At 63.9% G+C, this 44,340-nt stretch carries 43 protein-coding genes, 1 pseudogene and 1 other annotated feature; of the genes and pseudogenes, 21 read left to right on the plus strand and 23 right to left on the minus strand.

Annotated features, from left to right (window positions below):
• Window positions 1-82: 82 nt before the first annotated feature.
• From DI605_RS20195 to DI605_RS20225, 8 genes are all read right to left on the minus strand, one after another.
• Window positions 83-328: a lytic transglycosylase domain-containing protein gene (locus DI605_RS20195; protein ID WP_293977397.1), complete on the minus strand. Its 246-nt coding sequence runs from the start codon at window positions 326-328 to the stop codon at window positions 83-85.
• A gap of 26 nt (window positions 329-354) precedes the next feature.
• Entirely contained in the window at window positions 355-924 is a 570-nt protein-coding gene (locus DI605_RS20200) for a S26 family signal peptidase (RefSeq protein WP_293977399.1), read from the minus strand.
• Complete coding sequence (locus DI605_RS20205) at window positions 924-1,187, minus strand: helix-turn-helix domain-containing protein (RefSeq protein ID WP_293977401.1); 264 nt, start codon at window positions 1,185-1,187, stop codon at window positions 924-926. Before DI605_RS20205 ends, DI605_RS20200 begins: the two co-directional genes overlap by 1 nt.
• A gap of 139 nt (window positions 1,188-1,326) precedes the next feature.
• Entirely contained in the window at window positions 1,327-1,761 is a 435-nt protein-coding gene (locus DI605_RS20210) for a DUF2285 domain-containing protein (protein WP_293977403.1), read from the minus strand.
• Between the two features lie 88 nt (window positions 1,762-1,849).
• The gene (locus DI605_RS21530) at window positions 1,850-2,161 is read right to left on the minus strand and encodes a DUF6499 domain-containing protein (RefSeq protein ID WP_367120081.1); all 312 of its coding nucleotides are present in this window, start codon (window positions 2,159-2,161) and stop codon (window positions 1,850-1,852) included.
• A 179-nt stretch (window positions 2,162-2,340) separates the two neighbouring features.
• Entirely contained in the window at window positions 2,341-2,667 is a 327-nt protein-coding gene (locus DI605_RS20215) for a DUF736 domain-containing protein (protein WP_293977405.1), read from the minus strand.
• A gap of 636 nt (window positions 2,668-3,303) precedes the next feature.
• Entirely contained in the window at window positions 3,304-3,699 is a 396-nt protein-coding gene (locus DI605_RS20220) for a hypothetical protein (RefSeq protein WP_293977407.1), read from the minus strand.
• 128 nt (window positions 3,700-3,827) lie between these two features.
• Window positions 3,828-3,992 carry a hypothetical protein gene (locus DI605_RS20225; protein ID WP_293977409.1) on the minus strand — a complete coding sequence of 55 codons (165 nt, stop codon included), beginning with the start codon at window positions 3,990-3,992 and terminating at the stop codon, window positions 3,828-3,830.
• 294 nt (window positions 3,993-4,286) lie between these two features.
• Here DI605_RS20225 and DI605_RS20230 point away from each other — a divergent pair, with 294 nt between their 5' ends.
• Window positions 4,287-4,799, plus strand: a complete 513-nt coding sequence (locus tag DI605_RS20230) for a MucR family transcriptional regulator (protein ID WP_293977411.1) — start codon at window positions 4,287-4,289, stop codon at window positions 4,797-4,799.
• 46 nt (window positions 4,800-4,845) lie between these two features.
• Here the strand turns inward: DI605_RS20230 and DI605_RS20235 are convergent, their stop codons facing one another.
• The 6 genes from DI605_RS20235 to DI605_RS20260 all read right to left on the minus strand — a co-directional run bounded on the left by DI605_RS20235 (window position 4,846) and on the right by DI605_RS20260 (window position 12,325).
• On the minus strand, window positions 4,846-5,778 hold the full coding sequence (locus DI605_RS20235; RefSeq protein WP_293977413.1) for a DUF2493 domain-containing protein: 933 nt from the start codon (window positions 5,776-5,778) through the stop codon (window positions 4,846-4,848).
• A 305-nt stretch (window positions 5,779-6,083) separates the two neighbouring features.
• Window positions 6,084-7,130, minus strand: coding sequence for a toprim domain-containing protein (locus DI605_RS20240; protein ID WP_293977415.1), 1,047 nt, complete (start codon window positions 7,128-7,130; stop codon window positions 6,084-6,086).
• Window positions 7,131-7,189: 59 nt separating this feature from the next.
• Window positions 7,190-9,319 carry a ParB/RepB/Spo0J family partition protein gene (locus DI605_RS20245; RefSeq protein WP_293977417.1) on the minus strand — a complete coding sequence of 710 codons (2,130 nt, stop codon included), beginning with the start codon at window positions 9,317-9,319 and terminating at the stop codon, window positions 7,190-7,192.
• Window positions 9,320-9,436: 117 nt separating this feature from the next.
• On the minus strand, window positions 9,437-9,844 hold the full coding sequence (locus DI605_RS20250) for a DUF2958 domain-containing protein (protein WP_293977419.1): 408 nt from the start codon (window positions 9,842-9,844) through the stop codon (window positions 9,437-9,439).
• Window positions 9,845-9,881: 37 nt separating this feature from the next.
• The gene (locus DI605_RS20255) at window positions 9,882-11,081 is read right to left on the minus strand and encodes a DUF932 domain-containing protein (protein WP_293977421.1); all 1,200 of its coding nucleotides are present in this window, start codon (window positions 11,079-11,081) and stop codon (window positions 9,882-9,884) included.
• 173 nt (window positions 11,082-11,254) lie between these two features.
• Window positions 11,255-12,325 (minus strand): hypothetical protein, encoded by a 1,071-nt coding sequence (locus DI605_RS20260; protein ID WP_293977423.1) that lies wholly within the window; start codon window positions 12,323-12,325, stop codon window positions 11,255-11,257.
• Between the two features lie 78 nt (window positions 12,326-12,403).
• Between DI605_RS20260 and DI605_RS20265 the strand changes: the two genes are divergently transcribed.
• Complete coding sequence (locus DI605_RS20265; RefSeq protein ID WP_293977425.1) at window positions 12,404-13,141, plus strand: GNAT family N-acetyltransferase; 738 nt, start codon at window positions 12,404-12,406, stop codon at window positions 13,139-13,141.
• 782 nt (window positions 13,142-13,923) lie between these two features.
• On the plus strand, window positions 13,924-15,330 hold the full coding sequence (locus DI605_RS20270; protein ID WP_293977427.1) for an integrase arm-type DNA-binding domain-containing protein: 1,407 nt from the start codon (window positions 13,924-13,926) through the stop codon (window positions 15,328-15,330).
• Here DI605_RS20270 and DI605_RS20275 read toward each other — a convergent pair.
• Window positions 15,233-16,969 carry a TonB-dependent siderophore receptor gene (locus tag DI605_RS20275; RefSeq protein ID WP_293977429.1) on the minus strand — a complete coding sequence of 579 codons (1,737 nt, stop codon included), beginning with the start codon at window positions 16,967-16,969 and terminating at the stop codon, window positions 15,233-15,235. The genes DI605_RS20270 and DI605_RS20275 overlap by 98 nt on opposite strands.
• 109 nt (window positions 16,970-17,078) lie before the next feature.
• Here DI605_RS20275 and DI605_RS20280 point away from each other — a divergent pair, with 109 nt between their 5' ends.
• Complete coding sequence (locus DI605_RS20280) at window positions 17,079-17,231, plus strand: hypothetical protein (RefSeq protein ID WP_293977430.1); 153 nt, start codon at window positions 17,079-17,081, stop codon at window positions 17,229-17,231.
• Window positions 17,232-17,272: 41 nt separating this feature from the next.
• Complete coding sequence (locus tag DI605_RS20285; RefSeq protein ID WP_293977432.1) at window positions 17,273-17,800, plus strand: DDE-type integrase/transposase/recombinase; 528 nt, start codon at window positions 17,273-17,275, stop codon at window positions 17,798-17,800.
• Window positions 17,801-18,153: 353 nt separating this feature from the next.
• On the opposite strand, the gene DI605_RS20290 is transcribed toward DI605_RS20285, so the two are convergent.
• Window positions 18,154-19,728 carry a winged helix-turn-helix domain-containing protein gene (locus DI605_RS20290; protein WP_293977434.1) on the minus strand — a complete coding sequence of 525 codons (1,575 nt, stop codon included), beginning with the start codon at window positions 19,726-19,728 and terminating at the stop codon, window positions 18,154-18,156.
• A gap of 209 nt (window positions 19,729-19,937) precedes the next feature.
• On the opposite strand from DI605_RS20290, the gene DI605_RS20295 reads away from it, so the two are divergent.
• From DI605_RS20295 to DI605_RS20305, 3 genes and pseudogenes are all read left to right on the plus strand, one after another.
• Window positions 19,938-20,627 carry a PEPxxWA-CTERM sorting domain-containing protein gene (locus DI605_RS20295; protein WP_293977436.1) on the plus strand — a complete coding sequence of 230 codons (690 nt, stop codon included), beginning with the start codon at window positions 19,938-19,940 and terminating at the stop codon, window positions 20,625-20,627.
• A gap of 367 nt (window positions 20,628-20,994) precedes the next feature.
• Window positions 20,995-21,638: pseudogene (locus DI605_RS20300) on the plus strand (IS6 family transposase).
• A 114-nt stretch (window positions 21,639-21,752) separates the two neighbouring features.
• Window positions 21,753-22,697, plus strand: a complete 945-nt coding sequence (locus DI605_RS20305; RefSeq protein WP_293977438.1) for a LysR substrate-binding domain-containing protein — start codon at window positions 21,753-21,755, stop codon at window positions 22,695-22,697.
• Between the two features lie 46 nt (window positions 22,698-22,743).
• Here DI605_RS20305 and DI605_RS20310 read toward each other — a convergent pair whose 3' ends face one another.
• On the minus strand, window positions 22,744-24,474 hold the full coding sequence (locus tag DI605_RS20310) for an amidohydrolase (RefSeq protein WP_293977440.1): 1,731 nt from the start codon (window positions 24,472-24,474) through the stop codon (window positions 22,744-22,746).
• A 195-nt stretch (window positions 24,475-24,669) separates the two neighbouring features.
• On the opposite strand from DI605_RS20310, the gene gabT reads away from it, so the two are divergent.
• The 3 genes from gabT to DI605_RS20325 are packed head-to-tail and all read left to right on the plus strand — an operon-like array spanning window position 24,670 to window position 28,801.
• The gene (gene gabT / locus DI605_RS20315) at window positions 24,670-25,941 is read left to right on the plus strand and encodes a 4-aminobutyrate--2-oxoglutarate transaminase (protein WP_293977442.1); all 1,272 of its coding nucleotides are present in this window, start codon (window positions 24,670-24,672) and stop codon (window positions 25,939-25,941) included.
• Entirely contained in the window at window positions 25,938-27,413 is a 1,476-nt protein-coding gene (locus DI605_RS20320; RefSeq protein WP_293977444.1) for an NAD-dependent succinate-semialdehyde dehydrogenase, read from the plus strand. Before gabT ends, DI605_RS20320 begins: the two co-directional genes overlap by 4 nt.
• Window positions 27,410-28,801: an amino acid permease gene (locus DI605_RS20325; RefSeq protein ID WP_293977446.1), complete on the plus strand. Its 1,392-nt coding sequence runs from the start codon at window positions 27,410-27,412 to the stop codon at window positions 28,799-28,801. Before DI605_RS20320 ends, DI605_RS20325 begins: the two co-directional genes overlap by 4 nt.
• A 29-nt stretch (window positions 28,802-28,830) precedes the next feature.
• Here the strand turns inward: DI605_RS20325 and DI605_RS20330 are convergent, their stop codons facing one another.
• On the minus strand, window positions 28,831-29,277 hold the full coding sequence (locus tag DI605_RS20330; RefSeq protein ID WP_293977448.1) for a GNAT family N-acetyltransferase: 447 nt from the start codon (window positions 29,275-29,277) through the stop codon (window positions 28,831-28,833).
• A gap of 367 nt (window positions 29,278-29,644) precedes the next feature.
• Here DI605_RS20330 and DI605_RS20335 point away from each other — a divergent pair, with 367 nt between their 5' ends.
• From DI605_RS20335 to DI605_RS20345, 3 genes are all read left to right on the plus strand, one after another.
• The gene (locus DI605_RS20335) at window positions 29,645-32,299 is read left to right on the plus strand and encodes a TonB-dependent receptor (protein WP_293977450.1); all 2,655 of its coding nucleotides are present in this window, start codon (window positions 29,645-29,647) and stop codon (window positions 32,297-32,299) included.
• A gap of 8 nt (window positions 32,300-32,307) precedes the next feature.
• A complete protein-coding gene (locus DI605_RS20340) occupies window positions 32,308-34,032 on the plus strand; it encodes an amidohydrolase (protein WP_293977452.1) in 1,725 nt (574 codons plus the stop codon).
• A 220-nt stretch (window positions 34,033-34,252) separates the two neighbouring features.
• The gene (locus DI605_RS20345) at window positions 34,253-34,759 is read left to right on the plus strand and encodes a DDE-type integrase/transposase/recombinase (RefSeq protein WP_293977454.1); all 507 of its coding nucleotides are present in this window, start codon (window positions 34,253-34,255) and stop codon (window positions 34,757-34,759) included.
• Window positions 34,760-35,225: 466 nt separating this feature from the next.
• On the opposite strand, the gene DI605_RS20350 is transcribed toward DI605_RS20345, so the two are convergent.
• The 5 genes from DI605_RS20350 to DI605_RS20370 form a co-directional block, all read right to left on the minus strand.
• A complete protein-coding gene (locus tag DI605_RS20350; RefSeq protein WP_293977456.1) occupies window positions 35,226-35,948 on the minus strand; it encodes a DNA-binding domain-containing protein in 723 nt (240 codons plus the stop codon).
• A complete protein-coding gene (locus DI605_RS20355) occupies window positions 35,945-36,778 on the minus strand; it encodes a DUF692 domain-containing protein (protein WP_293977458.1) in 834 nt (277 codons plus the stop codon). The genes DI605_RS20350 and DI605_RS20355 overlap by 4 nt, the downstream gene beginning before the upstream one ends.
• A 60-nt stretch (window positions 36,779-36,838) precedes the next feature.
• The gene (locus DI605_RS20360) at window positions 36,839-37,099 is read right to left on the minus strand and encodes a hypothetical protein (protein ID WP_293977460.1); all 261 of its coding nucleotides are present in this window, start codon (window positions 37,097-37,099) and stop codon (window positions 36,839-36,841) included.
• Between the two features lie 70 nt (window positions 37,100-37,169).
• Entirely contained in the window at window positions 37,170-37,811 is a 642-nt protein-coding gene (locus tag DI605_RS20365) for a DUF1109 domain-containing protein (protein WP_293977475.1), read from the minus strand.
• A complete protein-coding gene (locus DI605_RS20370; protein ID WP_293977462.1) occupies window positions 37,811-38,350 on the minus strand; it encodes a sigma-70 family RNA polymerase sigma factor in 540 nt (179 codons plus the stop codon). Before DI605_RS20370 ends, DI605_RS20365 begins: the two co-directional genes overlap by 1 nt.
• A 185-nt stretch (window positions 38,351-38,535) precedes the next feature.
• Here DI605_RS20370 and DI605_RS20375 point away from each other — a divergent pair, with 185 nt between their 5' ends.
• The 7 genes from DI605_RS20375 (at window position 38,536) to DI605_RS20405 (ending at window position 44,261) form a co-directional block, all read left to right on the plus strand.
• Window positions 38,536-38,799 (plus strand): DUF2282 domain-containing protein, encoded by a 264-nt coding sequence (locus DI605_RS20375; RefSeq protein WP_293977464.1) that lies wholly within the window; start codon window positions 38,536-38,538, stop codon window positions 38,797-38,799.
• Between the two features lie 70 nt (window positions 38,800-38,869).
• On the plus strand, window positions 38,870-39,346 hold the full coding sequence (locus DI605_RS20380) for a DoxX family protein (protein ID WP_293977466.1): 477 nt from the start codon (window positions 38,870-38,872) through the stop codon (window positions 39,344-39,346).
• Window positions 39,347-39,533: 187 nt separating this feature from the next.
• Window positions 39,534-39,589, plus strand: a sequence feature (sul1 is cis-regulatory element that is thought to sense ions involved in sulfur or methionine metabolism; They are found in Alphaproteobacteria).
• Window positions 39,590-39,655: 66 nt separating this feature from the next.
• The gene (locus tag DI605_RS20385; RefSeq protein ID WP_293977468.1) at window positions 39,656-41,155 is read left to right on the plus strand and encodes a SulP family inorganic anion transporter; all 1,500 of its coding nucleotides are present in this window, start codon (window positions 39,656-39,658) and stop codon (window positions 41,153-41,155) included.
• Window positions 41,156-41,335: 180 nt separating this feature from the next.
• Window positions 41,336-41,635, plus strand: a complete 300-nt coding sequence (locus DI605_RS20390; RefSeq protein WP_293977470.1) for a hypothetical protein — start codon at window positions 41,336-41,338, stop codon at window positions 41,633-41,635.
• Between the two features lie 46 nt (window positions 41,636-41,681).
• Complete coding sequence (locus DI605_RS20395) at window positions 41,682-42,650, plus strand: helix-turn-helix domain-containing protein (RefSeq protein ID WP_293977471.1); 969 nt, start codon at window positions 41,682-41,684, stop codon at window positions 42,648-42,650.
• A gap of 103 nt (window positions 42,651-42,753) precedes the next feature.
• A complete protein-coding gene (locus DI605_RS20400) occupies window positions 42,754-43,680 on the plus strand; it encodes an amidohydrolase (protein WP_293977473.1) in 927 nt (308 codons plus the stop codon).
• Between the two features lie 11 nt (window positions 43,681-43,691).
• Entirely contained in the window at window positions 43,692-44,261 is a 570-nt protein-coding gene (locus tag DI605_RS20405) for an SDR family NAD(P)-dependent oxidoreductase (protein ID WP_293977477.1), read from the plus strand.
• Window positions 44,262-44,340 lie beyond the last annotated feature (79 nt).

A 44,340-nucleotide genomic window follows, 5' to 3' on the forward strand; every position in this document is an offset into this window, starting at 1 on the left:
GTCGTCTCGTCGACGCCGGTGCCGCCCTGCCCCAGTTTCTGCGCGAGGAGGGTGGAAGGGGTGACGGCCGCGAGTGCGGCCGTCACGGCGAAAAGACGGTGAGATAGCTCCACGTCGCCGGCATGATCTGCATGCACCCCATTGCCCCCTTCGAGGACACAATGCGGGGATTGCCGCCAGACTCCGCCATCATCACGCGCAGCACGACATCGACCGGCAAGCCCGAGCGGTTGGCCGCTTCTGGCGCATGGAACGCGCAGCCATTGGTGGGTGCGTGCAAGGCTGGCCGGGAGCCGACCGGGCTGCTCGCAACAAGCAGCGCGATCATGCCTATCATGCTCTTCAACCGCCGGCTCATGACCAGGTCCACAGCGGCGTGGCGATACCCAGGATTTGGGCCTTCGAAACGGGGCCAAAATAGCGCCCGTCGAATGAGTCCGGGTGGGCGGGTGCGATGAGGAACAGCTGATCCGGTCGCAACCGATAGCATCCTGACCACGTCGGCAGAGGGCGGCCGAAGCGATCGCGCGCCAGCGCAGCGACGGCTGTCCGCCCGTTGATGGTCACGCGCAGCCCGAGGCGGCAAATGGTCGCGCCGTCCATTGCCGCGATCGGCTTCAGCAAGGGGACGTTCGCTTCGACATAGCGGCGGTCCGCCATGAAGCGGGAGAGCGCGGGCGACGGTCGCACCGCGACCATGTCGCCGACACGCATCGCCGGAGTCGGGTCAATGCGATAGAGGCCGAGCGGCACGCTCGCCGATGCGTTCCAGATGAAACGCACATGCGAATGGTGGAGCGACGGGATGAGGAGGCCGGTGAGCCCGGCCGTGCTGGCGGCGAGCAGGGCGAACCGCGAGAAGCGGGGGCGCGATCGGCGGCCAGGCGCGCTCGATCTCGGATGAGGATGCGAAACGCTGACCATCAGCCCTGCTCCGTCGCATCGCCGGATCGGCGCACCGCGGGAGGGACCGAACCGTTGTTCGGATCCGATGTCGATGCGCATGCGCCGCGGTCGGCCCAGGCGCGCAGTTCCTCGATCGTATAGACGACACGGCCGCCGATCTTCCGGTAGGCGGGACCGGTGCCGTAGGTGCGGTGCTTCTCGAGCGTGCGCGCGGACAGGCCGACATAATGCGCGGCCTCCTTGGTGCGCAGATAGCGTGTATCCTTGATGATGTCGGGCATGACCGGGCTCCTGTAAGGCGAGAAGCGAGGCGCGTGCCAAGCGCCTCGCGAACCCGGTCATCATCGGCGACGAAAGAAGGCCCGTGGTGGCCGGAACGAGGGGGCATGGATTCCGACCACATCAGACCGGCAGCGGCTGCTAGGATGGCGGACGTGATCCAAGCAGCAGACGATAGCCACCAGCGATCATCTGGGCAGCGGCTTCGGCAAGGCGCCGCAGATCGGAGCGTTCCGAGCTTGATCGCCAGTCGTCTGGCGGCTGATCGAGGACCAGCCCGCCGATGTCGCGCAAGCTCGCACCGTGCTGCGCCAGGTCATGGACATAGAGCATCGCCGCGTGGCGGTGCGCCTGCGCGAAAGGTGCGGCGCGGACGGGAACACCATGACCGATTGAACGGCGGAAGGTCGCCGCAGCCTGGATGCGGGTCGCGTGTCTCGTGTCCGGATGAAGGTAGATGCCGAAGCTGCCGCCCGTCGCGGGCGCCAAGCCCGAGGGAAGCCAGAGCTGCAATTCGGGCGAGCCTCTGCGGCGGATCAGCAGGTGTGTCCCTCCCGGCGAGCCGATCCGGATCACGCGCTCGCCCCAGCGTTCGAAAAAGAAACGGAGATCGCCGATCGCCTTTGCCCATGGCACCGGCCGCACGATCGTCAGAACGGATGTATCAAGTTCCGGACTCCAGGCGATCGGCGGCGCGTCGACTGCGGACGTGTCGGGATCGGACGCGAAAGGTGAGGCCCCAATGGGACCACCTCCCTGCCAAGGGATGCTTCGAGATATTCAGAATTCGGCGCGCTGACCGGCGCACCACAGCGTCGGTACTCGGCCTGACCCGCCGCAGTGCCGAATTGCCGGAGCGCCAGATTTCGCGGAAGTCCGGATTGCGACGCAACCATTCCCAAGCGAAGCCGCGCGCGTCCAATGCGGTCAGGGCCTGATATTCGGCGGGTAAGTGTAAACGGTTATATCCTGGCATCGTGAAACTCCTCGATGCCCCCTGCGGGAATAACCTAAGTTGCGAATGCTGCACTGCGCAACGGCGCACCAGCTTATCTGCGAATAAGTAGCAACTTATCGCAAGTGGTTAATATCTATATTCAAAATGGATCAAATGAAAGCCCCGCCCGGTCGCTCCGGGCGGGGCTTTCGATCGGCTCAGTCGCCGTTGCGACGAGTGGGGCGCGACCAGATGAGGTTGAACGCCTCGCCGTCCTCGTCGTCGAAGAGGTTGGCGTAGATCGGAGTGGTGAAGCTCGGATCGTCGAGCTTGAGGCCCAGATAATCGCGGCCCTCGTTGGACTGCTTGGTCCAGGCGGCGCCGATTTCGGCCCGGCCAACCATCACCCGGTGCGAGGGCGCGTTGTCGTTGGCGCGGTTGCTGTCGGGAACGATGCGAACGCCCTTGGCCTGGACGCTGAGGGTGACGATGTCGCCGACGAACTCGTTGTTGGCGGTCTTCTTGAAGGTGCCAATGGTAGCCATTTCAAATCTCCAGTCTTGATCCACGAGGTCCGTGCCCATCACGGTCTCGATGGCTTGGGACATGACCGGGACTGCCGCGGCTGCAGTCGTCAGACCTGAAGCGCTAGCGGAAGACGGCGGCGGGGCGCTTTTTTGACCCGCGAGGAATGCCGGCACAGCCGGCAGGGGAAAAAAGCGACCCAGAGCCGTTGCGGCCATGAGCGGCAGAGGCGAAGCCGGTTCCGGTCATCAAGCCATTTAAGAGAGGCCGTTTGGGCACTGGCCTGGATCCGCCGACAGGAGACGTGGCGCCTTTATCGGTACCATTCCAGAAGCCCGGCATGGAGATCGCGGTCCCGGATAGATGCGCGTACAGATAGGCTTGACGCTCTGTTGCCGAGGCCGCGGTGATGAACGACTTCTTGCGTGATCGGAGTGGTCCGCCGACTCAGCCGCCAAGCAAAGAGGCCGCGAGAGGACCGCGTGTCATAGGCTTGGGCTCGCACCGGGCATCCGCTTCCGACACCCAACAACGACGATTGGACAGGAGACAGGACAACTCACCGCGCCTCCCGGCCACTGCTGAAGCTTTGGCATGAAAGGCCCCGCCCGGATCGGCCGGGCGGGGCGGTCTTTGGAGCCTTCAGCGTGTGAAATTCAGATAGCGGGGCGCATCAACCGATGGGCTGCGATCGCGGCGCAAAGCGCGGCGCCGACCAGGCCAGCGATGATGCCGGTCCCGCCCACCAACCAGCCCAGTGCATGCGCGACGGAATATCCGGCGAGCGCGGCCGGTATGGCAAACAGCGCCGCGAGAGCTGTCCTGGCATAGGGGCTGGCAAGTTTCAGCGCCGCGAAGCGGCTCGTCCCGATCACTGCGAGGAAGACCAGCAGTCCGATCACGACAGCGAGCAAAGGTGGGCAGCCGAGGTGGCTTGCGCCAAACCCCGCTCCAATTCCGAGCGCGATCGGCAGCGCCAGCGCCGCGCCGGCGAAGATCTGGTAGATCAGGTAACCGATCCCCAGCAGGGTCAGGGGAAGCATGATCGGCATGGCGTCGCATCCTTATGCAAGGGGTTGGACGCGCTTCCACCTGCCACCACAGCGCGTCGGGATCATAGCAGAAATGCCCCGCCAGCGAAACCGCTGGCGGGGTCGCCCGGTCGGAACCGTTGGGCGGATCAACTTGCGTAGACATCATATTCGCGGACCACGCGCTCGACGTCGCCGTCATAGTCTGCGCTCGGGATCGCGTTATAGCCTTCGTCGGTCTCGATCAGGATGATGATGACCTTGAGGGTGCAGGCGAGGTTCCAGGCATAGCGCTGTGCGGCTTCGAGGCTCATGTCCGACTCCTGTCGTTCGGAGCGGGGCCACTCCCCGCTCGACAGGCGCCGACGCATCCGGGCGCGCGACCGCGATCACCGCGTCCGTGAGGGCACAGCCCGAACAGCGGCCGCATGCACAGCATAGCGGACCCCCTGCGGGTTGATCGAACAAGGTCGCGGGTCCGGGAAGGACTAGCGCCTCAAAGAGCGGGGAGTGGTTTCGCGGTCCAACAGGTCGTGCGCGTAGAGCCGCTTGCCCGTGAGACGGACTTCGCTCATGTCTGCTGGAAGAGTTTCACCCGAGGGCCGAAGATGACTGAAGACACGAAGACTTCGACTGCGATCGAACTTGCAACCGAATTGACGATCGCCTGGCTTTCGAACCCGAATACCCGTGCGACGGCGGAAGAGGTGCCGGCGTTCCTGAAGTCGATGCATGCGGCAGTGGGTCAGCTCACCACAACGATCGTTACGCCAGATTCCGAAAGCGAGAGCACGCCTTCCGAGCACGTGCCCGCGGTGACTGTGCGCAAATCATTGGCTTCGAAAGACCACATCATCTCGATGATCGACGGCAAACCTTACAAGACGCTCCGTCGCCACCTTTCCACTCACGGTCTTACGCCCGACGAATATCGGCAGCGTTATGGTCTCAAGCCAGATTATCCGATGGTCGCCCCGACCTACAGCGAGCATCGCCGCGCGATGGCGCGCAAGATTGGTCTAGGCTCGAAAGGCCGCGCGACGAAGGCGGCCGCCGTTCCAGCCAAGTCGACGGCGCCAAAGCGGGCTCCGCGGCGCAAAGCGGACGCGCCCGCGAGCTGAGCGTCCGCGTGAAGATTGGCAAACCGGACTTTAGAGGCGAGCGGGATTAACCCGCTCGCTTGCGAAAGTCCCAAAGGCGGATGCCCAGCTTTCTCGCTTTGTCGGCCAAGTTGTCCTGGATGCCGGTTCCCGGAAAGACGATGACGCCTTTTGGCATCGCGTCCAGCATCGCATCGTTGCGCTTGAACGGCGCAGCTTTCTTGTGACGCTCCCAATCGGGCTTGTAGGGCTTTTGCGGCACGTTGTGATCGCGTGCCCAGCAGGCGGCGATGCGTTCGGCGCCGGTCGGCGTCGCGCCGTGCAGCAGGATCATGTCGGGAAGTTGGGCATGAACCTTATCGAGCGTGGCGTAGATCAGCTGGTGATCGTTGAACTCGGCCCCACCCGTGAAGGCGATCTTGATCCCATCGGGATTGAGGACGCGGGCATCCTGATATGCGCGGCGGTCGATTTGCTTGCGGCTGTCGAGCACGGCTGAGGTCAGCATATTGCGGTTGACCATGGCACCCGAGCGCGGGAGCCAGGCCTTGCGAATATGGGTGCGGAACTGGTCGGCGGCGGTGTCGCGGAAGAATTCCATGGTATCGCGGCGCTCGATCATCGTGATGCCCTCCGCGATCCGGCGTTCCAGTTCGACCGATTTGACCTCGCTGCCGTCTTGCTCGCGCTGGAGGCGCTTCTGAGCCCGTTCATTGTCGTCAAGCTCGCGCTCGATCCGCTCGCCGGCACGGTGGAAGACGTTGACGATACCCCAGGCGAGATCCTCGAGATCGGGTTCGATCCGCGTGTCGATCAGCGAAGAAACGAGAGCATCGAAGATGTCGGCAATGGCGCCCCCGGCTATACGGGCGTCCGGCAACGGACGGTCATCGGGCTCGTCCTCGAAGGGACGATGGCCATAGAGTTGCATCTCCTGAAGAAGATAGGCGGTGGAACCGAGCTGCGGTTCGCCGTCGTCGGAAAGAGTGTCGGTCGTCATGCGAGCCTCCGTCGCTGGAGCCGCGCCTCTCGCGGCCTTCCTGGCGACGTCCGGCGGCGGGCGGCCCGGGCCAGAACCGCGCCCGCATGGGCGCGGCCGAAGCGCAGCGGAGGATGGCGAAGCGCGGCTATTTTGCTTCGCGCTGCAAAGGGGCGTTAGCCCCGGCGGAAAATAGCCGCGGCGAAGCCATTGCCGGCCCGGGTCGCTTGCCGCAGTCGCCCTCTCAAGGAAGGCCGGGCGCGGCTCGCCCGAGACGAAGAGGTCTGACGACCAGCCGCTGCTGTGACGGCAACGATCGCTTGGGCTCAACCCGTGGTCAGGTAGAGCTCCGCATCCTCGGCCCGAAGCTGGTAGCGCAAGTTAGCGGCCAGCCGGTCCCTACCAAAGGCGCGCAGGTCGCTGTTGAAGTCGTCGAGCTTCGGTTCGAGCGGCACGATCTCGATGCCCGTCGCGCTCGCGCGTTCGGTCAGCGTCGCCAGTGCACCCGCGCCGGCTGGATCATCGTCGCGGGCGACATAGAGTCGCTGCAAACCGGCCGGAAACAGGATGGCGGCGAGGTGCGCAGCGGACAGGCCGGCGATCGTACCCGCGGTGGGCATGACCTGTCGCAGCGACAGCATGGTCTCGATGCCCTCGCCGGCAAGCATTACGCGGCCGCTCCGTCCGAAGCGGACACCGTGCCCGAGCAGATGGCCCATGGCGCGACGAGGATAGGCGACGGGCGCCTTGTCGGAGCCGTCGAGTGCCAGCCAAGTCCGATGCACACCGGTGACGGTGCCCTCCAGGTCGGTGACCGCCGCGATCATCGCGGGCCACGCGGGCAGGACTGCGGGGTCATCGTCTTCGGAAGGGCGATACCAGCAATGGGGGTGATGGCCGAGCGCCTCGCAGCCCGCGAGGTCGGTGATGTGCCGGGATGCGAGATAGGTCGCCACCAGGCTACGAAAAATCGACTTCGATGCCGCCCGCAGACGACGAGCCGCTTCGGGTGTTCCGGCCGGAGTCTTGTCACGACGCGCGGGCGGATCCTCGGTCGGCGGCGGGGTCGGCATGCTGAGAAAGCGGCGGGCCTCGTCGAGCGTCTCGCGCATGGTGCGGCAATTGCGGGCGGCGGCGATGATATCGAGCAGGTCGCCATGATCGCCGCTCTGCGCATCGGTCCATTTGCCGGCCGCGCCGCGACCATCTGGCGACACGGACAGGCGGACATAGAGACTGCGGCCGGGCGTATTGTGGACATCCCCGACCAGCCAATAGCGACCTTCCTTGCGCCCCTTGGAGAGATAGCGGCGGCAGACGGCCTCGGCATTATCGGCGAGAGCCAGGGAAAGGTCGGAAGCGATGGAGGCCATAAGCGTCTCCAAAACAAATGGGGCCTGCCGATGTGACAGGCCCCCAAGGTCAAAAGCCTTCACTCAGCCGCGATGGCAAAGTGCTCTTCGCTGTCACTGCTATCGTGCGCGGGTTCCGCTTCGGATGCCACGGCCGGTTCGGCGTCGATCGCCGCCGGTTCTTCGACCGGCTCGATCGCGGGTTCACGCAACGGCTCGGCGAGCCAGCCGGTGCCCGCCAGCAAGGATTCGGCCTCCTTGGCCATGTCGGGCTTCTTCAGCCCCGCGATGCGGGCCGAGACTTCCGCACCCTTTGCTTCAGCAACGGCGCTGAGGATGCGCACCTTCGTCACCCGGCCAAGGTAATTGTCGACAGTGGCGGTCCAGCCGGCGGCGACCATGTCGAGATCGGCGGCGCGGCCGAGAACATGGCTGTGCTTGATCCGCCCCGAGACGGTCCGCGCGGAGACGCGGCCCTCGTTGTAACGGTTGGCCGGTTCCCAAACGGCATTAACGCCGAAGGACGCGCAGTGCGCGAAAAGCGCCGCCTGATCGTCGGCACTGAGCGCGATCAGCGCCTCCCAGAGGTCCTGCGGCTGATCGGGCAAACGCTCGGCCCAGCTTTCGTGCCGCTCGTCGATCGCACGGGCGGAGGCGCTGTCGTTGAGCCCCGGCGCATGGGTGCCAAGGCTGCCACCGCGAACCGAAATCTCCACGCAGCTGGTGCCCGACAAATAATGGTAGAAAGTGTCGAGTGCGAGCGCGTGAAGAACGGCGGCGAAGGCGACCTGCGGATGCAACGCGACCGCATTGCGCAGCGCGAGGGTGCGATGCGTGGTCAATTCAGTGACCAACCGATCGGGCAACGGACGCAACAGATCGTCCTGCTCATCCTCCTCGCCGGGTTCTTCGGTGCCCGGCGCGCCACCAACGGATACGATGGCAGGGCCGATATCGTCAGCGTGCCGCTCGTGATCGGCGATCACGGTTCCGTCCTGCTCTTCGCCCGTGGTGACGGGTTCCTCGACCGACTCGTCTTCCGGCCGGACATACCCACGCTCGACGTAGAGCGAGCCATCGCTGTCGATGCTGACGAATACGCCGGCACGGGCCATTTCGGTCGGCTGGTAGACAAGGGGACGCGAGACGATCGCGCTGATCTCCTCGTCGATCGCATTGACGCGGGCATCGATCTCGTCCGGCACATCGACCGCGCCCGACCATTCTTCTTCCAGCGCCTCGGCTTCCTCGCGGAGCGCTGCGAGCCGCGCCTCGTCGGCCTCGGGCATCTCGGGCTGGTCGCCGTCGATGACGCGCATGTCGTCATCATAGTCATAAGGGAAGTCGACCGCGACCGCGACCCACTTCCAGCCCTCTTCGCCGATGCGTGCGCCCTCGGCCTTGAGCTTCTCGTCGACCAATCGATCCAGAAGCACCACGTCCTGCAGCCAGCCGCCCTGATCGTCCTCGAACAAATCGCGCAGCACATAGCCGCCGGCTGCGACATAAGCGTCAAGACCGACGAAGCGGACCCGCATGTCAGTCGCGCGCACTGACTGTTCGGTGAGCTTGGCCCGGATCATATAGGGCTGCTGATTGTAGCTGGACTGGAGCATGTCCCAGACCTGCTCCTGGCGCTCGTGGTCTTCAGAAACCGAGAAGGCCATCAGCTGTTCGAGCGTCATGCCGTCCTCGGCATAGACGTCATGCAGCTTGGGCGAGACGGACGCGAGGCGCAGCCGCTGCTTCACCACGGCTGGCGTCACCATGAAGGTTGCGGCGATGGTCTCGATATCGGTGCCTTGGGTCACGAGCTCCTGCATCGCACGGAACTGGTCGAGCGGATGCAGCGCCTCGCGATGGACGTTCTCGGCGAGCGAGTCCTCCTCGGCCGAGATCTGGTCATCGTCGCGCACGATGCAAGGAACCGGCTCGGTCTTCGCCATCCGGCGCTGCTTCACGAGCTTTTCGAGCGCGCGGAAGCGGCGGCCGCCGGCCGGCACCTCGAACACGCCGGTCTCGTTGCCCTCGGCATCGCGCTGGGCGCGGACGGTCAAGCTCTGCAGCAAGCCGCGGCGGGCGATGTCCGTGGCGAGCGAGTCGATCGAGACGCCAACCTTCACGCGCCGGACATTGGCCTGGCTCAGCACCAGCTGGTTGAACGGGATGTCCCGCGAACCGCTGAGGGCGATCTTCACATGCTTGGTCATGGGTCTTCTCCATGACGGGCGGCCGGGAGACTCTCTCTCGACCCTCAACCCGTCATGGAGCCGGCGCAGCCCTCTCCCTCTGAAGGGTGAGAGCCGCGCCGACGCCGGAGATTGGAGCTACAGGTCCGGCGGCGGTTCGCCTGGCGGGGATCCCCGGAACAAAGTGTCGGTCCAGAGGATCGAACCGGTTCGGCGGGACCAGGTGGCCCAGACCGACAGCGGCACGTCGGACGTGAACGCAGTGTCGATCTCGATGCTCATGCCGAACGGCAGCCGGATCGCCGAGAGCTCGCCCAGCGACCAGGGACCAATCTCCGGACAACCAAAGCCCAAATCAGCGAGTCCCCATAGCACGTCGCCATCCTCGTCGAGCTGGGTGGCGAGCCAGGTTTGCGCCCCGAGTGGGTTGAAGAATTTGACCACCGGCGCCGGGTCCGGCTCGGGCTTGTTTGCCTGCGCGGCCGCGCGCCGATTGATATCATTCGCCCGCAGCGCGTAGCGAAGGATTTGAGGGAGCACGATCATCGGACCGCTCCTTTCGCTGCATGAGGTGCGGATGCCGTCAGGCGGCGGCGGCGAGGAGCTTGGCGGCTTTGCCCTCGAGCTCGAGGCGGGTGTCCTGATGTGGCTTGTCGCGCGCGACCGCAGTGATGCCCTCGACGAAATCGAAGATCGACGCCGGGGGATGGCCTTCCTCGTCGAGCACGGTGGCGATGATGCGGTCGGTGTCGCCCTTGGAGAAGCCGCGCTTGCGCAGGAAGGACTGGCGGTCCTCGGCGGTGCGAGCGACCAAGCGTTCGCGCGCGGCTTTGATGCCGGCCATGAACGGCACCGGCGATGAGGTCGCGAAATTCTCGAGCGCGGGCGCCGCCTCATGCGCGAAGCGGTTGGCGGCGAACTTGCTGTGGCGGATGCTGATCTCCTCGAAGCCTTCCGCCCCCCAGATGTTACGGTTCATGCAGACCGCCCGGAGATAGAAGGAAGCAATGCCGAGTGTCTTCGACCCCACCTCGCTGTTCCACGCATAGAAGCCGCGAAAGAAGAGATCGGGATCGCCGTTGGGCAGACGGCCCGCTTCGATCGGGTGCGCATCGTCGACCAAAAACAGGAAGACGTCGCGATCGCTCGCATAGAGGGTCGTGGTGTCCTTGGTCACCTCGACGAAGGGGTTGTGGGTCATCGTCGACCAATCGAGCAGTCCCGGAACCTTCCAACGGGTGTCGCCGGTGCCGTCCCCGGCAATCTTCATGACGGCCGCGACCAGCTCGTGATCCCAGATCCGGCCATAGTCAGGGCCGGTGACAGCGCGCAATTCGACCCGGCCATCGTCGGTCTCGAGCGTCTTCATCAGCTCGGCGCGGTGGGAGAGCAGGCCGTGCTGCATGTTGATGCCGGCCAGCGGCGCCGGAAGCTGCCGGAGATAGCCGGACGGCGCACCGACGAGGCTGCAGAGCTGGCCGAATGACCAATGCGTCGGCATAACCGGCTCGTCGCGACCGGGCACGAGCAGGGCCAGGCGTTCGGCATCGTCCCGGCTCGCCTCGACTTTGACGTCACGGGTTTCAACCGTCCGTGCCGTCGCGCGCTCGGCCCGGGCCTTCACCGCGGCATGGAGCGACGACAGCGACAGGAAGCGCTCGTCGTCGGGGCGCGAGAACCATTCGGAAGAGACGCGGCCGATGCGCTGGCCGCGTGAGATATCGACCTTGTAGCGCGCCGATACCGGGCGAGACGTGTCGGATTGCGTGAGGATCGTCGCCATGGGAAATCTCCGCGACGGGCGCCGAGAGACTCTCTCTTAGCCCTTACCCGTCACGGAAATCCCGCTTTCCTCTCACTCTCACCGGGGCGTTGCGGGGGCGGAGCCGCCCGCATGAAGGGGTCCGACGCGACCTTGGCGCGGCGGCAGGGGAAGGCATTCCCCCGACCAGAAGCCTATTTCTTGTCCTTCTTTTTTCGGCGCTTGGCCCTCTCATCCCATCGGGTTTCGACCTCCTTCTGGAAATCGACATAGCCCTTCCAGGCGCGCTCGTTGGTCCGACGGATGCTGACCTCGATATAATCTGCACGCAGCCGCTCCAGCAGGGCGGTGAGACCGGCGGCCATTTCGTGGCGGCCGGCGTCGATTTCATCCCACGCCGTCTGGCGCTTGCCGGTTAGCGGCATGTCGCCGGGACTGCTGAATACGTGCGACTTCCCGCTAGGGGTCGAATTGTATTCGTCGACATGGGCGAGCGCTTGAAGCCAGCCGCCATAGAGTTTGTCGACCGCCTCGCGCAGCACGGGATCGTACACGCTGAACAGGCTGTTATCGGCGACGCCGCGAAAGTTCTCAAAGAACCAGATTGCCTTGTCGGTGATCATATGGGGGAGTTCTTCGATGTGCTGCTGCAACGTCGGGAGATGGAGCGTATCCATCAGCCAGCGCATATTCTCGACGTCGTGGTCGTGCTCGATCTTCTCTCGCGATAAGCCCTTTATCTCGGCCGGTCGTTTCGGATTCTTGTCGAGAACCGCCTTCAACGCGATGTGCAGGAGCTTGCTCAGATCGTCGCGTTTGGTCGATGGGTCGGCGGGCGCGTAATTGTAGGGGCTCGCGCGGTTCTGGGCGAAATCGAACGGCAGATCGGCGGGGAAATCGCCGATCGCCGTGTTGAACAGGAGGATTATGCGGTCCCAGCCCAGTGTCGCGACCGCATAGCCCAGCTCGTAGCCCACATTGGGGTTGGGACACGGCCGTTCCGCACCCGGCGCAGTGACGGTTGTGATATCGGCGATGAAGATCGCCGCCGCGTCGATCTTCTCGACGATCTTGTCGTAGATTTTGGGACTGCCGCTGGTGTCCCGGGTTGCCTCATCCGGAACCAGCTTCAGGTTCGGGTTTGCCGCCTCAAGGCGCTTGCAGGCGTCGGCCAGCGCCTTGCGGATCGCGTTGAGGTTGGTCTTCTTGGGGGAGTCGCTTTGCCACGAGTAGAAGACGTGCACGGCGGTCTTTTTCTTTGCCATGGTGATAATGTTCCAGACGATGGCGGATGGCAGTCGCGCCGAAGAACGTCACGATCTCGGGCGGTGGAGTTTAGATTCATGGATGTCCTGAAGGCAACACCCGCGGATCTCACCGCCGTCCTCGCTTGGCTCGAGCAAGAATATGCAGACGATGGTGAGGGCTTCTGGTGTAACCGAGGGATTATCGAGCATGCCCTAGAGTATGGCGACCTTTGGGTCATCCGCCGCGGCGGCGAGCCTGTTGCCGTGCAAGTGGGCGACTATGCAGCTGATATCGTCAGCGTTCGCAAGGACTGTCGCCGGCAGGGGCTAGGCGATGCCTTGTTTGCGGCGTCGTTGCAGCGAGCGATCGACGATAATGTAAACGTCCTGTCGATCGAATGCTCGCCGCGGAGCTCCTGGACCTTCTGGGAGCGCCATGGCTTCGAGCGGTTCGGCGATCTCAGCGAGTGGGGCACGATTACTGCACGACGCATTCTCGAGAGGTCGTTCGACCTGCCCAGCGGCCTGCCGCTCGCTGATGTCAGGATCGCTTTCTACCCGGAGTCGGCGACCTACGGACGCAGCGAAATTCGGCCAATCGCGAACCATAGCCTTCGCGGCAGCCGTCTCGACGACGGCGCGATCATGCTGGGACGCCGAGTGATCGGCCTTTGCGATGACGAGCCCGCAGGGAAGGATCTTGCCGTCAAGATTGAGGTGGACGGTGAGCTTCGGTGCTTCTGCAAGGCCAAATATGAGGAGGCCGAGGATGCCGGTGTGAGGCACGACCGGAAAGGTGGAGCATTCTATATCGACGCGGTGGAGCCGCATTAATTGCTTTCAGGTCGCTGTTCGGTCGCCTCATGAGCCCGAGCCTGCCGGACCTTCAATCAGCTGCTGGAGGCTGCGGTACAGGATGAGCCGGCGCCGACCCACGCTGGTGGTTTCAAGCGTGCCGTTAGCGATCAACTCGAAGAGCTTTGTCTTGCCAATGCCCGTCAAGCGCGTGGCGTCCGCCACCCGGACAGCGAGCGGGCGCGGACCCTGCGCGGAAGACGATGATGAGAGAGCATCCATGGCAGCATTGTGTGGCTGAGGCGCCAGCGGAACAAGGCATGGGAAGGGCTAATCGCGTCGACGGACATGTATGTTCGGCCTTTGCGCAGGACCGGATATCGCGGGCGGCATTTTCTTCAGATGCGCGACGTGTTGCGGCCGTTTCCAGTCGCTCCGCGTTGCCGATTTGCTCGATTTATGCTAGTCGTGATGCCTCGGAAATCGATGATCGGAAGCAATCCTACAATAGTTCGCCATAGTTCGCAGTTATCCGTTTCCAAGATTGGGAACAGAATTGGGAACAGCGCAATTCTTCAGCAAGAAAGTGGAGGAATCCTCGTGGAATTTGGCCGATTGAGCGGACTCCCGCTCCGCCAAAGACCATTCCGTACGGGTCCGTAACAGACCACCGGAATCGACTTTTTCCTCCTGATTACCGACACTTGGAAGACCAGTTCGGCCTCGGCCGTCCGTACCCGTTCATGACAGTCCGATGAATCGGAGGGTCTGAAACGAGGTATCGGCGGTCGAAAAACGAGGTACATCGAGGAGCCGGAGCCATGCTCACCGACACGAAGATCCGCACCGCAAAACCGCGACCGAAAACCTACAAGCTCGCCGACGCCAATCGCCTCTTCCTGCTCGTTGCCCCCGGCGGCGGCAAATTGTGGCGCTGGAACTATGTCTACGACGGCCGGAACAAGACGATGGCGTTCGGCGCCTGGCCCCACGTCTCTCTCGCCGATGCCCGCGCCAGGCGCGACGAGGCGTTCACGATCCTGTGCGAAGGGCGGGACCCATCGGTCGCGAGACGGCTCCGGATTGAACAGAATATTGAGGCCGGCCGCCGGACCTTCGAGCGCGTGGCGCGCGAGTGGCATGAGAATGCCAAGGCGCAATGGGCGACCGTTCATGCAGCCGATGTACTGCGAAGCCTCGAGCGCGACATTTTCCCGGAGATCGGAACACTGCCGATCGCCGACCTCACACCGCCTCTCGTCCTCGCCGCGCTCCGCGAGGTGGAAGCGCGTGGCGCTATCGAGACCGCAAAGCGCATCCGTCAGCGTATTTCGGCGGTCTTTGTCTATGCGATCGCGCAGGGCATCGCGGTAAACGATCCGGCCGAAAAACTCGGCGCCGTTCTCAAGCCTCTGCGCAAGGGGCGGCAGCCGGCCATCACCGAGCTCAAGCCGCTGCGCAAAATGATCATCAGGGCAGAGGAAGACGATGCCCGGCCGATCACGCGACTGGCGCTGCGCTTTCTCGCACTTACCGCGGTCCGGCCAAGCGAGTTGCGGGGTGCGTGCTGGAGCGAGTTCGAGGATCTGAACGGCAAGGCGCCACTCTGGCGGATACCTTCGGCACGAATGAAGGGCGATCTTGACCGCAAGGAGGAAACCGACGGGGATCACCTCGTGCCGCTGACGCCACAGGCGATCTCCGTGCTCAAGGCGCTCTGGCCACTCACTGGCGGTGGCCCGCTCCTGTTCCCGAGCAACCGGCACATGCATCGTCCAATCAGCGAGAATGCGATCGGCTATCTGCTCAACCGGGCGGGCTATCACGGCCACCACGTGCCGCACGGCTTTCGCGCCGCTTTCTCGACCATCATGAACGAATGGGCAGAGCGTCATGGCAAGGATCACGACCGGAAGGTCATCGACCTCATGCTTGCTCACGTTCCCAAGGAGAAGGTGGAGGGGGTCTACAATCGTGCGGCCTACATGCCGCGCAGGCGCGAGCTCGCCGAGATATGGGCCAAATTGCTGAGCGAGGGACTGCCTGACCCGGCTGTGCTCGTGGAACGGCCGACGAAATCGGTCGAGGCGCATTCGCGCCGGAAGGTGCCTGCCCCCGTCGATCCGGACTTCAGATTTCCGACGCGTCTGAAGGTCGCGCCGACCACGCGATGGCAGTCTGGATCCAGCACGGCCCGCGCTGCGAAGCTCGCAGTCGGGCAGCATTGACTTCATCAGACCGCAGCGTGAGCTGATCGGGATTGGCACCCCACAGTGAGCCGACATCAAGGCCGATGGCGGCCTCCAAACCTCGTACACGTGATTGATCGGCGTTTCTGTAGGTGCTCTGCCGAAGCGCCGTCGTCTCGGAGGTGATGACCGAAACGATGCGATTGCGCGTGTTGGCATGGAAATAGGTGAGGTCCGCGTAGAGTGGCCCTGCCGCATAGCCCATGCCCATATCGAAGCTCGTATTCCGCTCGGGCGCGAGATCTGGATTGCCGGTGGTGACGCGCGTCTGACGACCGGCGACCTCGGTCGTGACGCCGGTGGTCTGGCTCCCCTGTGGCGGCGCAAAGGCACTGCCCGCCGATGCGTGCAGCCGCAATGCCGGCGTCAACTTGAACACCGCGCCACCGCGTGGACTCCAGACGTTGAAGCTCGTGCGGCTCCCGGTGAAGTTTGTCTTCAGGGGCGTGGGCAGCGTCTCGGAGACGATATGGTCATAGCGGGCCCCGGCCGTGACGATGATGCGGCCGTCGAGGAGCAACAGTGTGCCTTCGGCAAACCCAGCCTTGCTGTCACGATTCTCGTTGGGGCTGAACGGCGCGACCTGGGAGGTGGCGCTGAACGATTGCGGGCGAAGCTCGACCCGCTGCCAGTCAAAGCCATAGGTCAGGCTGAAGATCGGAGCGATCGCCCAGCTATCCTGCGCCTGCACGCCGCGATAGCGCGATATCGTGCGGCTGGACTGGTAGCTACTGGCCGTCGTGGGCACGATTGTAATGTATCGATATACCTCGCGGGAGGCATAACCGACCAACTGGAAGCGATGATGTGCCGGCGTCACCACGAGCCGGGCATCACCGCCTACGCGACGCAGTCGTGTATCGGCGGGGGTCTGGGGACTGAAGGAAACCGGGCCGGGCTGGCTGTTATTGAGTCGCGCGAAATCGACGCTGGCATCGAACCGCACGTTCGACGCGAGATCGGCACCGACCCGAGCCCGGCCGGAGAGACGCGAAAAGTCGCTGTTCGGGCGGGTCAGCCCGTAAGCGGTCTTGAAATCATCCCGCTGGTCGACATAGCCGAGCGAGGCATCGAAATCGGTCGAGCTGGTGATCGATCCGCCTATGCTGCCGTCACCGCGCAACGTGTCGAACGAACCGTAGCCGCCACCAATCTGGCCATGGATCGGCCCTTTCGATCGCCGCGTGATGATATTGACGACGCCTCCCTCGGCCGACGCGCCATACAGCGCCGAAGACGGCCCCTTGACGACCTCGATGCGGTCAATGCTTTCCGGCGCAATCGTCGTGAAGCTCGTCGAGCCCGAAGGCCGACCGTCCACCAAAGTAAGTGTGCGGGGGTTTATAGAGGACTCAAAGTCCGGGCGAAAACCGCGCAGGCCGACCCCGGCCAACCCGTTCGGATACTGAATTACGTCGACCCCGCTGGTCTTCTTCAGCTGATCGATGAAGGTGAGTCCGGGCGTGCGATCCAGAAGCTCCGCCGGCACGATTTCCATCGAGACAGGCACATCAGAGCGCCGCTGCGGCGTCCGCATGGCCGTGACCGTGATATCCTCTGCCGATTGCGCCAGGGCCGGGCCCGACATCAGCAACAGGCTGACCGCATAGGGCTTCACCAAAAATCCCCCAAATTCACTTTATGATATATCATCTCCTACACGGCGCGGCGCATTAATCAATGCGGGGGCGTTGTCAGATCTGCGGGGCAGCCGTTGACGAGGGCGGATGAGCCGCAAATCCCGCGCGAAGCCGCCTTCCCCATTTCGCTGCTTTAACTCCTCGCCTGCGATCCTCCGGCTCGTGGTGCTGATGTACGTCCGCTTCCCGCTGTCGCTGCGGAACATCGAGGATCTGCTGTCCGAACGGGGATCGACCTAAGCCACGAGACGATCCGCTTCTGGTGGAACCGCTTCGGCCAGATGTGCGCCGGCGAAGTGCGGCAGCGCCGGGTCAGCTACATGCGTGGCTTCCGCCAATGGCGCTGGCACCTCGATGAGGTGTTTGTGCAGATCAACTGCCAGACACACTATCTCTGGCGCGCGGTCGATCACGAAGGTGAGCTCCTCGAGAGCTACCTCACCAAAACCAGGGATAAGAAGGCCGCCCTCGCCTTCATGGAGAAGACACTCAAGCGTAACGGCTCGCCCGAACGGATTACAACGGACGGGCTGCGATCCTATCAGGCCGCCATGCGCGAGCTTGGCAATGACGATCGGCAGGAGATCGGACAACACGCCAACAACCGGGTCGAGAACAGCCACTTGCCCTTCCGACGACAAGAACGGGCCATGCTCCGCTTCAGGCGCATGGCGAGCCTCCAGAAGTTCGCGTCGGTTCGAGCCAACGTCCACAACCACTTCAATCTCGAACGCCACCTCGTCGACCGAAGGATCTACAAGCTTCGCCGTTCAGCCGCCCTGGCCGACTGGCAAAATCTCGTGAGCTAGCTTGCCAGCTTCGAAGACCGACCGCATGTGTGGAGACGAGTTCGCATTAGATTGACGGCACGTCCTGACCCTACGCCGCCAGCCTCAAAGATCGGTCTCCAGCAGGGAGAGCCCCGTTCGCGTTAGGGTCAGGACCGGGCCGGCCATGGTGATCAAGCAATTTGCGCCGCGTCTGACGAGGAATCGTCGGGCCGACATAGCGGCGCTGCCGGCGCGTCGGGAGCATTTCCGACAACCGGTCCGGTGGAAGCTGTCCTTCACGTTTTACCCCCAGCACGCGAATCTCCCCGCGCGGAACTAAGCTTCGGGCGGGGCCGGTCAATGCCCGAGGCGCCGTCATCGACGCCGGATGTTCAGGCGTTCGTCGATCCCAGTATGCCGGCCGCATCGGGCCGGGAACCGCTTCGCTGCCAATAGTCGGCAAGCCCGATCGTCTCGGTCAATCGGGCGAAGCGGGCGTCGGCGCGGAACGGCGTGGTCGGCGGCGTGAAGAGGAAGCGGGTGTTTAGCCGTAGCCGGTCCGAATAGCTGCCCTGCTCGGCCGAGTAGCGCACATGATCGCCGGGCTTTCCGTCGAAGAAGTAGAGGTCGGCCATCGCGTAGGCCGCATCCACCCGGCCGAGGGCGGAAAGCAGTTCCACCCCGATTTCCTTGAACCCCGTCCCTTCCGCGGCGGCAGCGGTGATCGCCGCCTGCGCCGCGTTGATGTCCGCCACCGCCTTGCTGCCGAGCGCCCGCGCGCTGGCGAGGATGAGATCGAAATTCCAGGCGGGGATGCCGGGCGGCCGCCGCGATGCGTCCTCCACCATCGCCACCGCCTTCCCGGAGCGGCCGCTATAGGCGTAGGTCCAGAAGCGCGAGAACCAGATCTGATAGTTGCGCGGCCACAGCCGAAGCGCATTATCGATCACGCGGTCGCCATCCGCCACCCGGCCGACCGCCCACATCAGATAGGATTGCCAGTAGAGCACGGACGGATTGTTCTGGATCCGCCGCTCGATCGGCGAAAGCGCCGCCAGCGCATCCCGCATCCGGCCGACGCGCGCCAGCATACGCGACAGCCAGACGCACGCCTCATACTGGTCCGGCGCGTGCGCGAGCACGGCGCGCAGCGCGTTTTCGGAGGCGAGCCAGTTGCCGAAGGGCGGCAGCGCCATCGCCAGCGCGGCCGGCGCGCTGACATTCGATCGATCGATCGCCAGCGCATGCCGCGCATCCTCCTGCGCGGCGCGGGCCTCCTCGCGAGCCGTCGCGCCCGAGTTGAAATAATTCGCGTGGATCCGCGCGAGCGCCAGCGCGCCCCAGCTTTCGGCCTCGTCCGGCCGCCGCGACGCGGCCTCCTTCACCAGCGCCAACCCCCGCGCAGTCACCTCCGCCGTGCCGACCCGCGCAGCTTCAAGCCCTAGCGCGCGCAACTGATCGACAGAATCGGCCCGGCGCGGCCGCCAGATCGTCCAAGCGGCGGCCCCCACCGCCACCACGCCCGCGCCGCCGATCACCAGCCGGCGTGTCGGCCGACGGCCTGCGGGAGGCTCGGGCACATCCGGCGAAGCAGCCGCCTCCCCCTCCGCCACCGGAGCCGCCAAGGCGGCACTCTCGCTCAGCCGATACCCGACCTTCACCACCGTATCGACCTGGAACGACGCCTGCCCCACCGTCTCCGCCACGCGACGGATCACACCGATCGTCCGGTTGATCGCATCCTCGCCGACGATGCGCCCGCCCCAGCAGGCCGCGATCATCTGTTCGCGCGTCACCACCTCGCCCGCGCGCTGCGCCAGCAGCACGAGCACCTGCATCACGCGCGGCTCTAGCGTCTCGCGCTCATCGGCGCCGACCACCTCGCGGATGGCGGGCCGCGCCTCGATTAGACCCACCCGGAATGGCGCGGTTTCCCCCAGATTGATCGGCCGAATCTCCAGCGTCACGCTCGCCCCGCTTTTCCGGTCGCTGCTTGGGCAAAAGCGGCGCCGCGATCAATCGCGCGTTCGCCCTCCCCTTCCGGCAAGCGGAGCGAAAGACGGCCAATGCGGCATGATCGGCTCTTCATCGGCTCTTCATCGTGTTGAAAACCTTGAGGCTACCGGCCCGTTAACCGAGACCCGATCCGTCGGAACAATCTTCGGATGGGGGTTTCATGAAGTATCTAGCTTTCGTCTTTGTGTCAGTCGCTCTTTCCGCCGGCTTCGTCGCAGCGCCCGCCCCGGCGGTCGTCACCACGCTCACTTTCAGCGGCAACATCTGTGGCGCCGCCGGCAATGAAGCCTGTGGCAACTACAGCCAGATCGGCGCGAACTATGGCGACAGCGCCACGGTCGACGTCCAGTATCGCTCGATTGCGACCAGCAGCGGCGCCACCTACGAGCCGTTCCTCAAATATTGGAGCCAGTATGGCGATCTGCCCGGCATCGTCTGGGGCGGAAACAGCATGACCGGCTATGCGTCCGAAATCAACATCCTGCCCGCGGCCGGCTATGAAGTGTCGCTGATCGGTTTCGATTTCGCGACCTATCTGAACCGCTCGGCCACGGTGCCGTTCGCGATCACCGCGCTCGACGGCACCTCGATCTACAGCGGCACGCAGGGCACGTCCTCGCCCACTCATGCCTCGCTGGCGCTCAACAGCGATTATTTCGCACAGGGCATCCGCCTCACCTGGGGGCCGGACGGCTATGATGTCGGGCTCGACAATATCGCGTTTGACGTGCGCGAGGCGAGCGCGGCGCCGGTGCCGGAGCCAGCGACCTGGGCGATGATGGTCGGCGGCTTCGGGCTGATCGGCAGCGCGCTGCGGCGACGCAAGGCAGTGACGATGCGCTTCGCCTGAACCGGGGTTCGGCCGTCGCACCTGCCCGGGCGGCCGCCGACCTTCACCGTGTCGCTCAATCCCGCGCGTGGCTCTGTCAGATCCGTGAGGCAGCCGTTAGTGACAGGGGTGTTGTCAAGCCAACGGAGCAGGCCATGATCACCGGGATGTCAGCACCGCGATCTCATCTGGCTAGTTGTCGCCCTCTACCCGCTGAAGGCGGGACCGCGTTGCTCTGACAATGCCTTCCAGACGGTACTGTCAGAGCAACTTGGCAGGCGCGCCTCGCGCCTGGTAGCCGGGCGGGATGAGCCGCAGATCCCGGGCTAGGCCCGCCAGCCCGTTTCGCTAATTCAACTCGCCGCCGGAAGTGATCCGGCTCGTCGTGATGATGTATGTGCGCTTCCCGCTGTCGCTGCGGAACGTGGAAGACCGGCTGGCCGAGCGCGGGATCGACATCTGCCATGAAGACGGTGCGGCATTGGGTGGAACCGGTTCGGGCCGCTTTTTGCGGGCGAAATCCGCCGACAGCGGGTGAGCCGGATGCGGGGCTTCCGGCAGTGACGGTGGCACCTCGACGAGATGTACGTGAAGCTCATCGGCGAGATCGTCTACCTGTGGCGTGCGGTAGATCATGAAGGTGAGATCCTCGAGAGCTACATTACCCGCGAGCGAGACAAGAAGGCAGCCCTGCGTTTCATGAAGAAGCCACTCCGTCTGCATGGATCACCCGAGGCAGTCACCACGGATGGTCTGCGCTCCTACCGCGCTGCGATGACCGAGCTCGGCAACGCGGACAAGCAGGAGGTAGTGCGCTGGGCGACCAACCGGGTTGAGAACAGTCACCTCGCCTTCCGCAGACGAGAGCGGGCGATGCTGCGGTTTCGAAGAATGGCGAGCTTGCGGAAATTCGCCTCGGTCCACGCCAACGTGAACAACCACTTCAATCTCGAGCGCCACCTCGTCGACCGCCAGACCTACAAACTCCGCCGCTCGGCCCCCATGGCTGAGTGGCAAGACCTCATGGGCTAGGCCGCTAGTCTCAAAGACCGAGCCGCATCGTCTGGAGACGGGTTCGCATTAGACTGACAGCACCCGGCGACCTAAGATTGCGGCTGAAAGATGCTGATGTCATGACGATGAAAGATGAACGACAAAAAATCTGTTCCGCCGTTTGCCGCGTTGCGAGCGTTCGAAGCGTACGGCCGATTGGGCGGTTTCCGTAAAGCCGCACAAGCTCTCAGCGTTGATCATGCGGTCATCAGCCGCCATCTGCGGGCCTTGGAAGCAATCATCGGCACGGCGCTGATCGAGCGGCAACGAGGCGCGGAGCATTGGCTCACTGCGGATGGTCGCGCCTATCATGCACGCATCTCCAAGGCGCTCGATGACATTGCTGCGGCGACGGACGCCCTTCGCCATCGACATCAGGATCGCTTTTTGATCTGGTGCTCGCCCGGCTTCGCCAATAACTGGCTGCTGGAGCGCCTGATGGATTTCAACGCGCGCTTTCCGGCGATTGATCTTGCGTTGCGCCCCTCCGATGAACCCGTGAAATTCACGATCAATGAGGCTGACGGTGACATCCGCTATCTTAGAAACGGCGACGAAGCGCATTTGCCCGCGGGGCTCCGACGCGATGAGCTAGCCCGCCCGAATGTCTTTCCTGTGGCGAGCCCCCGGTTCGTAGCCACAATGGAGGATCGGCTAAACACCGTGCATGACCTTCTCCAATTCCGACTGCTCCATGAGGACGGTGACCTTGAATGGCGCACCTGGCTCTCCGCCCACGGCATTACGCATGATCGGCCGCTACCGGGGCCGCGCCTTTGGCACGCAAATACGACTATGGACGCGGCACGCAGCGGGCAAGGGATTGCGCTGACCAACCATTTTTTGCTCGCAAAGAGCCTGGAAGACGGCACGCTCGTCAAAGTGCTGCCGAGGCAGGAACCGCTGCGCCGAGTGGAATTAGGTGCCTATAATCTCATCGCCCGAGAGGATCGCTGGAACAATATCTCGCTGATCCGCTTCCGCCAGTGGATCCGGGAAGGCGTGCAAAAAAGCGGTCATTCTGAGGATGCGCAGTGAAGCTGACGGATAGAGGCCGGCCGTGTTCGGGCTGGCCTCATCCTTATCAGTTCGCGCTATTCGTCCGGTCGTAAACCAGTTTCCCTCCGATGAAGGTCATGTCGATCTTCGTCGTCAGGAGCGTTGCCTCGGGAGCTGTCATCGGATCGTGATCGAGCACGATCATGTCCGCGAGTTTCCCCGCCTCAAGCGTGCCCTTGACCCCTTCTTCCCACGACAAATACGCAGGATTCGCAGTATACATGCGGATGGCGTCCGCCCTCGAGACGGCTTCCTCCGGTCCATGAACCCGTCCGCTCGGGCCTTTGCGGGTGATCGCCGCATAAAGACCTACCATCGGCCCGATCGGCAGATTGTCGCTGCTGAATGCTACGAATATGCCTGCCTTGCGAGGGGTCGCGACCGAATTGTTGTGCGCGAGCCGCCAGGGATCCAGCGTTTCCTCGTAGCGGCCCTCGAGATTGTACAGGAAGTTCGGCTGCTGGGCGATCATGATGCCGTCGCGCGCCATCGTCCGCATCGTCTCGGCCGGCGGCATGATGGTAAAATGATCGACGAACCAGCGACGGTCCTTGCCCTTTCGTCCGGGTCCCTGGATCGTCGTCAACGCATGATCATAAGCGGCCACGGTTTGTACAATCGCCGCATCGCCGATCGCGTGAAGCGCCATCTGCCAACCATTGCGGGCGCAATCGTCCACCATTGCCTGCAGTTCGGCGTCGGTGAAGCGCCCCTTTCCACGGAAGCCCGGCTTTCCTTTATAGTCGGCCAGCGTCCACGCGGTCGGACCGGTAAATCCGCCGTCGACCGCATTCTCGCCGATGCCGCCCAGGCGGACGCGCGTGTCCCCGTCACCGCTTCGATGGGGGAAAGCCTTGAGCCGTTCGGGTCCCGGATAGGAAATGTAGGTGGTCACGCGGGGCAGATCGGCACCCTGCTCGTCATATAGCGCGCGGAGCCGCCGATATGTCAGCATCGGCTTGGGATCGGCGACGCCGCCCTGCCCGACCGGTTCGTCGTCGATCGTGGTACTGGCCGAATGGAAGCTTGTGATTCCCAGCGGCAGCAGGGCCTTGATGGATGTGATGAAGCCCGGTCGCAGCTGCTCCCAGCTGTCTTCCGGCACGAGGCTGTAATAGAGGTCGCTTCGCTCGCGGATCACGCCATTGGCTTCGCCATCCGCGTCGCGCTCGATCAGGCCGTTTTTCGGGTCCGGCGTCGATCGATCTATCCTGGCAAGTTTGAGTGCGGCGCTGTTGCCGACGGCCGAATGGCCGCCCGCACGGGTCAACACCACGGGATTGTCGGGCGCCGCCGCGTCGAGATCTGTCTTGGTGGGGTTGCGCTTGTCGCTCAGAAGCGCCTCATCCCATCCGGCGCCCGTGATCCATTCGCCCGGCCCAAGCTCGCGGGCCTTGGCCTTGATCCGTTCCTGAAGGATCGCGATCGAGGAGACGCCTTGCATCGAGATTTGCCGATGCGACATCGTCATCATGTGGACGTGGGCGTCGGTGAAACCCGGCATCAACGTCCGGCCCTTCAGGTCGATCGTCCGCGCGGCCGTATAGCGCCTGGCGAGATCCGCGCCGCCCGTCGCGACCACCTTGCCGTCGCTGACGGCGATCGCGGACGCGACCGAAAACTTCGGATCGACGGTAAGAACCTTGCCGTTCACCAGCAGAAGATCGACCTTCTGTGCCGCCTCAGCAGCCGTGGCCGCCAGACCCAAAGCCGACACGAGCATCATTTTGCGCAAGCCGCGCACAGTACCGATCATAAGCTGCCTCCCTGCAATGCAGGCAACTTGCCACGATCGCGAAGCATGACGAGGCGACTCTCGGGCCGCTTATGGTGATGTGCGCGCACCACCGGGATGCGACCCGAAAGTCACCACTATCGACCCCATTGTCCACTCCCCGCTCGCCCGCCCTGTCCATATCGTTTCCGGCAGAAGAGCCTTTCGGGGGAAGTTGTGAAGACGAGTTCTGACTATCTGGGGCGCCGGCTGGCCGCTGTCCCGCGCGGGGTTGCGACCGCGGCTCCGGTTTTTGCGGATCGTGCTGAAAATTCAGAGATCTGGGATGTGGAAGGCCGCCGTTATATCGATTTTGCCGGTGGCATCGCCGTCCTCAATGTGGGCCATCGCCATCCCCGCGTGATGGCGGCGGTGCAGGCGCAGCTGGAGCGCTTCACCCACACCGCGTTCCAGGTGATGGCGTATGACAATTATGTGGAACTGGCCGAACGGCTGAATGCGGCGGCTCCGTTCAGCGGGCCAGCCAAGACGATCCTTTTCACAACCGGCGCCGAGGCGACCGAAAATGCGGTGAAGATCGCCCGCGCTGCCACTGGCCGATCCGGAATCATCGCCTTTGCCGGCGGTTTTCACGGACGGACTGCGCTTGCCTCCGCCATGACCGGCAAGGTCGTGCCCTACAAGCGGGATTTCGGCCCGTCCGTTCCGGAAGTCTATCATGTGCCGTTTCCAGGTTCGCGAGGGGGCGTGACGATCGAGGACAGCCTGCGCGCGCTGGATTTCCTGTTCGCAGCCGATATCGCGCCGGAGCGGGTCGCCGCGATCATTATCGAGCCGGTGCAGGGCGAGGGCGGCTTTCATGTCGCCAGTCCGGAATTGCTGAAGGCACTGCGCGCGATCTGCGATCGCCATGGCATCAAGCTCATTTCCGATGAGGTGCAGGCCGGCTTCGCCCGGACCGGCAAGATGTTCGGGATCGAGCATACGGGCGTCGAGCCGGATCTGGTCGCCGTGGCCAAGTCGCTCGCCGGCGGCTTTCCCCTGTCCGGCGTGATCGGCCGGGCCGAACTGATGGACAGTGTCGAGCCTGGCGGCCTCGGTGGCACCTATGGCGGATCGCCGGTGGCGTGCGCGGCGGCGCTCGCCGTGCTCGACATCATCGAAGAGGAAAAGCTGCTGGCGCGCGCAGATGCGATCGGCAGTCGGCTGCGGGCGCGGATCGCATCCTGGCAGGGGCGGAATACGCTGCTTCCGACGACGGGGCTGCGCGGGCCTGGCGCGATGATCGCCTTCGATATCACCACCACCCACGGCGAGCCGGATGGCGCCGCAGCCAAGGCCGTCTGCGTACGGGCGCTGGAAGAAGGGCTAATCGTGCTGACGTGTGGTCCCTTCGGCAACACGATCCGCATTCTCGTACCGCTGACAGCGTCGGACGAGATCATCGAGGAGGGGCTCGACAAGCTCGAGTTGGCACTGACGGCATGACCGATGAAATGGGCCGGATTGGCCTGAAGCGCCCCGACCTTCTCCGTACCCAGGCGTTCGTCGCGGGGCTTTGGATCGATGGAGCCTCGACGATCGAGGTGATCAATCCCGCCACGGGCGGCGTGATCGCGGCCGTCCCCGCGCTGGGCTCGGCGGAAACCGAGGCCGCCGTCGCCGCGGCGGCGGAGGCATTCCCGGCCTGGCGCGCGCTTACGGCGCGTGAGCGCGGGCGCAAGCTGCGTGCCTGGCGGGATCTGATGCTGGCGAACAGCGAGGATCTTGCCCGGCTGATGGCAGCCGAACAGGGCAAGCCGCTGGCCGAGGCACGGGGCGAGGTTGGCTATGCGGCCAGCTTCCTCGAATGGTTTTCTGAGGAAGCCGTCCGGATCTATGGCGAAGTGATACCTGGGCATCTGGCCGACAAGCGGCTCATGGTTTCACGCCGACCGGTCGGCGTTGTGGCCGCGGTCACGCCATGGAATTTCCCGCTGGCGATGATCACCCGCAAGGCCGGCCCGGCGCTTGCGGCCGGCTGCACGTTCGTTCTCAAGCCTTCCGAGTTGACGCCCCTCTCGGCGCTCGCTCTGGCGGCGCTGGCCGAAGAGGCTGGAATACCGGCCGGTGTGTTCAGCGTGGTGACCGGGCCGCCCGGCCCGATTGGCGATGTCCTCGTCGAGGATTCCCGCGTCGCCAAATTCACGTTCACCGGTTCCACGCCGATCGGCAAGATGCTGGCCGCGCGCTGTATGAATACCGTCAAGCGCGTTTCGCTGGAACTGGGCGGCAACGCGCCGTTCATCGTATTCGACGATGCGGATGTGGATCAGGCGGTGGAAGGCGCGCTCGCCTCCAAATTCCGGAATGCGGGACAGACCTGCGTCTGCGCGAACCGCCTGCTGGTCCAGGCGGGGATCTACGATGCCTTTGCCGAAAGGCTGGCTGCGCGGGTGGCCGCGCTCGCCATGGGCGATGCGCTGGCCGGCGACGCCCCGATCGGTCCGCTCATCGATCAGCGCGCGCGCGACAAGGCGGAGGCGCATGTCGCCGATGCCGTGGCACGCGGGGGCACAGTCTTGTGCGGTGGCGGCGCGGCGGACGGACCCGGTTTCTTCTTCCGGCCGACCGTGATCGTCGGCGTCCCGGATGATGCTCTGCTCTGCCGCGAGGAAACGTTCGGGCCCGTGGCGGGGCTGGTCCGCTTCGAACGCGAGGCGGATGCTGTGCGACTTGCCAACGATACGCGCGCTGGCCTTGCGTCCTATCTTTTCACGCGCGATCTCTCCCGCTCCTATCGGGTGAGCGAGGCGCTGGATTACGGGATGGTGGGTATCAATACCGGATTGATTTCCACCGAGGTCGCACCATTCGGCGGCGTGAAGGAATCCGGGCTGGGCCGTGAGGGGAGCAGCCATGGTATCGATGACTATGTCGATATGAAGCTGGTCTGCACCCATATCGAGCCCGCTCAATGACTGATCCGGCCCAAGGCCATGGCGACGACGCCTCGCTCGGCCATTCGCTCAAATCCCGTCATGTCGCGATGATCGCGATTGGCGGTATCATCGGCGCCGGCCTGTTCGTGGGCAGCAGCACCTCGATCGCCACCGTCGGCCCGGCCGTGATCGTCAGCTATTGTCTGGCGGGGCTCATCATCCTGCTCATCATGCGGATGCTGAGCGAGATGGCGACGCTTTCGCCCTCGGCCGGCTCGTTCACCGAACTGATCCGTATCGGCCTCGGTGATGGCGCGGGCTTCGTGTCCGGCTGGCTCTACTGGTACTTCTGGGTCGTGGTCGTCGCGATCGAGGCCATTGCCGGCGGCGTCATCCTCGCCGAATTTCTCCCCCTTCCCGCGTGGCAGATAGGCCTCGGCCTGTTGTTTCTCATGACGATCGCCAATCTTTTTTCGGCCCGTTCCTACGGGGAACTGGAATTCTGGCTTTCGTCGGCGAAGGTCGCCGCGATCATCGGGTTCATAGCGATCGCCGGCCTCTGGGCCTTCGGCGTCACCTCTCCGAACGGGCCGACCTTCGGCAACCTCACCGCGCATGGCGGGTTTGCCCCGCGCGGATGGGGCGTCGTGCTGGGCGGCGTGACGAGCGTGATCTTCGCGCTGTGCGGCGCGGAAATCGCCACCATCGCGGCGGCGGAATCCAATGCGCCGGCGCGAACGATCGCCCGCATGACCGGCAGCGTGGCGCTCCGGATTCTCCTGTTCTACGTTCTCTCGATCCTTTTGATCGCGTCCGTCATGCCGTGGACGGCGATCGTGCCGGGTCAGTCGCCCTTCGCTTCTGCGCTTGCCTTCATGGGCATTCCGGCGGCCGCCCTCATCATGAAGATCGTCGTTCTGATCGCTGTCGTATCGTGCCTGAATTCCGGGCTGTATGTCACATCGCGGGTGCTGTTCGTGCTGGCCCGTCGCGGCCATGCGCCGCAATGGCTGGTACAGGTCAACCGGCGCCGCGTGCCGGTGCGGGCCACCCTGATCGGCAGTCTGTTCGGATATCTCGCGCTGCTTGCCTCAGTTCTCTCGCCGCAGGTGGTGTTCAGCTTCCTCGTCAACGCCTCGGGCGCGACGATGCTGATCATCTATCTGTTGGTATGTCTGGCGCAGGTTCGGCAACGGCGTCTGGTCGAGCGTTCCGCGCCAGAGAGGCTGATCGTGCCGATGTGGCTCTTCCCCTATGCCACCTACGCCACGATCGCGGCCATCGTGATCGTGCTGATGTCGATGGCCTTCGATGCCGATCTGCGGACCCAACTGCTGGCGAGCGCGGTGCCAACCATCGTCGCCATGGCGGCCGCGATGATCAATCGCCGCCGCGCCCGGAAGGCGGAAGGAATGGCGGTAGCATAAGGGGGCCCGATCGAGGGCGATTGCCGTCGTCAGAACTGGCGCCGATACTGAATGAATCCGGAGCGTTCGGCGACATTGTCGTAGAGTTTCATCGCCGTGCCGTTCGTTTCATGCGTGAGCCAATAGACGCGCGAACAATGCGCGGCTTCGGCGCGGGCATAGACATGCTCGATCAGAGCCCGTCCGACTCCCGCGCCGCGCGCATGATCGATCGTGAAGAGATCCTGCAGATACATATAGTCGCCGACCGTCCAGGTTGAACGGTGCCGGATGAAATGGACGAGTCCGACGGCCTCGTGGCCATGCCACGCCAGCGCGCCCGACATCGGCTCACCGTGCCGCAGCAGGCGATGGAATGTGGTATCGGTCAGCTCCGCCGACAGGCTGATCCCGTAAAAGGCCTGATATCCCAGCCACAGCCGCAGCCAGGCATCATGATCACTCGCGAACAGGTCGCGGATCTGCACGTTATCCATTTGTCTGTCTCTCATGCGCCGCCGGTCATGGCCGGGATCCGTTATCGTCGGACGCGGCTTAACCGATTGGTCCGATCGGATTTCTCTTTCGACAGACGCCCTCGCCTGCCTTCCCACAGCTCTAGCGAGCGCCTTCCCCCCGGGGAGGCGCTTTCGGCGATGAAGGCCGTGATCTGGCGGCACCACCCGCGATGCGGCTTGGTGCGCTGCAGTCACCAAACATCACGTGTTTGTCATCTGGCGCAAGGTCCTTTGTTGCGGCACCAGATCTTATCGGGAGGCGATCGGGCTCGCCACCGCAGGGATGGATCAGGCGTGGAAGCCTGACCGTCGTGCGGCCAAGTCATTGAAAATGGGGGTCTTCTACATGAACGTCCGCACGTCCACTTATCGTCGCCTGTTGTTGTGCGCCTTGCTTTCTTCCACGGCTCCGCTGAGCGCCCAGGTTGCAGGCGGGACGGCCAGCGATCCCGCGGCGACGAATGGTGCCAACGGTGCAGCGCAGGCCCAGGCCGGCTCCGATCTGGGCGGCGAGATCGTCGTGACCGCGACGCGCACCGCGCAGACCGCCTCCAAGGTTCCGATCAGCATTACGGCCTACACCCAGGCCAAGCTGGATCAGCAGGGCGTGCGGCAGATCGACGATCTCTATCGTCTGACCCCCGGCGTGAATTTCGAGCGCACCAATCTGCGCAGCAACATCTCGATCCGCGGCATTTCGTCCGGGGCCGGTGCCGCGACCACCGGAATCTACATCGACGATACGCCGATCCAGGTGCGCGTGGTCGGCTATTCGGCCACCAACGCCTATCCCGCCGTCTTCGATCTGGCGCGTGTCGAGGTGCTGCGCGGTCCGCAGGGCACGCTGTTCGGCGCGGGCTCGGAGGGTGGCACGATCCGCTTCATCCAGGAACAGCCCAATCTCGATCATTTCAGCGGCTATGCCCGCACCGAAGTGGCGACCACGGAAGGTGGTGCACTGAGCTATGAAGGCGGCGTCGCGCTCGGTGGCCCGATCGTGCAGGACAAGATCGCTTTCCGCGCCAGCGTCTATTTCCGGCGCGACGGCGGGTATATCGATCGCGTCATCGGCCTGCCGACCGTGCTCAGCTCGAATGGTTCGGCCGGGCCCGAAAACTCGCTGCTGTTCAACACGACCGGAATCGGCCGCAAGGACAGCAATTCCACGGAGACCACCTCCGCCCGTCTCGCGCTGACATTCGCACCGACCGAGACGCTGACGATCACGCCGTCGGTCATGTATCAGAAGATCCATTCGCCCGATAATATCACGCAGTTCTGGCCCTCGGCATCGGACAAGGGGTCGACCGACCTGCGCACGCCGATGTGGATCCCCAGCGTCGATGCGACGCATGTCGCGATCCCGGGTGCTCCGCTCACCGAGCCGCTGACCGATCGCTTCTGGCTGCCCTCGCTCGCGATCAAATGGGAGCTTGGCGGCATCGAACTGTTCTCGAACAGCTCCTATTTCGATCGCGCCTCGCACTTCACGCCCAACTATACGCAGCTCTACGAGCTGACCTATGCACGCCGTCAGGTCGTCCAGGCGGGCGATTTCGCAATCTCGCCGCAGGATAATTACCAGAAGAACTTCTCGCAGGAGGTTCGCCTGCAGTCTGGCGATGCCGACTCTCGCTTCCGCTGGGTCGTGGGTGGCTTCTACACTCGCAACAAGCAGCGGTCGGTGCAGGACAGCCGCGTGAATTTCGTGTCGCTTGTTCCCAGCATCGCCAACGCCACCGTTCCGGGTTACCCGGCTCCGCTGCCGGCGGTGAACAACGGTGCGCCGTTCGGCGCCGGTTACAGCGCGTATATCAACTATTACGGCATGGCTCCCCTCAATGGAGTGACCACTTATTATGCCGATCTGCGGACCGTGGATGAGCAATATGCGGGTTTCGGCGAGGCCACCTTCAAGGTCACGCCGCGCCTGTCGCTGATCGGCGGCGTGCGTGTGTCGCGTAACAAGACCAGCATCGATGCCATTTACAACGGCCCGAACTCGAATCTGAACGCACCGCGCGGCTATGCCTGCGTTCCGGGCACAGGCGCTCCGGGGGCACCGGCCTGCATTCCCGTCGCCGTCGGCCAGTACAAGCCGGGTGAGGGGCCGTTCGCGCCCGCCTTTGCCAATGGCGGCGCCGGCCAGGCCCAGACGGCCGTCACGCCCAAATTCGGGGTGTCCTGGCAGGCAACCGACCGGAACCTGCTGTATTTCACGGCATCCAAGGGCTTTCGACCCGGCGGCGCGCAGCCGCGCCAGCCTTCGACCTGCAATGATCAGCTCGTCGCGCTCGGTTATGTCGATGGTTCGGGCAAGGCGGACTCGCCGACCTCCTACAATTCGGACTCGGTGTGGAGCTATGAGGCCGGTACGAAGAACCGGATCGGGCGGATCCAGCTCGATCTGAGCGGCTATTATATCAAGTGGAAGAACATTCAGTCGACCGTGTCGCTATCCACCTGCGTGCAGTCGATCATCGACAATCTGGGCTCCGCCACCAGCAAGGGCTTCGATCTTCAGGCGCAGCTGCCCGTATTCTCCAATCTGCTGCTCTCGGCCGCGGTGGCCTATAACGATACCACCTTCAACGATGCCACGGTGCTCGGCGGGCGGACGCTCTACACCGATGGATCGGCCATCCCCGGCTCCGGCGCGCCCTGGACGATCACCTTGAGCGGCCAGTATGATTTCGAGCTGCTCGATCGCAAGGGCTACCTGCGGGCGGACTATACCCACGCCAGCAAGTTCCGCCGGACCGGGGCGAGCGATCCCGGCACCGTCTCCTATGATCTCATGGTCCCGCCGCGTCCGGCCACGAACATGGTCAATGCCCGCGTCGGCATGACGTTCGAGGGGATAGATGCCTCCCTCTTCATCAACAACATGTTCAATTCGCTGCCGTCGCTGGGACTCAGCCGCAACATCAACCAGCCCGTCTATACAAACTATACCTTCCGGCCTCGCACTGTTGGCCTGACCGTTTCCTACCGTTACTGATCCAGGTGATGACGATGTCCAGAACCAGTCTTCTCGCAGCCCTCACGATGGGAATTGCGGCGGCCCCGCTGGCCGCCGCGACCCAGCCGGTCGATCTCCTGTTCGTGAACGGCCATGTGCTGACCGTCGACAAGAGTTTCTCCACGGTTTCGGCCGTGGCGGTCAAGGATGGCCGCATCGTTGCGACCGGCGGCGCTGAGTTGGCCGGGCGATATTCCGCCGCCCGTCGGATCGATCTCGGCGGGCGGACGCTGATGCCGGGTTTCATCGATACGCATCTTCACCTGTATGGCCTGTCGCACCGCGCGATCGAGCCGGCGAAAGCGACCTCGATCGCCGATCTCAAGGCAATGGTGGCGGCCAAGGCGAAGGCGCTCGGGCCGGGTGAATGGATCATCGGCTATGGCTGGGACGAAGCGCAGCTTGCGGATCACCGCGTGCCGACCCGCGCGGATCTCGATGCCGCCGCGCCCGACAACCCGGTCGCGCTGACGCGGGCGGGTGCGCACAGCATCGTCGCCAACAGCCTTGCCTTTCAGAAGGCCGGGATCACGGCCAAGACGCCGGATCCGGAAAGCGGCCTGATTGAACATGGCCCCAACGGAGAGCCCAGTGGGATCATCCGTGAACGGACAGATCTGATCACCAGCCTGGTGCCGAATGACACGCCCGATCAGATGCGTCCGAGCTACATCGCCAGCCTGAAGGCGTTGCTGGCGCTCGGCATCACGAGCTTCATGGAAGCGTTCACCAGCATCGATGACGAGCCGGTCGGCAAGGGTGGCAAGGAAGCTGGCGAGGAGACGCGTCCGGGGCCCTCGCTGCACAGCTGGCGCGAATTCCGTTCCATCTATGACGAGATGGGTGCGGATCTGCCGCGGATCACGCTTTACATCGCTTATCCCGGCGCGAAACGGCTGCGCGAATTTCCCTATCACACCGGCTACGGCAATGATCGGATCAAGCTGGGGCCGATCGGCGAGACGCCCTATGATGGCGGCTTCACCGGCCCGACGGCGCTCACCAAGGAAGATTATAAGGGCCTGCCCGGCTTTCGCGGCAAGGCTTTCATGACGCGTGAGAAGGCGCTGGAACTGGTGCAGGTTTCGGCCGAACGCGGCTGGCAGCTTGGTATCCATGCCATCGGCGACGCCGCGATCGAGACGATGGCGGGCGTCTATCACGACGTTCTCGTCACCCGGCCGAAATCCGATCACCGCTGGTTCCTGTCGCATTTCACGATGCAGCCATCGGATGCGACGATGGATCAGATGGTGAAGGATGGGGTTTATGCCGCCGCCCAGCCCAATTTCCTCTACAATCTGGAAGGCCGTTACGAAGCGACCCTGGATGGCGCCCGCCTCGAAAATATCAATCCTGTCGGCGTCCCGCTTCGCCACAATGTGAAGATGGCTTTCGGCAGCGATAATCTGCCGATCGGGCCCATGGTGGGCCTCTATGCGGCGATCAGTCGCAAGGGCCCTGACGGCCGGGAATTCGGACCGGAACAGAAGGTTTCGCGGCAGGAGGCGATCCGGCTTTATACGGCTGACGCAGCCAAGCTGAGCTTCGACGAAGCAAAGAAGGGTTCTATCGAGACCGGCAAGCTTGCGGACCTGATCGTGCTCGATCACGATCCCCTGACAGTACCCGAGAATCAGATACTCAACATCAATGTTGATATGACGTTTGTGGGTGGGAAAGAAGTTTACAGAAGGTTGGGTAATCCCTGAACTGGTTGTGTCGGAGCAATGTGGCAGCGCCGTTCGCCGGCTGGTAACTGCGCGAAATATCTCGCCAATCTCGCGCTAAACCGCCTTCGCCGTTTCGGCGTTTCAATTCCTCACCCGAGGTGATCCACCTCGTCGTGCTGATGTACGTCCGCTTCCCGCCATCACTGCGGAACGTCGATCCCCGCTGTTCGAGCGCGGGATCGACGTCTGTCACGAGACGGTGCGCTTCTGGTGGAAGCGCTTCGGGCCGATGTTCGCAAGGGACATCCGCCGCCAGCGCATTTCGCGCATGCGCGGCTTCCGGCATTGGCGGTGGCACCTCGACGAGGTGTTCGCGATGATCAACGGCGAGACACACTATCTCTGGCGCACGGTCGATCACGAGGGTGAGCTCCTCGAGAGCTACGTCACCAGGACCAGGGGCAAGAAGGCCGCCCTCCCGTTCATGAAGAAGGCGCTGAAGCGCAATGGCTCACCCGAGCGGATCACAACAGACGGCCTGCGATCCTATCAGGCCGCCATGCGCGGACTCGGCAATGGCCATCGGCAGGAGATCGGCCGGCACGCCGACAGCCGGGTCGAGAGCAGCCACCTGCCTTTCCGACGAAGAGAGCGGGCCATGTTGCGTTTCGGGCGAATGGCGAGCCTCCAGCAGTTCGCCTCGGTCCACGCCAACGTCCACAACCACTTCAATCTCGAACGCCGCCTCGTCGATCGTCAGACCTAAAAGCTTCGCCGTTCAGCCGCCCTGGCCGAGTGGCAGACTCTCGCGAGCCAAGCCGCCAGCTTCCAAGGTCGACCTGCATCGTCAAGAGACGAGTTCGCATTGGACTGACGCACCGCCAATCAAGCCCCACAATGGCTGATTTCACAAGATTTCGTTGCCGTTGCTATCGGCGCCCACCAAATTGCTTGCCAGCGCGAGGCTCGGTCAGCGGCGCTCTCTGACCAACCAGGAGCGTTGAATACGGCGGATCGAGGCGGAGGGTCGCTGTAATCGCAATCAATCGACAATCCGGAGGTCCGCTCTCATCGCTGCCTTCAGATCGTGGTCAGCCTTCATCCGGTCAGGCGGGTTATCGTTTGATTCGATCATGCGCCGGATGGCGTCTCTTACGGGTGCAGCGGCTACCAGGTGTTCAGTCCCGGCATCTGGTGGACCTGCCGTTCGTCATGAAGGGGCGCCGATAATGTCAGAGCCCGGTTATGAGCCCGTCCCGCAGCCATCGGCCAAGCATTTCCCCTGCGAATCTCACACCATCCTGCTGCCCAAATTCATCCACAAGTGACGCGCAGAGCGACGCGAAGGTCTCGCCGGACCGGGCGAGGCGGATCGCCTGAGCCTCGCGAATATCGGCCACGCGAAAGCGTGAGACATAATCCCGTCGCCAGACGAGCAGCACGCCCGGATCCGTCAGCATTTCTGCCGCAGGCGGTGTGTTTCCCGCCGTCATCGCCGATAGCAAGTCCGGCGCGTTGGTGAACATGTCGCGCATGTCGAGGGTTGTCGTGAACTGGAGTACGGCGCGATCCCAGTCGGCAATTGCCAGTCTCGCCTCGCTGACGGGCAATGTGTCGGGTCCGACGAACGCCTCGGCGAGCGCGCATTCCAGCCAGGCCAGCTCGGCAATTTCGGGATCATCCGGGAACATGATCCCGAGAGTCTCGGAAAAGCCCTGCGGATAGGCATCAAGCGTCCAGCTATGTGGAGGGACGCGATCGACATGGCGGGCGACTGCGTTCGCGAAGGTCTTGTCTCCGATCCACGCACGGGTCCGGGCGAAAGTGTCTTCCAGGCAGGCGGCGAGCGAGGCCTGGTAGTTGTTCCTATAGATGGCCAGGCCGATGCTGACGCCGTCATCGGCCGTATCGCGCAGCGCGGCCGCGAAATCCCGCTGGAACGCGAGCAGGTTCATGCTGCAATCCGCGCGGCATCGGCGCCGATGCCGCGCGCGACCGCAAGCTCTTCAAGCAGATCGGACAGCGGCGGGATCGCATCGTCACGCTCGATCATCGTCGCCACCGTACCGAGCCTGGGGAGGGCATGCGCGTACAGATCCCACACCGAGGCACAGACCGGTTGGTCATGTGTGTCGATCAGCAGATCGGCGCCTATCCTGTGCCCCGCGAGATGGATCTGGCGCACCCGATCGGCCGGAAGCCCGTCCAGATAGGCGGTCGGATCGAAGCCGTGGTTCATCGCGCTCACGAACACGTTGTTGACATCCAGCAGCAGGCCGCAGCCGGTGCGCGCGCAGACAGCGTCGAGGAATGCCCACTCGCTATAATCCGCGCCGTCGAAGGCTATGTAGGAAGAGGGGTTCTCGATCAGGATCGTCCGGCCGATCGCCTCCTGCGCGCGATCGACATTGGCGCAGACGATCGCCAGCGCTTCGTCCGTATAAGGAAGGGGCAGGAGATCGTGCGAGTTGAAGCCGTCGATCCGCGTCCAGCAGAGATGATCGGATACGAACAGCGGCTCGATCTCGTCGACAAGCGTCCTCAGTCGACCGAGATAGGCCCGGTCGACCCCGTCGGCCGAACCGACCGACATCGAGACGCCGTGGAGCGCGACGGGATAGAGATTGCGGACGTCACGCAGGATCTGCCGTGGCCGCCCACCATCGACCATGAAGTTCTCCGAGATGACCTCGACGAAATCGACATCGACGCGGCCTTCCAGAAAGTCGGCATAATGCGGCTTCCTGAGGCCGAGGCCGTAAGTGCGGACTGGTGCGGCGATCATGATAGATCCTTGGTCGAGAAAAAGGCCCGGTCGCGCGCAGGCATGACCGGGCCCGTCGGATCACTTGGCGGTGAGGCTGCCGCCGGCTGCCGTGCACTTCTTGGCGGTCATCTCCTTGAAGCCCTGGCCTTTGCAGGAATTCTGGCCCTTGCAGTCATTGTGCGCGGTCTTGCAGTCGGACGTGCCCTTGCAGGTGTTGACGCCGTAGCAATGGACCGCATCGCCGGCGCCCTTGGCGAACGCGGGCGCGGTCGGTGCGGCGGCAGCGAGCGCGACGATGGCGGCGGAGGCGGCGAAGCTGATTGCGGTGGTGGTGCTCATGAAGTCTCTCCGGTGTGAGTGTGCCCGTGTGGCCCCTGTAGCTACGGGGCGAGCCCGGCCCCGGTTACACTCACCAGCGCAAAAGACGCGGGCCGAGCAGCGCGCCGAGGCATGCGGCCAGCGCAATGCCGAGGCTATACCAGGTCAGCACGAAGATCGCGGACACTTCGGGACAATGGAGACAGTAGATCGTGGCCGACCAGGCGCCTGCCGACAGCCCGGCAGCAGCCCCGGCTGCGCGCAACCGCGTCGGCGCCAGCCTTCGGAACGACCAGAGCAAGCCGGCGAAGATCGGCGCGGCGAGCGCCAGCACAATCCACGGGCAGACTTTCCAGCTATGTCCCAGCCACATGGCGAGCCACTCGGCGGAAGGCACATGCGCCATCTCGCCGATGCCGATCCCCGCCAGCAGCGCGACAGGCACGGCCATCAGCCACAGCCAGCGCAGCGAGACGGCGGTGGGCCGCGCCAGCCGCACCGTTGCGAAAACCGCACAGGCGGCGAGCGACAGCGTGTAGGTCCACTTCATCCAGAAGGAGAAGCCGCGCATCGCGATCGACAGATCGGGCCGCAGGCCGAGCAGGCCAACGACCAGCAGGGCCGCGACCACACCCCCGGCGCCAATCCCCAGCGCAATTCGCAGGATCGCGGCGTGGCGGCGGACCGGCGGCACATCGGCGCTGAGCGTCTGAATAAGCTGATCCGTATTCATCATTCCCCGCGCCCCCGGATGCGGGTGGCGAGTGCCTTCAGCCCGCGATGCACGGATATCTTCACGTCGGATTCTCCGATCCGCGCCTTCGCCGCCGCTTCGGCGATGCTGAGCCCGTCGATATGCGTGTCACGGATCGCCTGTGCCTGTTTGGGCGAGATCCCTTCGAGCAGGCGCACCACATCCATCCGCGCGGCGCACGCCTCCTCGAAGCCCTCGACGATCAGGATATCCTCGACATCCTCGATCGGCACGGACACGCGCGCCCGCCGGAGATGATCGATCATGCGATAACGCGCGACCGCATAGAGCCATGCGACGAAGGGGCGATCCCGATCGTAGCTGGCCCGGCGGGTGTGGACGGCGATCAACGTCTCCTGCACCAGATCCTCGACATCCTCGTCCCGACCGCGCAGTCGGCGGCTATAAAAAGCCCGCAGCAACGGGACGAGCGCGCGCAGCAAGGTGCAGTGGGCGGCCGCATCGCCGTCCAGCCCATCCATCATCCATTGCTTTAGCTGCGTTTCGCCCGGCTGCATGCGCGCTCCCTGCAGGCCTTTACGCGAAGACGTGGGTGACGGTTACACAAAGCGATCGAAAAGGTCTGTAACCGGCTGGACCAGAGCCGCGTAACCAAGATCGAGACCCGGCCATCGCCTCATCTTCGGGTCACCCGCCGCCGGCCGCATGGCCCGCCCGGGAGGCGCAGACAAAGGATAGGATCATGACCAGGACCCATGCGGCGCTCGCCGCCACCCTCGCGCTCGGCCTCGTGAGCGCCGCTCAGGCCGCAGACAAGCCTGCGATGGAGAAATGCTACGGCGTGTCGCTGGCCGGCAAGAATGATTGCAAGGCGGGCGCGGGCACCAGTTGTGCGGGCACTTCGAAGGTCAATTACCAGGGCGATGCCTGGAAGCTGGTGAAGGCGGGCACATGCACGTCGATCAAGACCCCGAAGGGTCCCGGCTCGCTCGCGCCGAGGGCGTGATCCATTCCTCCGGCGCTCGCCCCGCATCGATCGCGGGGCGAGCGCCGGACCAGCCCAGAGGAAGATCGCCATGTCTTTCGCCATTGCCGCCTATCGGCGCGCCGGCATGCACGCCGCTCGAATCCTGCCGCAGGCCTTGCTGCTGCTGATCGCGCGGCTCGGCATCGCCGCCGTCTTCTTCCTGTCCGGACGGACGAAGGTGGAGGGCGTTCTCAAGATCACGGATGCAACCTACGAACTGTTCCGCACCGATTATGCGCTGCCTTTCCTCTCGCCCGAGATCGCAGCACCTGCGGCCACCTATTCGGAACATATCTTCCCGATCCTGCTGGTGCTGGGCTTGTTCACCCGTCCCGCAGCGCTGGCCTTGTTCGGCATGACGACGGTCATCGAGGTGTTCGTCTATCCAGACGCCTGGCCGACGCATCTGAGCTGGGCCGGCCTCCTGCTTTTCCTGATCGCCATGGGACCGGGCGTCTGGTCCCTCGACAGGATCATTGGTCTCGAACGACAACCACGATCCGCAGTGACGGGCCGACTGGAATGATCGCGGGCGCATGGCGACTACGTCGGTATCGAAGGTCGCCGGGTTGCGCATCGCCGCGATCGACTGGACCAATGCCCGGTTTCGGAGGCTTTGATGTGCGGCGTGACCGACCGACTTTGGAGCGTCGCGGCGCTCTCGTTCGGCGGTTGCAATTTCGGAAAAAGCGAGCCTATGAGGCGCACATTCGCATGGACCCGGTGAAAATCCGGGTGGCTATTCCGGCCGCCGATCCGCCGGACAACGCATGTCGCAGGGCCGTTCGCCTGCTCCTTCTCGCGCTGGCCGCTGCGGCAATCGTCGGTTTCCCATATGAACAGCACTGCTCTTTCGCGGTACCGGGCTGAATGGTTCCGTGGCGCTGGCGAAGCCCGACGCGAAATCCTCGCTGGCATGGTCGGCACCTTTGCCCTCATTCCAGAGGTCATCGCCTTCTCTTTCGTCGCGGGCATCGATCCTGAGGTCGGCCTCTTCGCCTCGTTCGTGATCGGAATCGTCATCGCGATCGCGGGTGGACGGCCCGCCATGATCTCCGGCGCGGCCGGATCGGTCGCGCTGGTCGCGGCAGCGCTCGTCCATTCTCACGGCCTGCAATATCTCCTCGCCGCGACGCTCATGGCCGGCCTGTTCCAGATCGCCTTTGGCCTGATGAAGCTCGACGTGTTGATGCGTTTCGTGTCGCGATCCGTCAGGACGGGCTTCGTCAACGCGCTCGCCATCCTGATCTTCTCGGCTCAGGTGCCGCAGATGCTGGACGTCAGCTGGCATACCTACGCGATGATCGCGCTTGGCCTCATCATCATCTATCTGGCGCCCCGCATCACGACGGCGATCCCGTCCCCGCTGATCTGCATCGTCATCCTGACCGGAATCAGCATCGCCTTTCCGATGCCGATCCACACCGTCGCAGACCTTGGCCGCCTGCCTTCCGCCCTGCCATCGCTGACAGTCCCGGCGGTGCCGCTGGATTGGGAAACGATCCGCATCGTCGCTCCGTTTGCGCTGGCCATGGCGGCCGTCGGTCTGCTGGAGTCGATGATGACGGCCAGCGTCGTGGACGACCTTACCGAAACCACGAGTGCCAAGGCGCGGGAATGTGCGGGCCTCGGCCTCGCCAATATCGCCGCCGGACTGTTCGGCGGCATCGCCGGCTGCGGCATGATCGGCCAGACGGTGGGGAATGTCCGCTATGGGGGGCGAGGGCGTCTCTCAACCCTCGTAGCGGGGGTCTTCCTGCTGCTCGTGATGGTGCCGCTCCGCCCATGGGTCGCGCAGGTGCCGGTGGCGGCACTGGTCGCGATCATGATCATGGTGTCGGCCAGCACGTTCTCGTGGGGGTCGATCCGTGATCTCGCTCGCCATCCCAAGGTTTCGGGCCTGGTCATGATCGCCACGGTGATCGTCACGGTCGCGACCCATGATCTCGCCGCCGGGGTCGCGGTGGGCGTGCTTCTCAGCGGCGTGTTCTTCGCCGCCAAGGTGACACGCCTGATGGACGTTCAGGTTACCTATGACGAAGCGACAGATACGCGGATATACCGGGTGACCGGTCAGATCTTCTTCGCCAGCGCGGACATCTTCGCAGATCGCTTCGACCTGCGTGACACGGCCGCCAAAGTCCGCATTGACTTGACCGCTGCCCATCTGTGGGACGTCACGGCGGTCGGCGCGCTGGAGGAGATCGTCACCAGGATGCGGCACCATGGCATAATCGTCCAGGTGATCGGTCTCAACGAGGCAAGCGCCGTACTGGTCGACCGACTGGCGCCAGATTTGGGATCGGCGCTGTCAGATCTCCGGGGCGGGCGCTAGCAGTCGGCGATGAGCCGCAAATCGGGGGCGAAGCCGTCTTCCCCATTCTGCCGCTTGAACTCGTCGCCTGAGATCATCCGGCTGGTTCGGCCATGAAGAGAAGCGGGCGAGCCGCATCCACGCCAACGATCGGGCCAAAAACAGCAATCTGCCCATCCGGCGACGCGAGCGCGCGATGCCATGTTCAGACGGATGGCATCATTACAGAAGTTCGCATCCGTTCGCGCCAACGTCTACAACCACTTCACTCCCGAGCGCCCCCTCATCGATAGCCAAACCTACAAGCTACACCGCTCAACCGCGCTGGCCGAGCGGCAGACCCTCATCGGCCAGGGTCCAGCGTCAAAGCCCGATCTCCAGCATGGAGAGACGCGTTCGCGCCAGACTGACAGCACCATCAAAATCGAAAGCTGGTGGACAGGTCGAACAAAAAAAGGTCTTCTGCTGGTTATTAACCCACCAGTGCCTAAGCGAGAGTGACGTCGATCACCGCCCGAAGAGGCGGGATTGCTAGGAGAAATTCGGTATGGACACGTTCAGCACGATCGGACTGCCAGGGCGTGGCAGCGGGCGAACCGATGCCTGGAACTCGCTTTGGGCGACCCAGATGAGCCGATGTGGATTTATGCCGGTCGACAAGGGGCATTTCGATGCCGAGTTGCGAATCGGCGTGATGGGGCCGCTGAAGCTCGCGCACCTTTCCGTCGATCATTGCAGCGTCGAACGATCGCAGAGCGATATCATCAAGAGCGGCTCGAGAGCCTATAACTTTCTGCTGCAGGCTTACGGCACTTCAACTTTCTTCCATTGCGGCCATCAGTCTCGGCTGGGCGAAGGAGATTTTGTCCTCTGCAACACAGCCATGCCCCACTATTGGGAAGCGGATGGGCCATCCACCACCATCATGGTCCGCGTTGAGCCGGAAGTGCTACGCGAATATTTGCCGACGCCAGAACAGTTCTGCGGGCTACATCTCGGCCGAGCCATTGGATTCGCGGATACCGCAGGCGCTATGGTCAGGTCACTCACCGGACAAGTGCAGTCCGGAGGCTCGACCGCGCAAGAGAGCCAAGTTGCAGGTTATCTGCTCGAAACCATTTCGCTATCCTATATGATGGCTCATGCAGACGGATCAAAAGGTTCTGCAGTGGTCTGGCAGCGGCACCGCGACATCGTCCAGCATATTGAAGCCCACCTCCGCGATCCGGATCTCAGTCCCGGCTCGATCGCTTCGGGCCTCCGGCTGACGCCACGCTACCTGCGGACGATCTTCTCCGCTTCGGGCGAACGGATCTCCGCCTATGTGCTCCGGCGCCGACTGGAAGAATGCGCCCGGCAAATGCGCAATCCCGCCTGGAACGGACATACGCTTACCGAGATCGCCTTTTCATGGGGCTTCAACAGCGCCGCTCACTTCACGCGGAGCTTCCACGATCACTATGGCGTCGCTCCCCGAGCTTATCGGCGGTTGCAGGAAGTAAGCGGCGACGTTTGAGGCAAGGACTTCCGCCGCTTTAAGCAATTGCCGTCCAAGAATACCACGCACCATCGAACTGCGCGCTCGCGCCAGCCGCACCCCCGCCGCGCTGGAGTATTCCATGGCCCTGCCGTTGTTCGACACCCACGCCCACCTGATCGCTGACGACTGGACGCGTTACCCCGCGCGCCCGCTCGCCCCCAATCTGCCGACGCCGACGCCGCCGGACTATAGCGTCACCGGCGACGCGCTGATCGCCATGATGGACGAGCAGGACGTCAAGAGCGCCTGCCTCGTTCAGCGAGGCCACGTCTATGGCTTTGACAACAGTTACATCATCGATTCAGCCCGACGCTATCCCGGACGGCTGCACCCGGTGGTCATCCTCGATCCACAGGATCCCGCAACTCCGCAAATCTATCGCGACATGGTGCGCGACGATGGAGTGCGCGGTTTCCGCATGGCGCAATCGCGGCCGCATCTGCTGGATACCGCCTGGATCAGTTCGCCGGCGGCGATGGACGTCTGGAAGGCTTGCGCCGATCTGGGCACGCCCGTGACGTTGATCGTCTTCATGAACCACCTGTCTTTCACCTTGCCGCTTATCAAGATCATAGCGGGGATGTTCCCTGATCTGCCGATCCTGCTGGATCATGGTGCGATGCCTTTCGGCATGACCCAATTTGAGGTCGGTATCGCCAAGGCGGAGGGCCGGCCCATCGTGATGCCGCGGCCTCCGCATTTCGGCATCGACGGGACGATCGGCATCTTCGAAGACGTGCGGAACGTTCACTTCAAGATCACCGAAATCAACATGGAAAGGCTTGCGGCCGAGAACATCCGCAGCGCGCATATCGTCCGCCGCCTTGTCGACGGTTTCGGCCCGGACCGCGTGATGTGGGGCTCCGATATCGGCCAGAGCATGCTGTGGAGCTACGCCGAGAAGACGGCGATGGCGCGTGCGGCTACCGATTTCCTGACCGAGACGGAAGCGCACAATCTGCTCCACGACAACGCCGCGCGGGTTTACGGAGCGACGGGCGCATGAGTGCGGCAGGCATGGATCCGCTCTTCTCGGTGGCGGGAAAGGTGGCGCTCGTCACAGGCGGGACGAGCGGGATCGGGACGATGATCGCGCGCGGCTTCGTGCGGCGCGGGATGCGGACCTACATCACCTCGCGCAACGCCGGGCAGGCCGCCGCCATGGCCGCCGAGCTGGCCGCCGAGGGCACATGCATCGGCCTCGCCGCCGATTTCTCCCGCGAGGACGCGCCCGCCCTCCTTGCAGCGCAACTCGGCGAACGGGAGGAGCGCCTCGACGTCCTCGTCAACAATGCCGGCGCCAACGAGGTCGCGCAGATCGAGACCGCCACCGCCGACGGGTGGGACATGGTGATGGACGTGAACCTGCGTGCGGCCTTCTTCCTGTCGCAGCAGATGCTGCCGCTGCTGCGCGCAGCAGCGACTGCGGAAGACCCGGCGCGGATCATCAACCTGGGCTCGATCGGCGGCCTGCACATTCCCAATTGGGAAGCCTATGCCTATGGCGCGTCGAAAGCGGCTCTGCACCACCTGACCCGCGCGCTTTGCAAGCGCCTCGGCCGCGATCAGCCCACATTTCCCAAGTAAGGCGCTGATTTCGCTGTCCTGACCATTATATTTCCTATATAAAACATGGTGTTGAAGGCTGCGAGGGGCGCGTTTCATG

This window comes from Sphingomonas sp. (assembly GCF_003248515.1).
Classification (GTDB): domain Bacteria; phylum Pseudomonadota; class Alphaproteobacteria; order Sphingomonadales; family Sphingomonadaceae; genus Sphingomonas_I.

Excerpts from the sequence above, each read along its gene's own strand:
- DI605_RS20195 (WP_293977397.1), bottom strand. The coding sequence starts at position 328 with ATGATCGCGCTGCTTGTTGCGAGCAGCCCGGTCGGCTCCCGGCCAGCC.
- DI605_RS20200 (WP_293977399.1), bottom strand. The coding sequence starts at position 924 with ATGGTCAGCGTTTCGCATCCTCATCCGAGATCGAGCGCGCCTGGCCGC.
- DI605_RS20205 (WP_293977401.1), bottom strand. The coding sequence starts at position 1,187 with ATGCCCGACATCATCAAGGATACACGCTATCTGCGCACCAAGGAGGCC.
- DI605_RS21530 (WP_367120081.1), bottom strand. The coding sequence starts at position 2,161 with ATGCCAGGATATAACCGTTTACACTTACCCGCCGAATATCAGGCCCTG.
- DI605_RS20215 (WP_293977405.1), bottom strand. The coding sequence starts at position 2,667 with ATGGCTACCATTGGCACCTTCAAGAAGACCGCCAACAACGAGTTCGTC.
- DI605_RS20220 (WP_293977407.1), bottom strand. The coding sequence starts at position 3,699 with ATGCCGATCATGCTTCCCCTGACCCTGCTGGGGATCGGTTACCTGATC.
- DI605_RS20225 (WP_293977409.1), bottom strand. The coding sequence starts at position 3,992 with ATGAGCCTCGAAGCCGCACAGCGCTATGCCTGGAACCTCGCCTGCACC.
- DI605_RS20230 (WP_293977411.1), top strand. The coding sequence starts at position 4,287 with ATGACTGAAGACACGAAGACTTCGACTGCGATCGAACTTGCAACCGAA.
- DI605_RS20235 (WP_293977413.1), bottom strand. The coding sequence starts at position 5,778 with ATGACGACCGACACTCTTTCCGACGACGGCGAACCGCAGCTCGGTTCC.
- DI605_RS20240 (WP_293977415.1), bottom strand. The coding sequence starts at position 7,130 with ATGGCCTCCATCGCTTCCGACCTTTCCCTGGCTCTCGCCGATAATGCC.
- DI605_RS20245 (WP_293977417.1), bottom strand. The coding sequence starts at position 9,319 with ATGACCAAGCATGTGAAGATCGCCCTCAGCGGTTCGCGGGACATCCCG.
- DI605_RS20250 (WP_293977419.1), bottom strand. The coding sequence starts at position 9,844 with ATGATCGTGCTCCCTCAAATCCTTCGCTACGCGCTGCGGGCGAATGAT.
- DI605_RS20255 (WP_293977421.1), bottom strand. The coding sequence starts at position 11,081 with ATGGCGACGATCCTCACGCAATCCGACACGTCTCGCCCGGTATCGGCG.
- DI605_RS20260 (WP_293977423.1), bottom strand. The coding sequence starts at position 12,325 with ATGGCAAAGAAAAAGACCGCCGTGCACGTCTTCTACTCGTGGCAAAGC.
- DI605_RS20265 (WP_293977425.1), top strand. The coding sequence starts at position 12,404 with ATGGATGTCCTGAAGGCAACACCCGCGGATCTCACCGCCGTCCTCGCT.
- DI605_RS20270 (WP_293977427.1), top strand. The coding sequence starts at position 13,924 with ATGCTCACCGACACGAAGATCCGCACCGCAAAACCGCGACCGAAAACC.
- DI605_RS20280 (WP_293977430.1), top strand. The coding sequence starts at position 17,079 with ATGAGCCGCAAATCCCGCGCGAAGCCGCCTTCCCCATTTCGCTGCTTT.
- DI605_RS20285 (WP_293977432.1), top strand. The coding sequence starts at position 17,273 with ATGTGCGCCGGCGAAGTGCGGCAGCGCCGGGTCAGCTACATGCGTGGC.
- DI605_RS20295 (WP_293977436.1), top strand. The coding sequence starts at position 19,938 with ATGAAGTATCTAGCTTTCGTCTTTGTGTCAGTCGCTCTTTCCGCCGGC.
- DI605_RS20305 (WP_293977438.1), top strand. The coding sequence starts at position 21,753 with ATGAACGACAAAAAATCTGTTCCGCCGTTTGCCGCGTTGCGAGCGTTC.
- DI605_RS20310 (WP_293977440.1), bottom strand. The coding sequence starts at position 24,474 with ATGATCGGTACTGTGCGCGGCTTGCGCAAAATGATGCTCGTGTCGGCT.
- DI605_RS20320 (WP_293977444.1), top strand. The coding sequence starts at position 25,938 with ATGACCGATGAAATGGGCCGGATTGGCCTGAAGCGCCCCGACCTTCTC.
- DI605_RS20325 (WP_293977446.1), top strand. The coding sequence starts at position 27,410 with ATGACTGATCCGGCCCAAGGCCATGGCGACGACGCCTCGCTCGGCCAT.
- DI605_RS20330 (WP_293977448.1), bottom strand. The coding sequence starts at position 29,277 with ATGGATAACGTGCAGATCCGCGACCTGTTCGCGAGTGATCATGATGCC.
- DI605_RS20335 (WP_293977450.1), top strand. The coding sequence starts at position 29,645 with ATGAACGTCCGCACGTCCACTTATCGTCGCCTGTTGTTGTGCGCCTTG.
- DI605_RS20340 (WP_293977452.1), top strand. The coding sequence starts at position 32,308 with ATGACGATGTCCAGAACCAGTCTTCTCGCAGCCCTCACGATGGGAATT.
- DI605_RS20350 (WP_293977456.1), bottom strand. The coding sequence starts at position 35,948 with ATGAACCTGCTCGCGTTCCAGCGGGATTTCGCGGCCGCGCTGCGCGAT.
- DI605_RS20355 (WP_293977458.1), bottom strand. The coding sequence starts at position 36,778 with ATGATCGCCGCACCAGTCCGCACTTACGGCCTCGGCCTCAGGAAGCCG.
- DI605_RS20360 (WP_293977460.1), bottom strand. The coding sequence starts at position 37,099 with ATGAGCACCACCACCGCAATCAGCTTCGCCGCCTCCGCCGCCATCGTC.
- DI605_RS20365 (WP_293977475.1), bottom strand. The coding sequence starts at position 37,811 with ATGAATACGGATCAGCTTATTCAGACGCTCAGCGCCGATGTGCCGCCG.
- DI605_RS20370 (WP_293977462.1), bottom strand. The coding sequence starts at position 38,350 with ATGCAGCCGGGCGAAACGCAGCTAAAGCAATGGATGATGGATGGGCTG.
- DI605_RS20375 (WP_293977464.1), top strand. The coding sequence starts at position 38,536 with ATGACCAGGACCCATGCGGCGCTCGCCGCCACCCTCGCGCTCGGCCTC.
- DI605_RS20380 (WP_293977466.1), top strand. The coding sequence starts at position 38,870 with ATGTCTTTCGCCATTGCCGCCTATCGGCGCGCCGGCATGCACGCCGCT.
- DI605_RS20385 (WP_293977468.1), top strand. The coding sequence starts at position 39,656 with ATGAACAGCACTGCTCTTTCGCGGTACCGGGCTGAATGGTTCCGTGGC.
- DI605_RS20390 (WP_293977470.1), top strand. The coding sequence starts at position 41,336 with ATGTTCAGACGGATGGCATCATTACAGAAGTTCGCATCCGTTCGCGCC.
- DI605_RS20395 (WP_293977471.1), top strand. The coding sequence starts at position 41,682 with ATGGACACGTTCAGCACGATCGGACTGCCAGGGCGTGGCAGCGGGCGA.
- DI605_RS20400 (WP_293977473.1), top strand. The coding sequence starts at position 42,754 with ATGGCCCTGCCGTTGTTCGACACCCACGCCCACCTGATCGCTGACGAC.
- DI605_RS20405 (WP_293977477.1), top strand. The coding sequence starts at position 43,692 with ATGGATCCGCTCTTCTCGGTGGCGGGAAAGGTGGCGCTCGTCACAGGC.